Source organism: Pseudoalteromonas sp. SWXJ133, from assembly GCF_015864365.1.
Taxonomy (GTDB): domain Bacteria; phylum Pseudomonadota; class Gammaproteobacteria; order Enterobacterales; family Alteromonadaceae; genus Pseudoalteromonas; species Pseudoalteromonas arctica.
The window spans coordinates 1-57,671 of record NZ_JADYXJ010000016.1; the positions used below are offsets into that span (position 1 = coordinate 1).

Annotated in this window: 47 protein-coding genes and 1 pseudogene (1 of these 48 running past the window's edge); 21 read left to right on the forward strand and 27 right to left on the reverse strand. The window is 39.7% G+C overall.

Features of this window, described 5'->3' with window-relative positions; translation table 11 throughout:
* Positions 1–104 precede the first annotated feature (104 nt).
* Together I6F40_RS12535 and I6F40_RS12540 are read right to left on the reverse strand one after the other, a co-directional pair.
* Entirely contained in the window at positions 105–581 is a 477-nt protein-coding gene (locus tag I6F40_RS12535; RefSeq protein WP_197193007.1) for a DUF7010 family protein, read from the reverse strand.
* Between the two features lie 57 nt (positions 582–638).
* The gene (locus tag I6F40_RS12540; protein WP_197193008.1) at positions 639–1,055 is read right to left on the reverse strand and encodes a hypothetical protein; all 417 of its coding nucleotides are present in this window, start codon (positions 1,053–1,055) and stop codon (positions 639–641) included.
* 202 nt (positions 1,056–1,257) lie between these two features.
* Between I6F40_RS12540 and uvrA the strand changes: the two genes are divergently transcribed.
* On the forward strand, positions 1,258–3,825 hold the full coding sequence (uvrA, locus tag I6F40_RS12545; protein ID WP_197193009.1) for an excinuclease ABC subunit UvrA: 2,568 nt from the start codon (positions 1,258–1,260) through the stop codon (positions 3,823–3,825).
* 180 nt (positions 3,826–4,005) lie between these two features.
* Here uvrA and I6F40_RS12550 read toward each other — a convergent pair whose 3' ends face one another.
* From I6F40_RS12550 to I6F40_RS19725, 3 genes are all read right to left on the reverse strand, one after another.
* Positions 4,006–4,599 carry a 3'-5' exonuclease gene (locus tag I6F40_RS12550; RefSeq protein ID WP_197193010.1) on the reverse strand — a complete coding sequence of 198 codons (594 nt, stop codon included), beginning with the start codon at positions 4,597–4,599 and terminating at the stop codon, positions 4,006–4,008.
* Between the two features lie 448 nt (positions 4,600–5,047).
* Positions 5,048–5,629, reverse strand: coding sequence for a hypothetical protein (locus tag I6F40_RS19720; RefSeq protein WP_331460307.1), 582 nt, complete (start codon positions 5,627–5,629; stop codon positions 5,048–5,050).
* 32 nt (positions 5,630–5,661) lie between these two features.
* Positions 5,662–5,952, reverse strand: coding sequence for an alpha/beta fold hydrolase (locus I6F40_RS19725; protein WP_231609361.1), 291 nt, complete (start codon positions 5,950–5,952; stop codon positions 5,662–5,664).
* A 180-nt stretch (positions 5,953–6,132) separates the two neighbouring features.
* Here I6F40_RS19725 and I6F40_RS12560 point away from each other — a divergent pair, with 180 nt between their 5' ends.
* A complete protein-coding gene (locus I6F40_RS12560) occupies positions 6,133–6,645 on the forward strand; it encodes a MarR family winged helix-turn-helix transcriptional regulator (RefSeq protein ID WP_197193011.1) in 513 nt (170 codons plus the stop codon).
* Between the two features lie 485 nt (positions 6,646–7,130).
* Here the strand turns inward: I6F40_RS12560 and I6F40_RS12565 are convergent, their stop codons facing one another.
* From I6F40_RS12565 to I6F40_RS12615, 11 genes are all read right to left on the reverse strand, one after another.
* A complete protein-coding gene (locus tag I6F40_RS12565) occupies positions 7,131–7,379 on the reverse strand; it encodes a DUF4282 domain-containing protein (RefSeq protein WP_166377372.1) in 249 nt (82 codons plus the stop codon).
* A gap of 86 nt (positions 7,380–7,465) precedes the next feature.
* Positions 7,466–8,035, reverse strand: coding sequence for a hypothetical protein (locus I6F40_RS12570; protein ID WP_166377374.1), 570 nt, complete (start codon positions 8,033–8,035; stop codon positions 7,466–7,468).
* A gap of 1 nt (position 8,036) precedes the next feature.
* Positions 8,037–9,254, reverse strand: coding sequence for a murein transglycosylase domain-containing protein (locus I6F40_RS12575; protein ID WP_197193012.1), 1,218 nt, complete (start codon positions 9,252–9,254; stop codon positions 8,037–8,039).
* A 19-nt stretch (positions 9,255–9,273) separates the two neighbouring features.
* Entirely contained in the window at positions 9,274–9,987 is a 714-nt protein-coding gene (locus tag I6F40_RS12580) for a hypothetical protein (RefSeq protein ID WP_166377378.1), read from the reverse strand.
* Positions 9,987–11,282, reverse strand: a complete 1,296-nt coding sequence (locus I6F40_RS12585; protein WP_149593165.1) for a hypothetical protein — start codon at positions 11,280–11,282, stop codon at positions 9,987–9,989. Before I6F40_RS12585 ends, I6F40_RS12580 begins: the two co-directional genes overlap by 1 nt.
* Before the next feature lie 9 nt (positions 11,283–11,291).
* Positions 11,292–12,659, reverse strand: coding sequence for a hypothetical protein (locus I6F40_RS12590; RefSeq protein WP_197193013.1), 1,368 nt, complete (start codon positions 12,657–12,659; stop codon positions 11,292–11,294).
* Entirely contained in the window at positions 12,656–13,786 is a 1,131-nt protein-coding gene (locus I6F40_RS12595) for a hypothetical protein (protein WP_197193014.1), read from the reverse strand. Before I6F40_RS12595 ends, I6F40_RS12590 begins: the two co-directional genes overlap by 4 nt.
* 8 nt (positions 13,787–13,794) lie before the next feature.
* Complete coding sequence (locus tag I6F40_RS12600; protein WP_197193015.1) at positions 13,795–14,697, reverse strand: LPP20 family lipoprotein; 903 nt, start codon at positions 14,695–14,697, stop codon at positions 13,795–13,797.
* Positions 14,697–15,419 (reverse strand): hypothetical protein, encoded by a 723-nt coding sequence (locus tag I6F40_RS12605; protein ID WP_197193016.1) that lies wholly within the window; start codon positions 15,417–15,419, stop codon positions 14,697–14,699. The genes I6F40_RS12600 and I6F40_RS12605 overlap by 1 nt, the downstream gene beginning before the upstream one ends.
* Before the next feature lie 305 nt (positions 15,420–15,724).
* Complete coding sequence (locus tag I6F40_RS12610; RefSeq protein WP_166377391.1) at positions 15,725–16,342, reverse strand: LysE family translocator; 618 nt, start codon at positions 16,340–16,342, stop codon at positions 15,725–15,727.
* 71 nt (positions 16,343–16,413) lie between these two features.
* Entirely contained in the window at positions 16,414–18,876 is a 2,463-nt protein-coding gene (locus tag I6F40_RS12615; RefSeq protein WP_166377393.1) for a S9 family peptidase, read from the reverse strand.
* A gap of 166 nt (positions 18,877–19,042) precedes the next feature.
* On the opposite strand from I6F40_RS12615, the gene I6F40_RS12620 reads away from it, so the two are divergent.
* From I6F40_RS12620 to I6F40_RS12630, 3 genes are all read left to right on the forward strand, one after another.
* Positions 19,043–20,038: a LacI family DNA-binding transcriptional regulator gene (locus I6F40_RS12620; RefSeq protein ID WP_166377395.1), complete on the forward strand. Its 996-nt coding sequence runs from the start codon at positions 19,043–19,045 to the stop codon at positions 20,036–20,038.
* Positions 20,035–21,264 carry a glycosyltransferase gene (locus I6F40_RS12625; protein ID WP_166377397.1) on the forward strand — a complete coding sequence of 410 codons (1,230 nt, stop codon included), beginning with the start codon at positions 20,035–20,037 and terminating at the stop codon, positions 21,262–21,264. The genes I6F40_RS12620 and I6F40_RS12625 overlap by 4 nt, the downstream gene beginning before the upstream one ends.
* Positions 21,265–21,380: 116 nt before the next feature.
* Entirely contained in the window at positions 21,381–22,607 is a 1,227-nt protein-coding gene (locus tag I6F40_RS12630) for a threonine/serine ThrE exporter family protein (RefSeq protein ID WP_166377399.1), read from the forward strand.
* 369 nt (positions 22,608–22,976) lie between these two features.
* On the opposite strand, the gene I6F40_RS12635 is transcribed toward I6F40_RS12630, so the two are convergent.
* The 3 genes from I6F40_RS12635 to poxB all read right to left on the reverse strand — a co-directional run bounded on the left by I6F40_RS12635 (position 22,977) and on the right by poxB (position 25,737).
* Positions 22,977–23,327: a hypothetical protein gene (locus I6F40_RS12635; RefSeq protein ID WP_331460308.1), complete on the reverse strand. Its 351-nt coding sequence runs from the start codon at positions 23,325–23,327 to the stop codon at positions 22,977–22,979.
* A gap of 13 nt (positions 23,328–23,340) precedes the next feature.
* The gene (locus I6F40_RS12640) at positions 23,341–23,814 is read right to left on the reverse strand and encodes a hypothetical protein (RefSeq protein WP_166377401.1); all 474 of its coding nucleotides are present in this window, start codon (positions 23,812–23,814) and stop codon (positions 23,341–23,343) included.
* A gap of 198 nt (positions 23,815–24,012) precedes the next feature.
* A complete protein-coding gene (gene poxB, locus I6F40_RS12645) occupies positions 24,013–25,737 on the reverse strand; it encodes a ubiquinone-dependent pyruvate dehydrogenase (RefSeq protein ID WP_197193017.1) in 1,725 nt (574 codons plus the stop codon).
* A 320-nt stretch (positions 25,738–26,057) separates the two neighbouring features.
* Here poxB and I6F40_RS12650 point away from each other — a divergent pair, with 320 nt between their 5' ends.
* On the forward strand, positions 26,058–27,713 hold the full coding sequence (locus I6F40_RS12650; RefSeq protein ID WP_166377405.1) for an RluA family pseudouridine synthase: 1,656 nt from the start codon (positions 26,058–26,060) through the stop codon (positions 27,711–27,713).
* A 178-nt stretch (positions 27,714–27,891) separates the two neighbouring features.
* A complete protein-coding gene (locus I6F40_RS12655) occupies positions 27,892–29,811 on the forward strand; it encodes a tetratricopeptide repeat-containing diguanylate cyclase (RefSeq protein ID WP_197193018.1) in 1,920 nt (639 codons plus the stop codon).
* 36 nt (positions 29,812–29,847) lie between these two features.
* On the opposite strand, the gene I6F40_RS12660 is transcribed toward I6F40_RS12655, so the two are convergent.
* Genes I6F40_RS12660 through I6F40_RS12670 form a run of 3 tightly spaced genes read right to left on the reverse strand, consistent with a single transcriptional unit; the run spans position 29,848 to position 30,665 of the window.
* On the reverse strand, positions 29,848–30,066 hold the full coding sequence (locus tag I6F40_RS12660) for a DUF6500 family protein (RefSeq protein WP_007377212.1): 219 nt from the start codon (positions 30,064–30,066) through the stop codon (positions 29,848–29,850).
* A gap of 29 nt (positions 30,067–30,095) precedes the next feature.
* Positions 30,096–30,350 (reverse strand): hypothetical protein, encoded by a 255-nt coding sequence (locus I6F40_RS12665; RefSeq protein WP_165743755.1) that lies wholly within the window; start codon positions 30,348–30,350, stop codon positions 30,096–30,098.
* Positions 30,351–30,377: 27 nt separating this feature from the next.
* Positions 30,378–30,665: a hypothetical protein gene (locus I6F40_RS12670; RefSeq protein ID WP_166377409.1), complete on the reverse strand. Its 288-nt coding sequence runs from the start codon at positions 30,663–30,665 to the stop codon at positions 30,378–30,380.
* A gap of 350 nt (positions 30,666–31,015) precedes the next feature.
* Between I6F40_RS12670 and I6F40_RS12675 the strand changes: the two genes are divergently transcribed.
* On the forward strand, positions 31,016–31,441 hold the full coding sequence (locus I6F40_RS12675) for a hemerythrin domain-containing protein (protein ID WP_166377411.1): 426 nt from the start codon (positions 31,016–31,018) through the stop codon (positions 31,439–31,441).
* Between the two features lie 122 nt (positions 31,442–31,563).
* Here I6F40_RS12675 and I6F40_RS12680 read toward each other — a convergent pair whose 3' ends face one another.
* Positions 31,564–34,080, reverse strand: a complete 2,517-nt coding sequence (locus tag I6F40_RS12680; protein ID WP_166377412.1) for a plasma-membrane proton-efflux P-type ATPase — start codon at positions 34,078–34,080, stop codon at positions 31,564–31,566.
* Between the two features lie 287 nt (positions 34,081–34,367).
* The gene (locus I6F40_RS12685; protein ID WP_166377413.1) at positions 34,368–34,781 is read right to left on the reverse strand and encodes a hypothetical protein; all 414 of its coding nucleotides are present in this window, start codon (positions 34,779–34,781) and stop codon (positions 34,368–34,370) included.
* Between the two features lie 426 nt (positions 34,782–35,207).
* On the opposite strand from I6F40_RS12685, the gene I6F40_RS12690 reads away from it, so the two are divergent.
* From I6F40_RS12690 to I6F40_RS19900, 11 genes and pseudogenes are all read left to right on the forward strand, one after another.
* Complete coding sequence (locus I6F40_RS12690) at positions 35,208–37,568, forward strand: TonB-dependent receptor (protein WP_166377414.1); 2,361 nt, start codon at positions 35,208–35,210, stop codon at positions 37,566–37,568.
* Positions 37,569–37,578: 10 nt separating this feature from the next.
* Complete coding sequence (locus tag I6F40_RS12695) at positions 37,579–39,732, forward strand: FAD-dependent oxidoreductase (protein ID WP_166377415.1); 2,154 nt, start codon at positions 37,579–37,581, stop codon at positions 39,730–39,732.
* 2 nt (positions 39,733–39,734) lie between these two features.
* Positions 39,735–40,553 carry a DUF547 domain-containing protein gene (locus tag I6F40_RS12700; RefSeq protein WP_166377416.1) on the forward strand — a complete coding sequence of 273 codons (819 nt, stop codon included), beginning with the start codon at positions 39,735–39,737 and terminating at the stop codon, positions 40,551–40,553.
* Positions 40,540–41,874, forward strand: coding sequence for an ABC transporter substrate-binding protein (locus I6F40_RS12705; RefSeq protein WP_166377417.1), 1,335 nt, complete (start codon positions 40,540–40,542; stop codon positions 41,872–41,874). The genes I6F40_RS12700 and I6F40_RS12705 overlap by 14 nt, the downstream gene beginning before the upstream one ends.
* The gene (locus I6F40_RS12710; protein ID WP_166377418.1) at positions 41,871–43,625 is read left to right on the forward strand and encodes an ABC transporter permease; all 1,755 of its coding nucleotides are present in this window, start codon (positions 41,871–41,873) and stop codon (positions 43,623–43,625) included. The genes I6F40_RS12705 and I6F40_RS12710 overlap by 4 nt, the downstream gene beginning before the upstream one ends.
* A gap of 55 nt (positions 43,626–43,680) precedes the next feature.
* A complete protein-coding gene (locus I6F40_RS12715) occupies positions 43,681–44,319 on the forward strand; it encodes an ATP-binding cassette domain-containing protein (RefSeq protein ID WP_002960109.1) in 639 nt (212 codons plus the stop codon).
* A gap of 32 nt (positions 44,320–44,351) precedes the next feature.
* Positions 44,352–45,032 carry a CDP-alcohol phosphatidyltransferase family protein gene (locus I6F40_RS12720; protein ID WP_166377419.1) on the forward strand — a complete coding sequence of 227 codons (681 nt, stop codon included), beginning with the start codon at positions 44,352–44,354 and terminating at the stop codon, positions 45,030–45,032.
* Positions 45,025–45,816 (forward strand): sterol desaturase family protein, encoded by a 792-nt coding sequence (locus I6F40_RS12725; protein WP_166377420.1) that lies wholly within the window; start codon positions 45,025–45,027, stop codon positions 45,814–45,816. The genes I6F40_RS12720 and I6F40_RS12725 overlap by 8 nt, the downstream gene beginning before the upstream one ends.
* Before the next feature lie 419 nt (positions 45,817–46,235).
* Positions 46,236–48,362, forward strand: coding sequence for a glycoside hydrolase family 16 protein (locus tag I6F40_RS12730; RefSeq protein WP_166377421.1), 2,127 nt, complete (start codon positions 46,236–46,238; stop codon positions 48,360–48,362).
* 242 nt (positions 48,363–48,604) lie between these two features.
* On the forward strand, positions 48,605–51,538 hold the full coding sequence (locus I6F40_RS12735) for a TonB-dependent receptor (protein ID WP_197193019.1): 2,934 nt from the start codon (positions 48,605–48,607) through the stop codon (positions 51,536–51,538).
* A 126-nt stretch (positions 51,539–51,664) separates the two neighbouring features.
* Positions 51,665–51,910: pseudogene (locus I6F40_RS19900) on the forward strand (IS110 family transposase); the annotation flags it as partial.
* A 50-nt stretch (positions 51,911–51,960) separates the two neighbouring features.
* Here I6F40_RS19900 and I6F40_RS19905 read toward each other — a convergent pair.
* Positions 51,961–52,188, reverse strand: a complete 228-nt coding sequence (locus I6F40_RS19905; RefSeq protein ID WP_197193020.1) for a nucleotidyltransferase domain-containing protein — start codon at positions 52,186–52,188, stop codon at positions 51,961–51,963.
* Positions 52,189–52,625: 437 nt separating this feature from the next.
* Positions 52,626–54,146, reverse strand: a complete 1,521-nt coding sequence (exaC, locus tag I6F40_RS12745; RefSeq protein WP_197193021.1) for an acetaldehyde dehydrogenase ExaC — start codon at positions 54,144–54,146, stop codon at positions 52,626–52,628.
* A gap of 162 nt (positions 54,147–54,308) precedes the next feature.
* On the opposite strand from exaC, the gene I6F40_RS12750 reads away from it, so the two are divergent.
* Both I6F40_RS12750 and I6F40_RS12755 read left to right on the forward strand, forming a co-directional pair.
* Positions 54,309–55,202 (forward strand): AraC family transcriptional regulator, encoded by an 894-nt coding sequence (locus I6F40_RS12750; RefSeq protein ID WP_197193022.1) that lies wholly within the window; start codon positions 54,309–54,311, stop codon positions 55,200–55,202.
* Positions 55,203–55,282: 80 nt separating this feature from the next.
* Positions 55,283–56,314, forward strand: coding sequence for a LacI family DNA-binding transcriptional regulator (locus I6F40_RS12755; protein WP_197193023.1), 1,032 nt, complete (start codon positions 55,283–55,285; stop codon positions 56,312–56,314).
* A gap of 95 nt (positions 56,315–56,409) precedes the next feature.
* Here the strand turns inward: I6F40_RS12755 and gtfA are convergent, their stop codons facing one another.
* A protein-coding gene (gene gtfA, locus I6F40_RS12760; protein ID WP_197193024.1) for a sucrose phosphorylase crosses the window boundary here: on the reverse strand, positions 56,410–57,671 show its 3' portion. Its footprint extends 211 nt past the window's final position; 1,262 of the gene's 1,473 nt are visible here — the last part of the coding sequence; the start codon falls outside the window, past its right edge — the gene reads right to left on this strand; the stop codon is at positions 56,410–56,412.

Here is a 57,671-nt window from a genome sequence, read left to right on the forward strand (position 1 = left end):
ATTTTATTGCTGCAGAATACGTTGCGCGTTTTAATTTCGTCATTTTTTCACCCAAATTTGTATGCTTATTAGCATAACATTTCTTTCTTAATGGGTGGCCAAAATCACTGTACCACTACACCAATTACAAAATTGGCATTTAATATAATACACAACATGCCAAAAAACATAAGTAAAGCTCCTAAAATCCAATAGATTCTCATGCCATATAAGGTGTTAAAAATTAAATAGCGAACACCAATTATCATCAGCATTATTGGATAAAACCATTCAGCTTGAAGTTTTGCTACGTAAAACGCTAAAAACAAACCAACAAATAAAATAATAGTGCTTTCTAAGGCCAATTTACCTAATGGGTTTTTAGGGTCGTGATTGCCAGAGCGTTTAAGCGCTTTTGAAAGTAGCATAGCTAAAGGATGTATAAACATGCCACCAAAAAACAGTGTAAGCATACTTACTTCATTTGAATGCAGTAGTGCGACAAAGCCAGCTATACACCAAACCAGGCCAGACACTAATACACCGGTTCCACCACCAAAATATGCGAGGTTCATATTTTGTTGCGCACCTTCAAATTTCATAGTAATTCCTTAACTTTAAAACAAGACCCTAAGGCAGCATGATCGCACTAATAATAGTTACAGCTCATTACTCGAATACACACTTAAAATAGGAAACTTATGCTCAGCAAACGAGACGGTGACTGATTGTGTTTCACTACCTTTAAAACCGAGCTTAAATTCTATTGGCGTTAATCTGCTGCCATCTGCAAACAATGCTAATAAATGTTCTTGATTGAGTTCGCGATTGCCAGACGATAAATTAGTTAGCGTAATAACTGCCCAGCGCTCGCCTTCGTTATTGCTCATAAGCACGTAATTTAAAATTGTGAAGTCAGATTTTTTAGGCGTTATTTTGTTATCGTTTGGAAACGATAAATGAATACTGCTGGGTATGGCACGGTCAACATTTAATACACTATTGAGAGTGTTTGATGTGTTGGCAGCAACTGCCGATGAAAACACGATAAAAATCAAAACTAAGGCTTTAAACACAGTGCAACTTCCTTTTATTAAATTATGTTTTTAAAAACAATCGTTGAAAATTTATACTCTCAGTTTTTACCTATTATGTAAACGCACAACAATCATAATTTAATGCATATTTTGAATAAGCGCACATTCAGTGAGACTACTGTAAGGTTTATACCTTGAAAAGCTCGCGTAATCATAAGGTTATTAAACAGGAGTAAACTACATGCCAACCACACCTAAAAGTCCCCAAGCGGTTAATAATGCACAATCGACTTTATTAAACCCTGAGCACAGCATTCAAGTAAGAGGCGCACGTGTTCATAACTTAAAAGATGTGGATGTAGATCTCCCCCGTAATTCACTTGTTGTTTTTACCGGTATATCGGGCTCGGGTAAATCATCGCTAGCTTTTGGTACATTATTTGCCGAATCGCAACATCGATATCTTGATTCGGTATCGCCTTATGCTCGCAGATTAATAGATCAAGTAGATGAGCCCGATGTCGATTCAATTGAAGGGCTGCCACCTGCTGTTGCACTGCAACAACAACGGGGTGTGCCATCTGTACGCTCATCTGTGGGCAGTGTAACCACTATTTCTAACGCGCTACGTATGTTGTACTCGCGCGCAGGTGAATACCCAAAAGGCCAAGGTATACTTTATGCCGATGCGTTTTCGCCTAATACCCCGCAAGGCGCGTGCCCAGAATGCCACGGTATTGGCCGTGTATTTAACGTAACCGAAGAGCTGCTAGTGCCCGACCCCACTAAATCAATTAGAGAACGCGCAATAGCCGCGTGGCCACCAGCATGGCAAGGTAAAAACTTAAGCCGAATACTGACCTCGTTAGGTTACGATATTGATAAACCTTGGAATACTCTGCCTAAAAAAGCACGCGATTGGATTTTATTTACCGACGATACGCCTACGGTGCCGGTATTTCCTGAGTACACACTTGAGCAAACACAAGCGGCTATTAAAAATGAAGAAAGCCCAAGTTACATGGGTACATTCTCGAGCGCTAAACGTTTTGTTTTACAATCGTTTGCGAGCACTCAAAGCCCTCGTACTAAAAAGCGCGTGTCGCAGTATATGCAAATATCACCATGCCCACAGTGTAATGGCAAAAAGCTGAAAAAAGAGTCGCTGTCGGTTAAATTTTCTGGGCTTGATATTGGCGAAATCTCGCAGCTAACATTAAATGAACTGGCTCAAACCCTTAGTATTGCGGCTAATAAAAAGCCTAAAAACAACGCTGCTAACCCAGAAAAAGCCATAGTAGCAAAGCGTATAGCCAGCGACATTCTTAAACGAGTTGAAGCACTTACCAAACTTGGCTTAGGGTATTTATCGCTTGAACGCACCACCCCATCATTATCGCCTGGTGAATTACAGCGTCTAAGGCTTGCTACGCAAATTCGCTCAAAACTGTTTGGGGTGGTTTATGTATTAGATGAACCTTCAGCAGGTTTACACCCAGCAGATACACAAGCATTATTAGCCGCGTTAGATGAGCTAATAGCAGCGGGTAACTCAGTATTTGTGGTTGAGCACGACGTAAGTGTTATTCGCCACGCCGATTGGGTGGTTGATGTAGGCCCAAATGCAGGTACTCACGGCGGTAATATTGTTTATAGCGGCCCTGTTGAAGGCTTGCAAAAAGTGACCAGCTCGCACACTAGCCAATACCTTTTTAAAAATGATGAAAAGCTTTTAAGCCAAAGTAACAAACAACAACGCAGCGCAAAAGCATGGTTAAAGCTTAGCGGTATTGAGCGTAATAATTTACAAAAACTAGATGTAGAATTTCCGCTGGGCGTTATTACAAGCGTTACGGGCGTGTCTGGCTCTGGTAAATCGAGTTTAGTCAGCCAAGCCTTAGTTGAGCTTGTTTACGATGCACTGGGGCAAAAATCGCTGCCACAAATACCTACAGACGAAGCCGAACTGCTCGACCAAGAGCTCGATATAACAACCGAGGGCAAAATTACTCAAGGCATTGAGCATATAAAACGCCTAATAACGGTTGATCAAAAAGCGATTGGACGCACACCGCGCTCTAACCTGGCAACTTACACGGGGTTATTCGATCATGTTCGTAAATTGTTTGCCAATACCAAAGAGGCAAAAGCACGTAAGTACGATGCAGGTCGTTTTTCGTTTAACGTAAAAAAAGGTCGCTGCGAAAACTGCGAAGGTGTTGGCTTTGTAAGCGTAGAGCTTTTATTTTTACCTAGTGTGTATTCGCCTTGCCCTGTGTGTAACGGCAAACGCTATAACGAAAAAACACTTGAGGTTACTTACAAGGATAAAACCATTGCCGATGTGCTTAATTTAACAGTTGAGTCGGCGCATACCTTTTTTGAAAATGAACCTGCAATACTGCGAGCGCTCGATGCACTTATGCAAGTGGGTCTTGGTTACTTACGTTTGGGGCAACCAGCTACAGAACTCTCGGGCGGTGAAGCGCAGCGCATTAAACTTGCCACAGAGTTACAGCGCACACAACGCGGCGATACCCTCTATATTTTAGATGAACCAACTACCGGTCTGCACCCTAAAGATGTGGCCATGCTAATGGCGCAATTAAATGGGCTCGTTGATGCCGGCAACACCGTTATTATGGTTGAGCACGATATGCAAGTAGCCAGTAACAGTGATTGGATTATTGACATAGGGCCTGGTGCAGGCGATGAAGGCGGGTTAATTGTAGCCCAAGGTAAACCTACCGATGTAGCTCAATCTAAAATAAGCAAAACCGCATCTTTTTTGTTAACTAACGAGCCATAAGTTATAAGCTTTTAAATACCCAATTAGTTATTAGTGTTAAAAATAACTATAACTCAGCGCAATAAAGTAAAGTGTTTTAACTATATAATTTTATTGCGTTATATAGCCTATAGTTCGTGTAACAACAACCCTAAAAAATGGTGTTGTTGGTATTCAATTGAATATATAAGCGCAGCCGTCTTATTTATTACTATTTTGTTTTTCTATTTCAAGTTCGATTAGTAATGCTGAATGAGCGTCATTTGCGGCGTACATTTTTTGGTGATCTTTTAAAGGGAAAACAGACCAATTTGAACGCTGTGCTCCTTTAGATAAACGCTGATTAAAAAACATTGCCACAGCAGCCCTTGCGCCAACACGCTGCGTTACTTGAGCAAAATGCATGACCTTAGAGGATAATTCGATTGTATTTTCCAATCTAATTCCAAATTTTCTAAAAATAATTTTTTTGTCTTCTTTTAATCCAAAGCCCACTTTTTTGATTGTTGGATCAGACAATATACCCTCGATCGCGGCGAAGTTGTCAAAAAATTTAGTAGGAAATAGATACGCTTTTGCTTTTGTAGAAAGTTGAATAAGGTGAGGTCCATCACTTATTTCACCTTTTTTAAAACAAGGCTTACTTTCTGTATCAAACCCTAAAATTGCATGTTTTTTTAGCTCTTCTATCGCGCTTATCGCGTCTGATTTTTGCGTCACTACAATTATATTATCTAGGCTCAAACCGTCGTACATCGGTAAAAATTGAACTTGCTCTTTTGTTAACCTTTCCATTTGTTATTCCTTTTAAAACAGTTGGAACTTAGCTTAAGTCTATTGCTAATTTAACACCAAAATTAAACTCAGGAGATCGCTTTTATGTTTGCATTACTGTTTGTTATCTCCTTTACTTGAAAGTAAGCATTTGATCAGAGGTTATCATATTCATCTAATTTATAGGGTGCTTTGTTTTTTTGCTCAGGTTACTAAGGTCTACAGGCCCTCAATGGTTAAAATTCGTTCTATTTAGAGACAATTTAATCGTGGAGTGAATTGTGTAATCCAGTGGGCAGCACAGAGTAAATTGCCCCTAGGGCGGATTCAATGGCAGTACTTATTTATGGGGAATAACCACACTACATAGGCTCTGTCTTGCCTAAAAAACCCAACACGCCACTGCAAGTTCAACCTCAAAAGATAAGCATGCCTAATAACACCTTACTTTTAGGCGCTCGTTTATGTGTTAAGCATTTTTTACGGGTAGCCAATCTGCTATAGCTTCCCCTATTTCATTCGGCGAATCTTCTTGAATATAGTGAATACCGCTTACGGTTACCTCAGTTAAATTTGGCCATGTGCGCACAAAGTCTCTTGCGTAACCAACTAAAAAAGCACCTGGCTCTGCATTAATAAATAGCTTTGGAATATCGTGAGAGTTAGCTAAAAAACTCGCATAGCTTTTAACTAAAGCCACGGTATCGGCAGGCTCTCCAGCAATAGGAAGTTGACGAGGCCCAGCTAAAATTGCACGGCGATCTTCTCCTGAATTTATAAAGGGTCTGCGATACTCATCATGCTCTGCTTGCGTTAATTTGCGTGCAATGGTCGCTGGTAATATTGTTTCAATAAAAAAGTTGTCATCAAGCACCATTTTTTCACCCTCAGCTGAGCGCATAGTGCCAATAGGGCCGTGCAAATCTTTAGGAAAATCGTCCCATGTTGGAAAGTGAGTAACAATTGCTTCCATAAACGCAATTGCTTTTACTGCATCACGATGTGTATTAGCCCAGTTAAAACCAACGCCTGAACCCCAATCGTGGAGCACCAAGGTAACGTTATTATTTACACCCAACGCTTCTAAAAGTGCAAATGTGTATTTGTGTATTTGCTGTTTTCAGCAAGTGAGTAGCTGCCCTCATGGGTGTTATCTAACTTTTGCGAATCTCCTAATCCAATCATATCGATAGCAATTAAACGCCCTTTTCCTTGCAAATAGGGCATAACGTTTCGCCAAAGAAAGCTAGATGTAGGGTTTCCATGTAAAAACACAATAGGATCACCTTCGCCTTCATCTATGTAGGCCATTTTTTTATCTAATACAGTTTTAAACTTTTTTGCATAACGTAATGTTTCTGAATCATTTTTCATTTAATTATATCGCTTTATTTAGCTGATGAGCTGGCGGTAAGTCCTCGCTCATGTAATTTGTGTAATATTCGAAGTAGATTAACTAATTTCGAGCCAACATACATGACTGAGTCATACAATAAATGAGAGCGCTTAATTTGTCACTATATTTATATGATCGAATCACATATAATTAAATTTATGAAAAATGAAAAATATATATCAAATTTAATCGGCACATTTGCTACTTCTGTTTCTAATGACATTGAAAAACAGATTGCCGAATTAGGCGGGCGAAGCTTAAGCCACGAAGCAGCATTGGTCACTATTTACAATCATCCGAATGAAACCATTGATGTACTAAGCAAGGTTTTAGGCTTAACGCATTCTGGTGCAGTTAGATTAATAAATACACTTGAAAACGAAGAACTTGTAGAAAGACGAAAGTCAGTAAAAGATGCCCGCTCTGTCGTTTTATGCGTAACGGATAAAGGAAGTAAAAGGGTTGAACTAGTACTAGGCAGCAGAGAAACAGCCACCTCTAAAATACTAAACAACTTTAATGATGAACAAAAACAAAGCTTTTTAAGTTTGATAGAAGTAGCACTTGGCAGCCTAACAAGCGAGCAGTTCGAGGCACGTAAAATATGCAAATTATGTAACGAAGGTATATGCCGTAAACAAGGCTGCCCGGTAGAAAACTCAATTAAGTAACTAATTACTTCATGCATCTGCCCACTATAAACGTATTAAATTATTTGCTTTAATACGTTAGCGATCAAAGTATTAGCTCTTTAAAAAGCGTTCTATTTTAGGTTTTACCGTTACTACCATAATGCTCATTGTGGTTAAACCCACTAGTAATGAGGCTATTAAACCTTCACTCTAGCCGATTAAAAATAACTTTGTATTAAAAAAAGCAATATTATTAGCTGCTGTTATAAAAGCCACTAACGGCTCCATTATTGAAGAGCTCAATGCTGCTTAGGTACTCACCTGAGTGTGCCTTAGGTGCAGCTAACGCGCACTTGCGTTGAAGCGATGCTCTATAGCTATAAAACAGATTTATTTTAAGGGTTTAACTTGCTGAGGTAATAAAAACATCAACTAATAAAAGATGGTGATAAGTGAAGAAAAATAGTGAGGTCCGCAAGATTGGTATCCCCACTACCATTATTATAATAATTAACCTTAACCAATCACTCTGATTTATTAGCTATTTTTTGAAGGTTCTCATGAATTTTAAATAACACAATTAATAGCTCACACCATATACGTGCACCGATCGCACCACCAATAATGATACCCAGACCAGTTAAAAAGCCACCGCCGTACTGAGCAAACATGGTAACAATACCAGAAATTAATATACTAATAAGCATTAACCAGTACACAACGGTAATGATTTTTGGTGTAAGCATCGATTCAAAGAAAAATATATCTTTCATAAGGGTAATCCTTTTATAACTAAAAAAGCCAGCTTACCTTAGTAAAAACGAAGCCAGCAATACATATAAAAAACGTTAACTTGTTTTTACTTATTTAAATTATCTAACTCTTTTTCAAGATCTTTCATCGCTTTTTGAGCTTTAAACTCTTCATAAAGCGCTTCTCGTGAACTTGGGTCTAAACGCTTACCAGATTGAGCGACTAGGTTATTAAACGTTTCCTGTGTATTGCTCATTACAACAAATGTACAAAGCTGCTTTACACCGTCTAATTTAGCAAAGGCAACTTCTTGTGGAATAGCGCCCACAAGGCTTTGTTGTGCAACTTGCTTGCTTACTTGCTCAAACGTTCCACCAACATTTAGCTCATCATTACTTTGCGCTTTCCGTTGGTATAGCTTGTCCATAACGCTTGCTTTAACTTGTATTTGCTGTGATAAATCGGCGCGAGCGGCTGCAATTGCTTGTGCTCTGTCGGTAGACATACTGCCCGACCAAGGTACGCATGACGACGACGCTAAACCTTTATCAGACACTGGCAATAATACCCAGCTTGGCACTGAATCATTTTTTGCTAACGGCTCAGATTGTGTATTTTCAGTGCTTGAACACGCACCTAAAGCTAAAACGGCTATAACTGGTAATAATTTTTTCATTTTAAATTCCTTTCAATTGATCTTGATAATAAGCGGTGCGTTTAACCACTTTTTGTAAATAATTACGGGTTTCTTGCGCAGGTAAATTGTTTACCATTAAGGTATAAACTTTGTCTGCAGACATTGAATTAGCAGCAATACTAGCCTGATTAAGTGATTTAGAGCCACTTAACGTTTTGGCTACGTTACCTGGGCCAGTATTATAAGCTGCAATACTCATATAAATTCTTGATTGCTCATTACGTACATTTTTAAAGTAACGATTACTTAAAATATGCACATAAGTACTGCCTGCCTCTACGTTATTATCAGCCTGAAATAAGTACTCAGGACTAAGTAATAGCGGTTTACCTTGCAAAAAGTTGCTCACATCTTTACCCGCTGAAGTAGGCACTATTTGCATTAAACCAAAAGCAGGAATTGGCGAACGGGCAAGCGGGTTAAAGCTTGATTCAGTGTGTATAATTGCCAATAATAATGCAGGATCTAATTTATAACGCTTGGCTTGCTGTTGAACTTCTGGTAGGTAACGCTTTGCTTGGTTCGAAAGTGTATTACCAGGCAATTTATAGCTAATTGTTACTCTGTCTTTTTGTTTAGTTATAACAGGTGCCTTTGTAGTGAGCACCTCTTTTACAATCTCAGTAGAGAGCACCGTTTGCTCGGCTATTTTTTTAGGTTGAGTCGTTGTTGGTGACTTACTTTGCTCTATTTTTCTATTTAAAGGCTTGCCCGTTGAGGCAAAACTTTTGCTATTAATGGTATTATTAGCCGCAATATAAACCGGATCATTTGCAAGTGTTTTATCTACTGTTACTTGTGAAAGCTCGTTTAATTGCTGTTTTGCATATTCAACGGCTTGCTCGTCGTTTTGGCTATTTAATAACTCAACTACGACTTCACCACTTTCAAAATTTACACTAGTGCGTTTATTTAAATCATCACTGTATTTTACCCACACTTTTGAGCTTGGCAGGCTTGGATCTTGCCACTTTTGGGTTACTTGTTTTAAATATGCACTTTGCGCATCATGCCAGGCACTTACAAACGCTTCAAATTCTTGCTTTTGCTGTTGTTCATACTGACTAAACTCACTTTGGCGATTTTTTAAAAAGGCCTCAAATTCGGCTTCGTCACTTGTTTGGGCTAAGCTATTTAAGCTCAGTGTTAAACAAGCTAAAGCACTAATTTTTAGTAGTATTTTAAATTTTGAGTCCATTTTTTATATCCCTATAAAATTAAAAATAACTACTTAAATCATCAGCAGACAAATTATCAAACTCAGTTTGAGCGGCTAAGTTTAAACGCTTACAATCTATGCTTTCACATTGCTGAGTTAGCGAGATAACTTGTTTATAACGCTCATTAACAAACCACGTTTGTGCAACTGAGGCTTTAGCTTCATCGAGTTTTAACTCACTCGCTTTTAAATATTTATCGAGATAGCTTAAACGTTGCTCCTCTGGCGACAGAACAGCTGCTAATGCTACTGCATCAGACATCGTTGTAGGGTGATTCAATGCAACTTGCAATAAAGGGCGTAAGTTTGCTTTATCTTTTTGGCTACCTACTTGCCAAGCAGCTCTAACGGCAAGTCCAGCTTCGTTAATATCTTGCGCAGCAGGTGTTACAACACCAGTACAAGTTAACCATTCTTGCTGTTTTTCTTGCTTATAATCCGTAATTTCAGCTTCAATAAAGCTTACCGACTCTGGCAAAGTCATATTGAGCTTTTTAGCTAAAATATTTTTAATAATACTGCGCTGTGGCAGGGTCAATGCATTTCGACATGCCTGCTCAAGCGCATTTTTTGCACTCGATTTTAACGCCATTACTCGGGCGTATTGACCATTAGCCTGACTTTTAAAAAAAGCAGTTTGTTGTTCAATTGTTTGCTCTGAGTCGAAAGTGGCCGAAGCCACCAACGAAAGCGCTAAAATAGGTGCTAGCATTAAAGTTCCTTTTCGCTCGCTACTTTACCTGATGCACCTTGAGGGTTAGCCGCTTTTTCATTTAACCCACCGTGTGCTTTTATTTTGTGGCCGTGGTGACTTACACCGTTAACAGTTTGACCATTATTACCTTCCATCTCTTTAGCTGCTTTGCGTGCCGTTGCCTCTAAGCTTGGTGCATAAACAGCTACGCTGTACTGCCAAAATCCATCATCACTTGCAAAGCTTTTAACACTTACACCCGGTGGTAATTTACCTTTTGCAACGGTTGAGTACTCATCAGATGTTTTTAATTGATTCAAAAATGTACTACGGTCTTCTTCTAAAATTTCTACTTGTTGCGGATCGTTCAGATTAGGATCTTCATACTCAAATTGCTTTGTACCTTCCATTTGCTTTTCGTCAAAGCTACCTTGCCAATACACTTTTTCACCTTGGATAGTGGCAAGCAACGCAGAACGCGCGCGTGTTTGCGATTGTGATTTAGCAACGCCTTTAAGCTTGCGAGCAACATTGCTATTTCTATTTTGACGAGCAATTGCAGACCCATAACCTAAAACAATGACCTCGCCAGTATCAGCATTAGTAAGTACTTTGGCGCCAACAGGTGGTAAAACACCACTTTTAACATCACTTATTACTTGTTGAAAAATTACATTTGGCTCAGTAGTTACTGCTACAGCACCACGATTACCTTTAATTTGTGAACGTGTTTTAGGAGTCGATATTAAACTTACGCGTACACCTTTCTCACCAATATTGTCGTACACGTCATAAGTAACAAAACCCGCTAACGAACCCGATACAGACTCTGTACACGCTTCCATCATATTAGTTTGTTCGTTTGCCGTACCTTCAACGCCCGTATCAATAACATCCATTCTTGCAGACACTACATTGCTACATTGATGTTCAACACCTTTCATATTTTCAATTAATTGTTTTTTCGCAATTAAATAAGCTTGGTTATAAGCACCGCGTTTAGACAGCAACGTCGCATTCATATTTTCGTAGGTGTTATAACTGGCACTACCAATAGATAAAATACCGGTGCCGCTGCCAACCTGAATCATTTTAATACCGTCTTCGTTGTCATCCATCAGTGCCTGATGAGCAACAGCAACTGCAACGTTTGTATCTTTTGCAACCACTACATCGCCAGAAACCTGTGCTTGTTCAGCACCCGCTACTTGCGCGCCAGGGCGAGCCGGGATCATATCTGTTAAGCTAAATTCTTCAGCTGCGATTGCAGGCATAGCTAAAACCATTGCTAATGTTAATATTTTTAATTTCATCGTCTATCCTTATTTGTACCTGAGTGTAAAATCGTCTTCGACTGTAATTTTTGAAAGGTTTTTTGCTGTTATTGTCGTTAATGCCTGATCGAGCGCATGAGCAAGTTCACCGGTATTGCCTTTAAATCTAAGGCTCGCTACCGTGTATTGCTGCTGTTTGTGTATAGATACATCGCTGACTCCACCTAATGTACTTAATACATCATGCAATTTTTCTGGTTGCGTTAGCTTATTGCTTGGCAACATGACCTCACGAACTAAGCCCCCTCTTGCAACAACTTGAGTAAATGCATTATTTAGGGTGTTATGAAGCGCTTTTGATTGTGACTCACTCGCTAAATGTACAGCCATTAAGTCTTTTTCTACGTCAGGATTATTAGGCAACGACATAAATGAAGGATCGTTTTTCCATCGACCATAAATATTTCCAGCTAAATCTCTAACGTCAGCACTTAAATAAAGCTGCCTATTGTTATCTCGCTTAATCACTTCTGATTTTGCATAAATAACTAAACTAGCCGCATTACCAACTTCAACGCCTTGCTCGTTTAACCAAATTTTTAGCTCTGTTTTTAATGGCTCAGGCGCAATAACTTGTACTCTAGGCGAACCAATCATACTCAATAATTTTGATGCTTTTTGAATGAGAGGTGCTTTTTCTACAACAGCCATAATGGTCACTTCCACACCACCATTTTGCAGCTCTTTGGTTTGCAACGTTTGCCACTCTTTAACAAGCCCTTCACTATGACTCGAAAGTTGTTGCCCTATTAGCTCTTGCATATTTGTTGATTCGTTACCGTCAACAATATTCATACTCGTGCTTGACGATTGCGTATGCTGCTGAGTAAGCCACACACCTACAACTTGCGATACAGCACGTTGCAGAGCATCTTGCTCTGCAATCGTCAGTGCTGTTTTACCTTCCTTTTTCCAGCCTTGGCCTATTACTGTCACACTAATATTTTGAGTGGTTTGCTGCCAGTTTTGTTCTTGCGGCTCTCCTAACTCTTGCGGATTAATACTGACAGTCATGCAAGTGTCGTTACCGCTAAGCGTAGGCGTTGAGTAATTTAAAGGAACGGCCCCAGCACTCAAACCTTCCATCATCGTGGCGCGTTGTTGCTCATATAAGCTGGCGGCATCATCATCTAAACTTGTTGTTAAATGTTGCTGCGCACTTTGGGTTGTTAGGCTTTTATTACCTTTAATAAAACTAATAAGCTCAGCACTAGCCTGGGCTTTTGCACCCGAAATAGCCGTACTACCTCGTCCATATGCACATGCCTGTGTTTGTAGCGTACCATCAGACAATACATCCACTTGAGCTTGCGCACTCAAAGAACATAATGCTAATAAGCCAAACTTTTTGATCATGTTCGATTCTCCAAAAAGTCAGCAGGAGTACCTACCGAAACAGCAAATATTTTTGCACCATTTGATGGACGATAAATACCATTTTCAGCTTTGTTTTTAACATCATCGGCTGCATCGGAGTCTTTCCAACGAATAATTTCACCATTTGCACTACTGCGCGAAGGATTTACATTCGCAACGCCAATTGGCTCAACAAATCCAGCTTCATAGCTAAAGATTATCATTGTTTCGTTAGGTAATACGCCCGCATTTTGGCCTCTGTCTAAACTAATTTTACTACCCTTAATACCTAATACTTGTGCTGTTGCAGGCATTTCACTCAACATACGAGTAAGTAAAATATCAATACCACGCGATCCCATATCACTAAGTACAGCATTTACATGAGCACTTTGGTCAAAGTGAAACCCAGCTACGTAACGCCCGCTTACAGTCGTAAATTTTAGCTCCGAGCGATCGCGTACATCTTCAGATTTAACACGAATTTTACCTAAATTAGGATGCGACAGCTTTTCACGTGTTTGCGGATTTATAACACCAGTTGTCAGCTCTAATGTATAGTCTGCCCAATCTGTGATTGAACCTTCGGTTTTTAACGTTCTTAGTGAATCTATTTTTACAACAAAATCGGGGATTAACGCTTTAACTTCTGCACGCTTGGCAGCGGCAACCACTCCTTGCTGTTGTAAAATTAATTGTTGTTCCTTTGAAATAGCATCATCATCACGCGTTACTATTCTAAAGCGATTAATTCCTGCAAATTGATTTTCGAGCATTAGCAATAAGTTTTGGTTGTCAAACTCGCGCATAGCATCAACACCAATACCACTGCCATTTACACCAGCTAAATCAAAGTACATGCGTACAATTGGTTTTTTAAGCGGACAGCTATCAGTTTCGGTATTTGCATCAAACGTGCAACGCTCTAGACCTTGGGTATCAAAATATGCAGGCATAGCTATATCCGCGTCATTAAATATATAAGCACTTTTGGCTATTACGGTATTTGAGGCGTTGTTACTAACCAACCCTGATTGTGTAGCACTTCCTTGTTTAGGTGAAGAGTTACACCCTGCTAATAAGGCGAGTGTAAATGCTGATAGAGTTAAGTTTTTTATTAATTTCATTACCATTCCTAAATATCAAACAGCCACTGGCTAGCAGGCGCTTTAAGTTGTTGTACTAAATTATTGATCGCTTTTTGCTTTGCATTTTCTTGTGTTGCAGCACTTTCTTGCGCAACAAGATCCTGTTGCAATAACACTTTAAAAGGGGTTGAACTGCGCGTAAGCGCTAGAGTTAAAATAGCTTTAGCAGAGTATTTATTATTAGATTTAGCGTACTGCCAGCGTATTTGAGGGCGCACCCATAAGCGTGTATCGCCGCTATGAGGGAGTGCATTATTGAGTGCAGATTTAATCGTGCTAATATTATTAGCGCCTATCACATCGCAAGAAACAGCATTTAATGCTTTTGCTTGTTCAGTTAATAAATTATTTAAAGTCGATTGAATAAATAGCTTAGGCCCGGAAAGGTGCTCTAATACTGCTAATTTTTTTGTCGTAACATTAAGTTCGCCACTATTTTTAAGCGCCCAAATAAAGCGTTGTTCGTTGTTATTTTCTGGCGCAGAAATGCGAGATAACTTTGATAAATCAGATTTAAGATTTTTCACTAAAACCGATTTTTTAACACCCATTTTTAAAGCAAATAAATTATTTTCCTCAAGCGCATTAAGCTCTTCTAGCCCAGTCAACGTAAACGGTAAGCTAGTTAAAGTAGTTGCTTGTTCAAAATAGTTGCTTGATTGGTTATCTTGCTTTGTTAGCTTTTGTAGTTGCTGCGTACTTACATCAACACTTAATTGAGTGATAATATCGGCTAAAGCCGCTTGCCTTGCAGCTAAGCGACTTTCACCTATACCAATCGCAGTAATATATTCATCACTTTTTTGCGGTTGGGTTACCCAATCAGGCCAATTTTGAGCAGAACTACTAAAAGCAAATGCTATTAAAAAAGCAAAAATGCTTGTTTTCATTAGCCTTTCGCTTCTTGCTCAAGTTGTAGCTCATTTATAGCTGTAATTGTTGCTTGCTCAAGTCCTATAATTTCGTTTGCTTCGAGTGCTAACGCAAGTTGATCTTTTGCTTTAATAAGCGCTGTGCCTATATCTTTTGGATCTTCTTCTTGCTCTGCATTCTCTTCATCGCTTGAAAGCCATGAACCCACAAGATTTCCACCCATTTTTAAAGCTGTTACTTTCGCTATGACAGTGCTGTGTTGGCTTAAAATATAAGTAGACTTGGCGATCTCTACCGTTAAATCAGTCGCAAGTTCAACATTTTGCTGATAAATACCTTCGTTCGCTAAGTTATAAGCTGCGATTTTATGACCAATTTCTTCATCTTTATTTTTTGCTCCTGCGTCAAACTCTTCGATTGCAGCTTGAAGTTGCTCTGGTGTCGACTTTTGATGGGCATATAAAAAGGCTTGTACATCACGGTAGTTATCAGTTTGTGTGCGGTATTCACCCATAACTTTGCGCTGACGCTCAAGGATAATAGCTGACATATTTAAAAATTCGTCAATACCTACCTGTACAGCCACCGGGTGAAAATAACCGAGTGTATCCATTCGAGTAGTTAACTCTGCAACTGCAGTATTGCGGTCTAAATTAGCAGAAGTACTAGTATCGGTTGTTGAAACACAACCAGCAAAAAGAGGTACAAAAATAAGTGCGGATAGAATAGCTTTTTTCATGAGGTAATTCCCTATACATTAAAAAGGCAAGAAAGCACAAAGCTAAGCTATTGACTTAATTCATTCTTCCTTGAATATGTAATTAGAATCACCTAATTTGTAAAAAAATGCAACACAGAAAATTAAGAAGTTTTTATAACTTACAACAAAAAAATAAACAAATGTAACCACAGCAAGGCGTTCAGCTTAGGTTAATACTTTTGGCTCATTTTTGTATAATAGCTCTATTTACTTAATTTGAGGTTAAAAAAATACCTTAACCTGTACAAGTATCATTCAAACAAGCTTATTATTAGCTTTGAGAATTAGCCCAATGCTAACCACGCGCCTACAACAACCATTAAGCTACCGGCTATTCGGTTCATCCACTTAATATTATCACCACGGCTTAAAAATAAACGTAAGCTTTTACCGCCTGTTGCGTAAGCTAACATACTTAAAAATTCGGTAGTCATTATTACACCAAGCAATACTAAAAGCTGAGGGGCTACAGCATGCTCAACACTTATAAAGGGCGGCAGTAGTGAAATCATAAACGCCCACCCTTTAGGATTTGCGATTGCGGTTACAAAACCTTGCGTAAATAACGACTTCCTACTTACGTCACTTGGTTTTGAGGTATCGACCGACATTTTTCCTTTGGCTCTCCACATGTTAAAGCCAATGTAAATTAAGTACGCACCGCCTACCCACTTTAAAATGGCGAACGCATCTGGGTAATTTAGCATTACGCTTGCAACGCCTAATACCGCAGCAATGGCAACACTTGCGACACCTAGCAGCTCACCTATCATCATCCATAATGTGCGGCGCACGCCAATGCTCATACCGAGTGTCATGGCAAGGGTCATACACATACCAGGGGTGATAGACACAAAAAAGAACGTAGGAATAAAAACCGCAAGTGCTGCTACATCAATCATTAATTTACTCTCATATTAAAAGCAAAAACGCGGCTATAAGTAGCCGCGCTGTTGCTTACTCATGTTTATTACTATTGCCCAGTACTTACCACGGGTTCAGTAATAATCTCTACTGGCTCTGCTGTATCATTTAACAAATACTTATCTAACCACTGTTCTTGTTCCCACAATACATGCAATAAGCTTTTACGCGCTCGGTAACCATGTGCTTCATAAGGGAGCATTACTAAGCGGGCATCTTTACCTAAACCTTTTAGGGCTGCGTACATGCGCTCACTTTGCATTGGGAAAGTGCCAGAATTAGGATCTTCTTGACCGTGGATCATTAGCATTGGTTCGTTAATTTTCTCAGTATGGAAAAACGGCGACATATTAGCGTACACACTTTGTGCTTGCCAAAAATCACGCTCTTCTCCTTGAAAACCAAACGGTGTTAATGTGCGGTTATACGCGCCACTGCGGGCAATACCTGTTTTAAATAAATCGCTATGAGCCAATAAGTTAGCAACCATAAATGCACCATACGAGTGCCCTGCTATGGCAATTTTGTCTTTATCGGCAATACCTTTTTTAACTAATACATCAACAGCTGCTTGCGCGCTTGATACTAGCTGCTTTCTAAAGTTATCGTTTGGCTCGCTGCCATCAATACCCACTATTGGCATTTTAGGATCGTCAAACACGGCAATACCTTTAGCAAGATAAGGCATAGGACCCCAATAGCCAATGTAGGTAAATGCATAAGGCGATTCGCGTACTTGTGATGCTACGGCTTTATTTTTGTATTCAAGTGGGTAAGCCCACATAAGCACAGGTAACGGGCCTTGTGTTTTATCGTACCCTGGTGGTAAATAAAGCGTGCCCGAAAGCTCAACACCGTCGTCGCGTTTATAACGTAATTGCTCTTTAGTTACCCCTTTAAAGGCAGGATACGGGTGCTCAAATGTCGTTAACTGCGTTAGCGTGTCGTTGCCTAAATCGCGTATAAAAAAGTTAGGTTGCTCAGTTTTAGATTCACGAATAGTAATAAATCGCTCACCTTCGTCGTCAAGCAGTGCGCGTACACGCTCGTAGTATGGCGCTTTTGATTCCCATAAACGCTTGCTGCTATTTGTTTTAACATCGTATTGGTCTAAAAACGGGATATTACCTTGCTCTGAAGCTCCATTACCGCGAAGGTAAATATAACGCCCGCCTACAATTTTAATTACGTTTGCGCCTAAATCATTGCGCTCGTAAATTGCATTACCAGGGTCTTTGTACGCATCGTTGTAACTACGCTCTGAAAATAAAACGCGATTTCTGTCGGCATTTCGTGGTTGTACTATATAAGTACGTACTTGGCGATCGCTAAAGCGCCAATCACTAAGCATTGCTACGTTTTCGTTGCCCCACTCCATTCCCGCATAACGGCGTTCTACTTTGGCAAATAATTTAGGCTCGCGTTTAAATGGTGCACGTAAGCTGTAAACATAATCATGATGCTCAACGTCAGTTTTCATGTCGCCTCCATCTTGTGCCTCGGCCCAAATAACTTCAGCACCTTGATCGGCTCGCCATTCAAAGTCTCGGCGGCCAGTGCGTACACTGTCGTAACCTTGTGGAATGTTATCGGCAAGTGGCTGTTTTGCCAGCTCTGCTAATGCATAGCCGCGCATCCCTAATATTTGCCACGTGCTTGCAAAGCGGCTGTAAGGTACTTGATACGAGAACGGCGCGTTAATATTCGCTACCAGTAAATTTGTTGAATCAGGTGAAACTGAAAATGACTTAAGTAATGTAGAACGCCCTATAGGCGCAGCATTTCCATCAAGCGTTATGTAAGCCAATTGCCCTTGGCCGTAAAACTTAAACTGTGATTCATCAAACGGGCTGGTTAATAAATTTTGGTAAGTACGTGCTGGTGCTTTTTCGCCAGTACTTTGTTGAATAACAGGCACTACATTTTGGCTGTTATTTTCAAGCCTTGGTTTACCAAAATTAACAGCAAGATTTGCAACAATGGCGCTGCTATCTGGCAGCCATTTATATGGTGAGGCAGTTAGTACCGAATTTAATGCAGCGCTTGAAAGCTCTTTTGCTTGTTTAGTTTCAACGCTGTAAAGCCATAAGTTGGCTTGGGTTGGTTGCTCAACAATAAAGGCTAAATATTGACTATTAGATGACCATTTAGGAGAGCGAATAATGCCATTAGGTAAGTTGTTAATACTAATAACCGACCCGCTTTGAACATGCTTTAGCTCCACAGCGCTAAATTTGGCACTCACACGAGAGCGCGAAAAATTAGCGGGATTTAGCTTAATACCAGCAAGCTTAAGCTCTTCTTTTGCAAGTTCATCAAGGGTTACTACACGTTTGCGTTCAAAAAGCGCTAACCACTGGCCATCGCTCGATAAGTAACTAGTGGGTGCTAACTTAGCATCAACCAAAGCTGCAAGTTCAGGTGATGGGGTTTGATAGCCCTGCTCGGCGTAACTTGTTGGTACTAATGCCGTACAACAAATAAAGGCAACTAACAGCCTAAAAGCGCTCATGTTTTTATCCTTTTGTTATTTTTTACTCTTATAAGCGTATATAAACACGTTTTGCTTTGTTCATAAAGTATTAAGGTAAGTTAAACACCTCTAAAAGATGACTTAATAGTGCTGATTAAGCTAAACTACAGCGCTATTTATTCACCACTGCGGTACTTAAAATACAATGCATAACAAAGCCAAATCAGTCACCATTTTTGATGTTGCAGAGCGTGCTGGTGTATCAAAATCAACCGTATCGTTGGTACTTACCCAAAGCGATAAAGTGGGCAATAAAAGTAAACAAAAAATACTAAAAGCGATAGATGAGCTAGGGTACGTTTATAATCGTGATGCTGCTGCTATGCGCTCAAAGCGCTCAAATTTAGTGGCCATAGTAATAAACGATTTAACTAACCCAGCTATGGCACACCTTGCTACCAGCCTACAACTTTTGTTAAACGACAACGGCCTACAAGCCATGATTGTAAGCAGTAATAATAGCCTTGAGCTACAAGCAAACGCAGTTAAAAACTTAAAAGAATACAACGCTGCTGCATTTATTATTTGCCCCGTTGCAAATACTTGCCCCAAATGGCTTGATACGCTCAGCGCGCAACACAAAGTAATTACTGCAATGAGCGAAGTGCCCTTTAGCGCAGCTCCTTGTGTATTACCCGACTATAAAAAAGCCAGCCACGTAGCCAGTATGCATTTGCTTTCACAAGGCGTGACAAACATTGCATTTATAGGCAGTGAACTTACTTTAAATGATTCACAAGCACTACAAAGTGGCTTTAATACCGCTTGTGCGCAACACAGCATTACACCATTAGCACCCATTCACTGCGCAGTAAACACAGCCCTTAGCGCTAAAAATGCATTTATGGAAGCATATAAACACAACCCAACATTAAACGCAGTGGTATGTGCAAACGATATTATTGCTCAAGGTGTTATTGCTGCTATTAACTCATTAACTCATCACTGTATTAAAGTAGTGAGCTGCCACCATATTCCTAATAGCGCGGTTATAAATGATCACTTAACCACTGTGGCTATAAGTACAACTGATATAGCCAAGCGATGCCTTTTAATACTGCAAGAGCTACTACAAAATACAGCCCCGCCAGTAAAAACACTGGTAAATGTAAACTTACAAATTAGAGATTCTAGCCAATGAAAAAAGTGCTGGTAATTGGCTACGTATGGCCAGAGCCAAATTCGTCTGCTGCGGGAACGCACATGATGTCGTTATTAAATACATTTAGAGCGCAAAACTGGGACGTTGAATTTGCAACGCCCGCGCAGCGCACCGACCACATGGTAAATCTTGACGACTTCGGCATAACCAGTCAAAGCATTGCACTAAACTGCGACAGCTTTGACGAATACGTTAAAGCCTATAATCCAGATATAGTAATGTTTGACCGTTTTATGATGGAAGAACAATTTGGCTGGCGCATCGATAAACATTGCCCACACGCAATTAAAATTTTAGATACCGAAGATTTACAATGTCTGCGTAACGCTCGCCACGAAGCATTTAAAGGTGAGCGTGATTTTACAACCAGCGATTTACACTCAGACATAGCAAAACGCGAAATTGCCGCTATTTTACGCTGCGACCTAAGCTTAATTATTTCAAGTTATGAAATGAGCCTACTAAATAGCGTATTTAAAATAGAGCCAAGCTTATTGCACCATCTACCCTTTATGGTTGATTTAAGTACATTACCTGCAAGCACAAAAACGTTTGAACAGCGCCAGCATTTTATGACTATAGGTAACTTTAGGCATGCACCAAATTGGGATGCTGTACTTTACTTACAAAAAATATGGCCACTTATTCGCAAGCAACTCCCAAAAGCAGAACTACATATTTATGGCTCTTACCCACCACCAAAAGCCACGGCACTAAATAACCCTAAAACAGGGTTTTTAATAAAAGGCTGGGCCGATAATGCGTTTGATGTAATGCAAAGCGCACGTGTATGTTTAGCACCACTGCGTTTTGGTGCTGGCATTAAAGGTAAATTGCTTGAAGCCATGATTATGCAAACCCCCAGCGTTACCACCAATGTTGGGGCTGAGGGCATGCATAACGATTTACCATGGTCTGGTAAAATAGCCAACACTGCCGATGACTTTGCCAGTGTTGCCATTGAAATGTACACCAATCAAAATGACTTTGAGCAAGCGCAGCATAATGGCAACACACTACTTAATACGCTGTACGATAAAGCGCAATTAAGCGCTGAGTTAATTAAAAAAGTCGATTCAATAAGTAACGATTTAAACGCCCATCGCGAAAAAAACTTTACAGGCCAAATGCTCAAACATCATACAATGCGCAGCACTCAATACATGTCGCAATGGATAGCTGAAAAAAATAAAAAATTAGATTAAAAATGACTAGACACACACCAATTAGTGTTTAAAATCGCGCCCATCAAACGTGGGCATTTTTAGCTGTATTGTCTATATTTTTAGCTTAGTTATCGCAATATTTGGTCCAAAAAGATTTGAAAACTGCAACCTTTACAGAAAAACGCAAATTTATCGTTAAATTAGGCAAAATGCTTCACAAGTATGGTACGCCTGCTTACCGCCTAGAAGCCCACCTCATGGAAGTGGCTACATACTTAGGACTTAAATCGTCGTTTGTTATGTCGCCAACCTCTGTAACGTTTGTTATTTGGACCGATGGCCACGAAGACGAGTACACCCATGTTGCACGTGTAGACCCTGGCGATCACGATTTAGGCTCACTTGCCGACACCGACGACCTTGTAAACCAAATGCTTGACGACAAGCTAAGTTTACAAGAAGTTGATGCGCAACTAGACGCTATTTTTGTAATGCCAAACCCGTATAACAAACTAACAACGGGTGTTGCATTTGCAACCTCTGGTGGTGCGTTTGCCATGTTAATGGGTACAAGCTGGATTGATGTAATTTGGTCATCAATGCTTACTCTCGTTGTTTATTTATTTGTACTTTGGTCTGGGCGCTCAAAACGCGTAGCTCATATGCTTGAGCCACTAGTAGCAATAATATCAGCAATACTTGCGTGTGCAGTAAGTGTGTATATAACACCTGAGATAAATATACGCTTGGTGGTACTTTCGGCCATTATTGTGTTTATACCTGGTTTAGCACTTGCGCTTGGTTTAGCAGAGCTGGCAGCACGGCATTTAGTGTCAGGTACTGCGCGAGTCATGGACTCGTTTATGCTGCTATTTAAACTGTATTTTGGCGGTTTTATTGGCATAGGTATTGGCTTTGCACTCTTTGGGCAAGCTGACTTTGTACAGCCTGAGCCATTACCAAAGTGGACCGCATGGCTGGCTATATTTTTACTTTGTAGCAGCCTAATCGTTATTTTTAGAACCAAACTTAAACACGCAGTTTGGTCTATTGCATCAGGCTTTATAGCGTACGGCACCAGTATTGGCTCGGCTATGTACCTTGATTACACGTTAGGTACGTTTGTAGGTGCTTTATCGGTGGGTATATTTAGTAACTTGTTTAACCGCGTTGCTAATGCGCCGGCCTCTATTGTTGCCATGCAAGGCTTGATTGTATTAGTACCAGGAAGCAAAACGTATATTGGCTTAAACTCACTTATTGAAGGCCAAGACTTTGTATATGCAGAGCACATAGGCCAACAAACGTTTTTAATATTTATGTCGCTTGTTGCAGGACTAATATTTGCAAACGTAGCCCTACCGCCTAAAAAGAGTTTGTAAATTATACTGAGCACTCGCTTTACTTTGATTGAGTAAAGCGAGTAAATCGTTAAGCTAAAAACAACTGCCAAGTAGCAATTTATACCAATGCTAAGTGTTTTAGCTCATTACATTGCACTTGAGTCAAACTCAAAAACCTCATAGTGATTCCAACGTAAAAACAGTTCACCGCTTTCTAAATAACCTGAACTCTGGATAATAAATCTATCTCAAGCAGCTATTTTCAGCGCTAACTGCGTTGAATTTACTTGCAATAGGCCAGCTATTGACGCGTAAATTCGCCTTGTTTTCACTAAAAATCTCTGGCTAGAGAAAATAAATTTAAATATCACTATGATTCAATACTTTAGTAAATCTCTTAACCAGAGTTCAGGTTAAATACAGATTTATGTCATCACTTGATGAATAGCAAAAATCATCCCAGTGACTACAAAAAATTAGCCAAGGAAGGGTTAATGCTATTTCTTGATCCCAGCAAATTGTTACTTTTTTTGAGTCATTCGCTAAGCCCTTTAACCATTGGCGTGTTAATTCACTCCCTTGTGTGGAGTCGAATCTTTTTGCACCAACAGGAAAGTTAAGGGGTGTGGCGGCAATTAATGCTCTTGCTTGATCTTCACTCAATGGGTTGAGTTTGTTTAAGGTATCTTTAGAAAAATTACCGTGGGACGCACTAATCCAGCGCCATGCTAAAGAAAAGTCTTCAATTTTAATCAACACTCTATACCTACTTTTACAAACACGTAGTGGACACTACAATACTATTACAACGTTCTAAATACCCTATTAATTCTGGGCCTTCGGGGTAATCAGAGCAATTGCCTATTATAAGGCCTGCAACTTTACCTGCGGGTTCTATTTCTACGTCCATGTATGATGCAAATACAGAGTTGTTTTTGGTTTTGGACCACGTAAAGTGATAATGAGTATTGTGTGTACTAAGAAATTTACGATCTGGTTTATTAAACTTACTGGTTGTTGCTGTCAGCAAAGTATTTTTGTTCTTAACAGTAATTTCAGCGCCGCTTATAGCCCAAGATAATGGCCACTCTCTTGTAACCTCCGTAGAAATTTCACATTCGCCAAGCACACTAACCTTATCTAAATCAGAAATTATATTTGCGTATTCATTGGTGCGTAAACTGTTTTGCTGAGCTTGAATAAGCCATAAAACAACTAGCGACAGTAAAACTGATTTCCATTTCATTATTGCTCCGCTCCTCTATGAAGCAGAGGCATTTTATGCGTATTTTTATTAATTTAATGATAAACCATATATGATTTTTTATTTTTGTTCAATTACTTACAAACAACCATCACTTATTAATGGTCGAGAATGACAGTGGGGATTATTACTTTGGCACTTCCCTATTGAGCAAAAATACTCAACAGGGAAGTAACTTAACTAGCGTGACCAGTTAGTTTTAGCAAGCTCTACAATTTCGTTTCCTTTGCCGTTTATCAACGCCTTCATCATGTAAACGCTAAAGCCTTTTGCTTGCTCTAATTTGATTTGCGGTGGCATTGAAAGCTCTTGTTTCGCGGTATCGACTTCTAAAACAACAGGTCCTGAGTGATTCATCATTTCGTTCATTGCCGATGGTAATTTTTCAGGGTCGTCCACATGAATCCCTTTTAATCCACAGGCCTCTGCAATTTTAGCAAAACTTGGGTTTTCTAAATCAGTATCGCTTGATAAAAACCCACTGGCTTTCATTTCCATAGCCACAAAACTAAGTGAGCGATTATTATAAACAATAATCTTTATTGGTAAATTAAGCTGCTTAAGCGAGATCAAATCGCCCATTAACATCGAAAAGCCACCATCACCACACATTGCAATTACTTGGCGGTCTCTATCAACAGATTGAACCCCCATTGCCTGCGACATCGCATTTGCCATAGAGCCATGATTAAACGAGCCAATTAAGCGACGCTTACCATTCATTGATAAATAACGCGCAGCCCACACTGTTGGCGTACCTACATCACAAGTAAAAACAGCATCGTCAGCCGCTTGCTCGTTGAGTAAACGCGTTAGGTATTGCGGGTGAATTAAATTTTGCGAGGTTTTTCCACTGGCTAGTTCATCGAGATCTTGTCGAGACTCTTTGTAGTTTTTAACACATTTTTGTAAGTGCGAACTTGTCCGCTCACCTTTAATATAATCAAGCAATGTGGTCACTGAATTTTTAGTATCCCCTAACACGCCACAGTCAATTTGCACGTGTCGCCCGAGTGACGCAGCCTGATTATCAATTTGCAATATGGTGGTATTTTCAGGATAAAAAGCACGATAAGGAAAACTAGTACCAATCATTAATAACGTATCGGCTTCTTGCATTGCATGATAGCCCGACGCAAAGCCAATAAATCCAGTCATACCAACATCATAAGGGTTATCGTATTCAATAAACTCTTTACCACGCATAGCATGCACAATTGGCGCTTGTAATTTTTCGGCTAGCGCAACAATTTCGTCGTGGGCATCCTTACAACCAGCACCACACAATAAGGTTACTTTTTTACTTTTATTAAGATGAGTCGCCATTGCTTCAATATCAGATAAAGCGGGGGTATACGTTGCTGGTTTTGGCACGTTCCATTTTGGCTTGATAGCTTTAGGCATATCTTTTAATGCAATGTCGCCAGGTAGCACAAGTACACTCACGCCTTTGTTTAATATTGCTTGTCGCATTGCGGTTTCTAGCAGGTACGGCATTTGCTTGGGGCTCGAAACCATTTCACAATACACACTGCATTCTTTAAATAATTCTTGCGGATGGGTTTCTTGAAAATAACTACTGCCAATTTCAGATGAAGGAATGTGTGCGGCAATAGCTAATACCGGTACATTATTACGCTGACAATCAAATAAGCCGTTAATTAAATGAAGATTACCTGGCCCGCAAGAACCCGCACACACTGCAAGCTCGCCTGATAAATGCGCTTCGCCGCCAGCTGCAAATGCTGCTACTTCTTCATGACGTGTGCCTAGCCATTCAATTGTTCCCATTTTTCGCAGGCTTTCACTAATGCCGTTAAGTGAATCGCCAGTTACTCCCCAAATGCGCTTTACGCCCGCTTGTTCGAGGGTTTTAGTAATAAAACTTGCGATACTTTGACTCATAATATAGAACTCCTAAATATTAAGTTATTCTGTAAATTGATTTTTTGCCTCTGATCTATCAAGTAAGTCATCGTTTCGAAATGCGCTCAATTATTGAGAATCGATAAGCTTAGGTATTTTGATAATGATAGATATATTACTACTGAGACTTTACTAACAAACGATACTCCTAGGTTTACTGCCCCCCATACTGATACATAAAACATGAATGTCCGCTTTAAAGTGTTTATGAATATGCGGGTGCGAGATTTTTAGTGGCTTAACTATGAATATGTTATTATGCGCTCAATTATTTTACTGAATGCTTTTCTCTTACTTCTATGTCAAATTCTGCTTTGTGCTTTACATTATTTTCTCAAAATATTGATTCTCTCGCGCTTCCTGAAAAGTTTACTTTCCCTTTTTATTACGAGCCGCAACCTTTAGCTGTAGCAGCCACAAAACAATTACAGCAACAACTTGAAACGTTAACGCATTTAAAAGCAGAAAATGCAGGTAAAATGTTTGGGGTTTTAGTGGTGCAAAATGCTAAGCAACAATTAGGCTTTTTAAGTGCTTATTCGGGGCAAATTGAAGGTGATAAAGGTAATATTAGCTTTGTGCCGCCTGTTTCTAGCATGCAGCTGCAAGACGATAGCTATTTGACTCAAAGTAAAATAATTAACGATATTAATGCTCAAATTGAGCAGTTAGAAAATAGTGAACAACTGCATGAAGTTAATAGCAAACTTGATGATGCAACACAGAGTTACCAGCAAGCACTATTAGCCCAACAGGCAGTAATGCAAGCCGGTCGCCAGCAACGAAAAATACAACGTACCGAAGGCGAATTAGAGCTTAGCGAAAGTGATTTTGAGCAGTTAAAAAATAAGCTTGCAGGGCAAAGTATCGTAGAAAAAAAGCAACTGCTGGCACTTAAAGCCTATTGGCAAAATATAATCGAGTCACTGCAGCAAACACACATCAATATTTCTGATGAAATTGCTCATTTAAAAAAGCGCCGTAAAACGCTTTCTAAAAGCTTACAAAAAAAGTTATTTGCGCAGTACCAATTTTTAAATGCAAATGGTGAAACTACAGACTTAAATGCCATATTTGCAGCATTACCTGAGCACACTCCTCCTTCGGGTGCTGGCGATTGTGCAGCGCCTAAATTATTACAATACGCCTATAAACATGACTTAAAGCCACTTGCTATGGCTGAATTTTGGTGGGGAGCTGCGCCTAAATCAGCAATTAGGCAGCATAAAAACTACTACCCTTCTTGTTACAGTAAATGCCAACCAATACTTGGGCACATGCTAAAGGGTTTAGATGTTGAAGATAACCCGCTACTTATCAACCCAGCTCAGGGTAAAGATTTAAGTATTGTTTATAAAGATGACGACTTACTTGTGGTAAATAAGCCCGCTGAGTTTTTATCAGTGCCTGGCGTTAATATTGATGACTCAGTTTATATGCGAATCAAGACGCAGTTTCCAGAGGCATCAGGCCCGCTAATTGTACACAGATTAGATATGTCGACTTCTGGGTTATTGATGATTGCACTTAATAAACGCGTGCACAAAGCACTGCAAAAGCAGTTTATTGAACGCACCATAGATAAACGTTATGTCGCATTAGTTAATGGTAACGTAGCTGAGGATAGCGGAGTAATTGATTTACCCTTAGTGCTCGACTTTGATGATAAACCGCGCCAAATGGTGTGTTACAAACATGGTAAGCCATCACTTACTACCTGGCAGGTTTTAGAGCGTAACAACAATATTACCCGATTACAGTTATACCCTAAAACAGGGCGAACTCATCAATTAAGAGTACATTGCGCGCACAGTTTAGGTTTAAACATACCAATTATAGGCGACACACATTACGGACAAAAAGCAGATAGATTACATTTACACGCTGAGTATTTAGCATTTACTCACCCAATTACACTTAAACGATTAGAGTTTGAAGTAGCTGCTGATTTTTAATAAAAACACATAGCCACAACGACTATATTATACAATGTGTTGGTTTTTATTAATTAAATTGATATCGTTTATGGTCTTATTTTTTCAATAATGAGTATAAAAAACTGTTCAAGCCCAAGTTTATTAAGCAATGTAGAAAAGTATTTCACTAATAAAAATAAGTCAGCAAAGGATTTACATGACTAACAATACACAAATAAAGGTTTTAGGTAATACTTTATGGGCAAAGTATATTGTTCTCCTTTTATTTTTACTTTTAAGTAAGCTTGCCTCAGCTAACGGCGACTCATTAAGTGCAACTTTACATGCGCTAGACTTTGGCACAACTCAAGTCCTGATCAACAACATAAAACTGAATGAATTAGACTATCTTCAAAATGAAGACAAACTCACTCAAGCGTTTAAAATAAGCAAAGAGCAAAATTGGGAAAACCTTCATCTAGAAGCGGCCGCTTTGTATGCGGAGTTACTTTTTAGACAAGAAAAATATGAAGCGTTAAACACACACTTATCCTATTACTTAAAGAACAAAGAGTTACCAAATCAAAAAAGTGTATATTTATTATTTCTCGAATCACAACTCAAGTCTCTAGCGAGGGAGCCAAACCCAGCTCCAGCACAAACGCTAGCCACAAAATTAGAAGAAAGCTTGCAACAGCATTCAACTAAAGAAAAAATCATTATTTTACGAGCACTTGCTTACTATTACACCGATACAGATTCATTGAAAAAGACCCTAAATGTTGCACTAGAGGGGTTAGAATTAGCATTAAAAGATGACGATTCAGCATCTCAAGGATACTTTTTTAGAAAAATAGCTGATGCATACAATTATCTAAACGAAAAAGACAAAGCCGTATATTATGCAAAAAAAGCGGTTGCGGCATATGAGCAAACACAAGATGGGCTTTTTACTGCAAAAGCATATTGGAGTTTAGGCAATATATTGCTTGAGATAGAAAAACCTAAAGATGCCTTAACATACCTAGACAAAGCATTGCTCTATTTTAAAAAAGCTAATATGCAAAAAGGCTTAACCTTTGCTCAGTACTCAATTGCTAGTATTGAGTACTTACAAGCAAACTACGATAAAGCTTTAACTTTAACTAAAGAAAATATTGAGCTTGCTCGTTCTGCAGGTGTTCACGACATGCAACTCGCATCGCTCATTTTGTTAGCTGACATATATATAAAACTAAATTTACTTGATCAAGCAAATGAAGCAAACGATGAGGTGTTTTTAAAATTAGATAAATTCAGCCGCAGTATTTATAAAGCCGATTTTTTAGGTAAACGCTATGAGCTAAAGCGACGCCTTAACTACACTGACGAGGCTTTTGAAGCAATTGAACAAAAGCTCCTTTATACAAAAAAACACTACGAAGCTACCAGTGAAAATAATATAAAAACACTACAGGTGCAGTTTGAAGTAAAAGAAAAAGAAGAAAAAATACAGCAACTAGAGTACGCAAAAGACATTAGTGAACTACAAGCTAAAGAAGAGTACCAACAAAAAATAATTTGGCGACTTAGCGCTGCTATTGCATTTATTTTAGTGATCGCTTCATTATTTTTATTTTATCGGCAAGCTCGACAACGTCAAAAATATCACGATATTTCATTAACAGATTATCTAACAAATTGCCCTAATCGCAGAGGAATAATGCGCGCAGCAGAAGCAAAGCTTGGTGAAGGTAAAATGACGATAGCAATTGTTGACTTAGACTACTTTAAAAAAGTTAACGACCATTTTGGTCACGATGTTGGAGATTTAGTTCTTATTGCCTTTGCAAAAGCTGCAAAAGAAACACTATGTAATGATCATCAGTTTGGTCGTTACGGCGGCGAAGAATGGTTATTTGCACTAAATACGGTTGATGAACGAATAATTCGCGATATATTTAACCGACTCGCCATTAGCTTCGCCGAGCATTGCAGTAATATAGAAGACTTTCCTACAGATACAAAAATCACCTTTAGTGCAGGGGCCTCTGTAAGTGGCCCTGTAAAAAGCACACTAGATGTTCTTATTAAGCATGCAGATAAATTACTTTATAAAGCAAAAGAAAACGGAAGAAACCAAGTCGTTGTTGATTAAATAAACACAGCTAAAAGTATTGGCTCATTTACTTGACTAAAGTCCATCTAAAACCATCTGTTTAATTTTATGTGCTTTTACAAAATGATCTAATTTATGGGTGTGTATCCACCAAGTAGCAGCTTCCATAAGTAGCTCTGGGTCGTCGTTTTTATTGGCAAAAAATGCATAAAAAGAAAGCCCTACATTTTCGCCTTTAGCTGCTATTTTTTTATCGCACACGGTAATTATTTTTGCTCTTAGTTCTTCCCTCATACATACCTTATTTAATTATATTTTTACTATTAAAATACGCCATTTAAAAAGCTAACGATTAGCTGTAAAAGGCTTCTATCAACCAAGCCATGATTCTCAAGCTCTTTATTAGGCGTATTTACTTTTGCAGCTTTGCATTCATTATCTAGTGTCTCATTTTTACGTGTATCGGTTTCGTATGCAATATCTGCTTGTTCCATACATTTTGCCGAGCCTGCATAAGGCTGCGCCGCACAAGCGCTTAGTAATAAAAAAAGTGAAATTGCTATCAACAATTGCTTCATAACTAATCCTATTTTTACGCAACTTATTTAATTTAAATTACAGCTGCAAGTTAGCCTATTTACTTTTCTACCACCATTACAAAAAAATTCAAAAAAGAACGTACCTATAGCATCAAAAAAAGTGTCATTTTTTTCATCCTTTTTAATTTGTGCGCTAATGCATTGATTATAAACTTCTGAGCTTGTTTGAGCGCCATTTCGATCAACCGTTTCGGCCTCTTCAATGCATAAGTTAGGGTCAGAACGTGGGGCTGTACTACAAGCACTTAGTAAAGCGCACAGCAATAATGCGGCGATGGGGCTTTTTATGTTCATCCTTAAACTATCCTATAAAGTTAACGTGCTACCTGCATTTATACCGATTGGTATTATATGTGGAAGTAATACATATAGATTGTACCTAAATAATGTTGCTACTTTATCACTGCAATAAAATAAACAACCAGTAAATATTTGTAAGGTTCTGTAGGAATTTATACTCACTTCTATAATTGAACTATGTAAAAGCCTGAAATTATTGCATTCATATCACTGTAAAATTTACAGTGATAGCAGCCTAAAAATAAAAAATCAAAATAAAAGCAATAAAATACATCAACTTAATATTTGGCATCTAGTTTGCTAGTTTTAGTGATATAAGCAAATAAATTGTAAAAGGATTAGTTATGAATATTTTTGAAGCACTACGTCATGACCATGACAAACAACGAGAATTAGTAGATGCGCTTATTCAAACGCACGGCGACACAGAGCAGCGCCACACGCTAATGGACGAGCTAAAAACAGAACTAGAACAACACGCAAAATTTGAAGAACGTTACTTTTACAATCCACTTATGTTTGATGACTTAACTCATGAAAAAGCGCGCCACAGCGTAGCTGAACATCACGAAATTGATGAATTAATTGAACAACTTGAAGATACCAAAATGAGCTCATCTGCATGGTTAGTTGCAGCTAAAAAGTTGCACCATTTAGTACATCATCATTTAAGTGAAGAAGAACACGAAGTATTTCAATTAGCAGGTAAAGCACTAACCGAAGGGCAAAAACAAAGCTTGGCAAAGCAGTATAACGATGCAATGCACTAATACTTTTTATTTGTGAGTAACTTTACTCACAAATAATTGAACCACCTTATATACACTCCCTTGTGTACTATTGGTTATAAGCCACTTGGCTTATAACCACTTTTTATATCTAAACCTATGCTCTAACTCTTCTCTAGTAAGGGTGCTTCTGTCGGATCAAAAATTCGATACGCCACTAGCTTTAAACCATCGTTAATAAAAAACCACACCAAAGCATATGCCCACACAGCAAGTGCCCATCCCCATCCTAGTGGGGTCATAAACACACCATAAACAGCAATAAGTGTTGCTATAACTTGCGTGCCAAATACAGCGACCATTAATATAGCAGACGGTTTAATAGACCAAAATGGACCTCGGGTACGCGCTAAAAATATAGTCAAATGCCCTGCTACAGAAAGTAATAAGTACATTAATGTTTGAAGATGAGGGCGGTCGAGTTCAAATACTTTATCGCCCAAGTAAAATAAACCAAAGGCTGCAATTGGTCCTACAATTCCCAGCACAGATGCAATACCCAAAACGAGCCGCATATTCCATGTTTCGGGCTTATTTTGATAATGCACATTGTCGTATGCAATAGACAAAATGGCGGCATCGTTAAGTAAAGCAAGCATTACAATCATGACTGCGGTTAACGGATAAAAGTTAAAAATTAATATCGCCATTGCCATAAAAAGTAGTACGCGCAGTGTTTCAGCAACCCTGTAAATAGCGTAACTGTTCATGCGTTGAAATATTTTTCGGCTTTCTTTAACTGCATCAATAATAACCGATAAGCCATCGGTCATTAACACAATTGATGCTGCTGAACGCGCTGCATCTGTAGCACCCGATACAGCAATACCACAATCAGCTTTTTTAAGTGCTGGCGCGTCATTTACGCCATCTCCTGTCATACCAACAATGTGCCCTCTATGCTGAAGCACATCAATAATATGGTATTTATGCTCAGGAAATACTTGTGCGAATCCGTCAGCGCTCTCGATAGAATCATCTAACTGTGTGGCTTGATGATGCTCAGTTGCACCAAACCCACTAGCATCAAGAATGTTTGTTCCTAAACCCAGTTTACTTGCAGTTTCGCGCGCAATGGCCACTTGGTCGCCCGTGACCATTTTAACGCTCATACCCATTTCTTTTGCATCGGCAATGGTTTGTATTGCTTCTTCACGCGGTGGATCAAAAAGCGGCAATACGCCTATAAATTGCCATTTACCTTGCTCGTCTGTTTTAGCAACCGCTAAAGAGCGAAACCCACGTGCTGCAAATTCATCTATCGATGCCTCAACTTGAGTTTTAACTACCTCAATATTAGCCGACAAAGCTAAAATAACCTGCGGTGCACCTTTGGTCACTTTAAACGCTTTACCATCAGCATTTTTAATTAATGCTTCAGTACGTTTGCTCACAGGATCAAATGGCTGAAAATGCTCTATATGATAAGAATCTAGATGCTGCTCAGCTTTTACGCTTTGTAATACAGCTAAGTCAATCGGATCGTTATTTTCTGAGCGAGATGCTAATGCCGCGTACAATATAACTTGCTCAGCAGAGCCTTTATTTATTGAGTTTTCGATATAAAACGGGTCACCTAACGTTAATAGGTTTTGTGTCAATGTGCCTGTTTTATCGGAACAAAGAATATCAACACCTGCTAGCTCTTCAATTGCAGCTAAACGTGTTACAACCACTTGCTTTTTAGCCAATAAACGAGCGCCTACAGCCATAGTAACTGATAGCACTGTTGGCATGGCGACTGGTATTGCCGCAACGGTTAATACGAGTGCAAACTGCAATGTGGTAATCATTGGATCATCGCGAAACAAAGCAACAATAACTATAAGCAGCACTAAAGCCGCAGCAAGCATTATTAAATAATTACCAATTTTAAGCACCGCACGCTGAAAATGACTTGCGGTTCGCTCCCCTTGCACTAACTGTGCTGTTTTACCAAAAAAGGTATTAGCGCCGGTTGCGTATACTATTGCCTCAATTTCACCTTGGCGAATAATAGAGCCCGAATAAACAGTTTCACCCGCCGACTTTACAACCGGTAACGACTCACCCGTAAGTGACGATTGATCGACTTCTACTGGATCACCATTTAGCAAACGCGCATCTGCAGGCACTATATCGCCCATCCGCATTCTAATAACATCACCCGGTACAAGTTCGCTGGCATTTAAATTTTGCCATTGAGTATCGCGGCGAACGCGTGCTTTGTTGGCTAATTTTGCTTTTAATGCAGCAATTGCATTACCCGCTTGATGCTCTTCCCAAAAGCCAACCAATACGTTGGACAACAATAATACAAGAATAATAAAAAAATCAGCCCAGTGCTTAGCAAGCGCCGATAAAATAATAGCAGCCTCGATCATCCACGGTATTGGTCCCCAAAAGTAAGATAAGAATTTGAGTAGTAGGTTTGTTTTTTCTTCAACTAGTTCGTTAGGTCCATATTGTGCCAATCTTTGTGTGGCATCAGTTTGGCTTAACCCGTTGGATGATGTTTTTAGCTTTGCTTGTAATTGTGCTAAATCGAGCTTACTCCATTCATCGCAATTTTGATTATGTGAAGACTTGTTTACTGAACGATTTGATGATTGATGCACTGACGAAATTTTGACCTTTTCCATACGAGCCTTCTATACAACATTGAGTTGAATAACTTGAGGTAATTAAAACCTACTAACCGTATAGCTAACATAAACTAAAGCTGTCGATATTGTTCTTACAAATATATTAACTTTGATCTAACGCAATATTTAAGATGAAATAATATAAAAAGGATTATTTTTAGAAGATGACAAAGAGATTGGATTATTAGAAGAAGTGCTCAAAGGCTATACATTGGGCTGAAATAGTAAATAACTCAGCCCAATGTATTTTTAGCTACAACCTTAAGGGTATAGCTATTGTTTTATTACTTTACAGTAAATTTCACGTCTTGGTCGCGTAATAAGTAAAGTGCAAAACACGCAGCCCACATTGGCCATGCAGTGAAGAATAATAAGTTGTTAAAGCCATCTATATACTGGTTGTACGAAGAAAGCGTTGATAAGCCATGCATTACAAAAATGATTCCGTAAGTTATGCGCTTTTTAATACCCGCTAAAAATGCCAATACTAATATAAGTTGTAGAGCACCGATAACATAAGCAACTATATCAGATGAGCCACTAATACCGTAAAAATGTTCAAAAATACGTGCGCTATGACCAGGGTTTACAAATTTATCGAACGTCCACATAACCATTACAATAAATACGCCTAAACGCAAAGATAAAAGTGACCATTGCAAACGGTTTTGCACATCAGAACTCATTGAACCTGTCATAAAATTTCCTTAAATGAATATTAATAAACGTTGAAGTAACCTAGACCGTATAAGTTATTTTTTATTTCAAAAAAATTTAATTATTTTAAATAAAAAAGTAATTAAGCCTTGTAGTAATAAAAGTGAAGCTTATTTTAGGAATTTTAAAATGCTGCGTAAAAGTTAACAATTTTAAAATGTTAGCAGGTGAAAAGTAGTCTATAATTAAAAAAGCCCATTAAAAGCAAATATTTACATTCACTCTAATACAATCGCTCTATTAATATTTTATCAACTAATAAAACAATAGTACTTAATTACCACCTTTATAATGCATCCGTTTTGTTATGTTCTAAAAAACAAAAAGAATCGAAATTTTACTGAAATTTATTTTTAATCCTTTCGGTCTTTATCGCCAACAACATTTTAACCGTAGAGAGAAAACGTTTGAAACACGCATATTTAGCACTTTCCCTAGCCACCATATTAAATACACCACTTAATGCTTTTGCAGCCGAAGAATCAAAAACAACAAAAGATGGCGCAATAGAACGCATTGAGGTGGCAGGCCAAGTTATTAAATCTCAAGGTCTTTCGGTTAAAAACGCCACTGTAGACGGCCCTTTTGGCGACAACTTAGCCCTACAAGATATAGCCCGCTCAGTCACACCAATTTCAAGCGAGTTAATAGAACAACTCAATATTACGACTTTACAAGATGTACTTGCCGTAAGCCCTAATACCTATTCAGCCAGTGGTTTTGGGGCACCCAGTTTACCTACTATTCGTGGGCAACTAGGTGAGCTTTTCCAAGATGGTACACGCCGCCAAGCAGGTAATAATGGCTTTGGCGTGCCGTTATCGTTCAACTCTATAGAACAGATAGACGTGGTAAAAGGCGCGCCGCCGGTATTATTTGGCTCAAGCCAACGCAACGGTGGTTTTGTAAACTTACATTCTAAAAAAGCATCAACTGACGAAAGTAAAGGCAAAGCAACTGTATCTGCAGGTCGATGGGATCAGTACAGTGTTTTAGTAGATTACAGCGCACCGATTGTAAAAGACAAGGTAGGTTTTAGAGTCAGTGCTGAGCACATTGACAACGGCAGCTACTACGACTTTTCAGGCACAAAGAGCGACAGCTTATTTGCATCATTACGCGTATTACCCGATGACAAGAGCAGCTGGGATATTAACTTTGAGTTATATCAAGTTGAATTTACCGATAACGCAGGTATTAACCGCCCTACTCAAGCGCTAATAGATAATGGCCTTTATATTACCGGCCAAGGCGTGCAAGCAAATGGCAGCACAGTACCGGCAGCAGGTTCAATAATCTCACCAACTGGGCAAGTAAAAATAGATCGCAGTACAGTGCTTACCGATCCTGATAATCAAAACGAAGCCACTACTTATTTATTACACAGCATTTATAAGCGTGAACTTTCAAACAATGCATCAATAAAAAACATTACGTATTTTCAGCACTTACAACGCGAAGAAATTGCACAAAATAGCTTTGTTGAAATTATAGATGGTGCCGATACCGCGCAAAACCGTACCGAGCTTACCTATCTTTGGAATAGCGACCAGCAAACAATTTTTGCATTTGATGTGCGTTATAACCGCGTATTAGGCTACAGCCAATTTACAACAGAAGCCGACTTACCTATTGATTTAACAGGCCCAATTTCAAATCGCCGCATTCCTTTAACTGATGTACAACAAGCGCGTTTAATTGAAATTAGCCCAGGTGTATTTGTATCCCCTGGTGGTCAATATGATATTAATAATGACGGCAGTGGCGACTTTAACTTATCAGACACTACCGATTCGCGTTCATGGCAAACAGGCTTTGCTATTCAGCAAGATTCTGATTGGACAGATAAGTTTCATACAAGCGTTGGCTACCGCATTGATTTTTATGACGTAGACGCGCACGACCAAATAGCGCCAGAGGGTGAAATTGCAGCTCGCGATAGCATTAACGATAAGCTACATTCTGGGCAAATAAGCTTTAACTACCGATTAAACGGTGATTACACCACTTATGGTGCAGCAAGTTACAACGAAGCCACATCAAATAGCATGGCTGGCGGCACGTCTCTTGGTGGCGACAACACGATTAGCGCGCAAAACTTTTCAACCGAAAATACTTTAGTTGAATTTGGTTTAAAATACGCACCCACCGACAGTGATTGGTACGCCGATGGAGCAGTATTCAGCCAACGTCGTAGTTTACGTAATCGCGATGGTAGCAATACCGGGATTCGTACTACCGGCTTTGAAAGCCAAGTATTTTATGATGCTTACCCTTATTGGCTAAGTGCTGGCTACAGCTATATTGATGCTCGCTACGATAATTCTGCAAGTAGCCAAGATTCAGCTCAAGTAGCCGATGCATTTGACAACTCACGTCCAGATATTATTGAAGGTACCAGTGTTGGCGCACCTAGCTTTACCGCTTTTGCACCTTCAAACACCCGTGTACAGGGTATCCCTGAGCAATCGTTCAGCTTTAACGGAAATTATTCAATTAATTCGAAATGGCAAACGGGTTTTTCAGGTCTATATACAAAGAGTTACCCATTAGACTTTTTGGCGACAGTAAAAATTCGTGATCAGTACACACTAAACGTAAATACTAGCTATGCTTTTACGCCTAGTACCAAGTTACGATTAGATGTGAACAACGTAACGAATCAAAAAAACTGGCGCCCAGTATTTGAAGGCGGTTACTTTGGCGCAACTTTAGCTTTTCCTGAGTTGCCAATTAACGCCAAGCTTACGCTGACCCATAATTTTTAAGAGAGAGAACATGATTAAAAAAATATTTTTATTATTGATTGCAGCGGCCGCCGTCGGCCTGTTCTTTCATTTTGACTTACACCATTTACTTACACTTGATGGCCTAAAAGGGTCGATGGATCAATTTAGTCAATATAAAGAGCAGTCACCATTACTAGTTATTGGTGGGTTCTTTTTACTATACGTAGTAGTAACTGCTCTCTCTTTACCAGGCGCCGCTATTTTAACACTGGCCGCAGGTGCACTGTTTGGCTTAGTTGAAGGCTTATTGGTTGCATCTTTTGCCTCAACTATTGGCGCAACACTTGCCTTTTTAGTATCGCGTTACTTACTACGTGACACTATTAAACAACGTTTTCCTGAGCGCTTAGCCGCCATTGATGCAGGCGTTGAAAAAGAAGGTGGATTTTACTTATTTACCCTTCGTTTAGTGCCGGTGTTTCCGTTCTTTTTAATTAACTTACTAATGGGTGTTACTTCAATAAAGTCATGGACTTACTACTGGGTAAGCCAAGCAGGTATGCTCGCCGGTACATTTGTATTTGTTAACGCAGGTACACAACTGGCGCAAATAGAGAGCTTATCTGGAATTTTATCATTCAACTTAATCTTATCATTCGCTTTATTGGGCATTTTCCCTTTCATTGCTAAAGGAATTTTAAACGTGTTTAAAAAACGTCGTGTATACAAAAACTACACTAAACCTAAAAAATTCGACCGTAACATGATTGTAATTGGCGCAGGCGCAGGTGGTTTGGTAACAAGTTATATTGCTGCTGCTGTTAAAGCAAAAGTAACCCTTATTGAAGCGGGCGAAATGGGCGGCGACTGTTTAAACTATGGTTGTGTTCCAAGTAAAGCAGTCATTAAAAGCGCTAAAATTGCAGAGCAAATTCGCCACGGTGAAAACTACGGCTTAGAAAACGCAACACCACAGTTTTCGTTCAAAAAAGTAATGGCACGTGTACATAAAGTTATTGCCGATGTAGCACCACACGACAGTGTTGAGCGTTACACAGACTTAGGCGTAGATGTAGTAAAAGGTTACGGTAAATTAATAGACCCGTGGACTGTAGAAATTAAACTTAACGACGGTGGCACGCAAACACTCACCGCTCGTACTATTGTGATTGCCACTGGCGCACGCCCATTTGTACCGCCACTACCTGGTATTGAAGAAACAGGTTATGTAACAAGCGATACATTGTGGAATAAATTTGCAGAATTAGATGAGGCACCTAAAAAACTTGTAGTACTAGGTGGCGGTCCAATTGGTAGCGAATTAGCACAAAGCTTTGCACGTTTAGGTTCAAGTGTTACGCAAATTGAAATGAGCGAACGCATCATGATCAAAGAAGATCTTGAAGTGTCTACTTTTGCTCACGAAGCGTTAACCGAAAGTGGCGTTAATATTTTAACATCGCACCAAGCACTTCGTTGTGAAACGCGCGATGGTAAAAAATATATTGTTGTTAAACATAACGACAAAGAAATAGATATTGAATACGACGAGCTATTATGTGCTGTTGGTCGAAGTGCGCGCCTTAAAGGTTACGGTCTTGAAGAGCTAGGCATTGAAACAAACCGCACAGTAGTAACTAACGAATACCTAGAAACACTGTACCCAAATATTTTTGCAGCAGGCGATATTGTAGGTCCATACCAATTTACACATGTGGCAGCCCATCAAGGTTGGTACGCAGCGGTAAATGGCTTATTTGGTCACCTTAAAAAGTTTAAAGTAGATTACCGTGTTATTCCGTGGACTACGTTTATTGACCCAGAAGTTGCACGTGTTGGCTTAAACGAGCAAGACGCAAAAGACAAAGGCATAGATTACGAAATTACTCGTTTTGAATTTGAAGAGCTAGACCGTGCAATTACCGACAGCGCTACAAAAGGCTTTATTAAAGTGATTACACCCAAAGGCAAAGATAAAATATTGGGCGTTACCGTGGTATCTGAACACGCTGGCGATTTAATTGCTGAGTTTGTACTGGCAATGAAACACGGCTTAGGTCTTAACAAAATACTCGGTACTATACACAGCTACCCTACTTGGGCTGAAGGTAACAAATACGCAGCAGGTGAGTGGAAACGCGCTCATGCACCTGAAAAAGTGCTTAACTTGCTTGAAAAATACCACACTTGGCGTAGAGGTTAATTATGTTTAAAACACCTCTAAAAGCATTGCTACTTGGTTCGGCTTTAGTTGTAACATCGTTTGCAACATCATTTTCGGCCCAAGCCCAAAACATGCACGATAGCTGGAATGCATTGTTAAATAAGCATGTTGTCGCTATTAACCATAATCACAGTACTGAGGTTGATTACGCTGCCATAAAACATGAGCATGCACAGCTAAAAACGTATTTAGATTCGTTAACGGCTGTAACGCAAAGCGAATTTGACGCATGGGAAAAGCCTAAGCAACTCGCTTTTTTGATCAATGCTTATAATGCGTGGACTGTTGAACTTATATTGACTAAGTACCCTGATATTAAGTCAATTAAAGACTTAGGGAGCTTTTTTAGCTCACCATGGAGTAAAGAGTTTGTGCCATTACTTGGCAAAACTCGCAGCCTTGATGATATAGAACATGGTTTAATACGTGGCAGCGGTAAATACAACGACCCACGCATTCACTTTGCAGTAAATTGCGCGAGTATTGGTTGCCCAGCGCTTCGAGAAGAAGCGTATACAGCCACTGATTTAGAAAGCCAATTGCAAGAGCAAACAGTGCGCTTTTTATCAGATATGACACGTAATATGGCTCAAGAAAATACGCTAAGCGTGTCTTCAATATTTAAATGGTACGGCGATGACTTTGAAAAAGGTTTTAGAGGTACAAACACGCTACAGCAGTTTTTCTTGCAATACAGCGATGCTCTTAAACTGATACCCGCTCAGCAAAAAGTACTTAAAAATGATGACATGAAAGTTAAATTTTTAGACTATAACTGGGATTTAAATGTTCGCCATTAAGTTTTGGCAAACACAGGCGCGATACAGCTTTTGCTGTGTCGCGTTTTGCGTTTGTACAATCGCAAATTTAGCTGTTTTTTCGAGCACTGCGTTTGCTAATACCGTTATTAACTCAAATAGTAAAAGTAATTTAGTAATAAACACACAACAGGGATCTCGCTGGCAACAAGTTCAAACACTTGGTAGCAATCAAGATGTATACTTTTATGCATGGGGTGGCGACGCGCAAATAAATGCTTATATTCAATGGGCAGCGCAGCAAGTTAAAACTAAGTACAACATTAACTTAGTGCATGTAAAATTAAGTGACACCAGCGAAGCAGTAAGTCGTGTACTTGCCGAAAAATCAGCAAACAATAACAACCAAGGCAGCGTAGATTTAATGTGGATCAACGGGGCTAACTTTGCCACCATGAGTGAGCACTCTCTGCTTTTAAAGCAATGGGCGAGTAAACTTCCCTACTTTGCATTAACCGATCCGGCTAATAACCCTGCTGTAACCTTTGATTTTGGTTTACCTACCAATGGGATGGAGGCTCCATGGGGGCAAGCGTCACTTACGTTTTATTACGACAGCATTGCAATAAATGGTAATGCAAACAATAAATTGCCGACGACATTAAACGAATTATTAAACTGGAGCGCACAAAACCCTGGTCGCTTTAGTTACCCAAAGCCGCCTGACTTTTTAGGTATGAGCTTTTTAAAATACGCCTTAGTTGTACTGCATCAGCAAAGCAGCGAAAATATTAAAGCGCAGCTAAACCAACCAGCTACAACTAAGAATACGGCGCAAGTGTTAAACCCACTGTGGGACTTTTTAGATAAACTACACCCAACGCTTTGGCGTGGTGGCACTCATTTTATGCAAAGTGGTGCTCAAATGCGCCGCCTTGTGGACGATACAGAGTTGAGTTTAGCCTTTACTTTTTCAGCACCTGAAGTACCAGCTGCTGTAAAACGCTATGATTTACCAAACAGCATTCGCAGTTACGCAATGAGTGATGGCAGTTTAAGTAATACCCATTTTGTGGCAATCCCTTACAATGCAAGCCACCAGCAAAGTGCGCAATTAGTGGCTAATTTTTTACTCAGCCCTGAAGCGCAAGCTCAAAAGCAAAAAGCGCATATATGGGGCGATAAAAGCGTACTTATTCAATCAACGTTAACGCCTGATCAGCAAGCCTTATTTAAAACAGCTAAACCGCATCCAAGTGCACTGCCTTTAAACAGTATTAAACGCACATTGAGCGAACCTCATCCAAGCTGGGTAAACGCCATTATGCAAGGTTGGCAAACGCGCTACGGGGTCAGTCAATGAATGTTATTTCAAATAAAGTGGTAACAAACCTTGAACCTAAAACGCATAAAAGCACCGATATGTTTACGCGCATTGTAAAATTTAGCCCGCGATTTTTACTCGCTTTACTTATACTACCCGTACTTGGTGGCTTAATTAGCGTATTGCTGCCTGCCTTTGGTTATGCGCCCGTACTTGAGCAAACAACGTTTAGCTTGCAAGGTTTTAATGCCCTTTGGCAAACACCTGGCCTTACTCAAATGGTTACCTTAAGCGTTGCAACGGGCTTAATAAGTACTCTGCTTGCATTTATCATTACCTTAATGATTTTAGCTGCGTTTTTTAATAGCCCGTGGCTTAACCGAATTCAGCGTTTATTGAGCCCTATATTAGTGATACCTCATGCTGCAGCCGCTATTGCGGTGGGGTTTTTAATTGCCCCTTCAGGTATGATTTCACGCTTAGCGTCGCCTTGGTTAAGCGGCTGGGAACTTGCGCCAAACGGTATGTTTCCGCATGATTCGTTCGGTATTAGTATTATTTTAGGCTTAACACTCAAAGAGCTTCCCTTTTTATTATTAATGGCACTGGGCGTACTTGCTCAACCTGAGCTTGGCAAAAAATTACGCCAACAACATAAGGTTGCGCTTAACTTGGGTTATTGCCCAATGACCGCCTTTTTTAAAGTAATACTGCCAAGTCTTTATCCGCTACTGCGTTTGCCGCTTTTAGCAGTGCTTGCCTATGCAAGCGCAAGTGTAGAAATGCCTCTTATATTAGGCCCAAATACACCACCCACGTTGGCAGTTGCAATAATGCATTGGTTTAACGATGTTGATTTAAACCTGCGTATTAAAGCCTCAGCAGGTGCTTTATTACAACTGGCTGTTACAGGCGGTTTGTTAGCCCTTTGGCTTGGCGCAGAAAAGGCCGTAAAAGTGCTATTTAGCGACTCTCTCACTAATGGAGTGCGCGAATACGGCGGATTTTATTGGCAAAAAATAACGGTCGTACTCACCACATTAGTAATTAGCTTTATACTGTTGTCACTTATTGGTTTAGTTACGTGGTCGGTTGCAGGTTTTTGGCGCTTTCCAGATGCAATGCCTGAGCAATTTACACTACTGCATTTTAAAAGTGCGCTAATGCAAATGGGCAGTCCGCTTTTTAATACGCTAGCAATCGGTTTAGTAACCACACTATTTGCCATTATTCTTACTTTATTGTGTTTAGAATCAGAGCAGTTGAGTGACAAACCTATTTCTCGTTTTACCAGTTTAATTATTTACTTACCGTTATTAGTACCCAGTATTGCCTTTTTGTTTGGGCTAGTATGGATACAACAATTGGTAAATAACCAAGCCGCATTTTTTAATGTGGTACTTACGCATTTACTGTTTGTGTTGCCTTATGTGTTTTTGTCACTTGCGAGCAGTTATAGGCGCTTAGATCCTCGTTTTGCTCATGTTGCAGCAAGCCTAGGCGCAGCGCCATGCAAGGTGTTTTTTAAAGTAAAACTACCTCAGTTGTTTGCCCCTATTTTAATTGCAGCCGCACTGGGCTTAGCAATTAGTTTTGGACAATACCTCCCCACGCTTTTAGCTGGCGGCGGGCGCATAGCCACAATAACAACCGAAGCCGTTACGCTTGCCAATGGCGCAAGCAGACGCACCAGTGCCGTGTACGCTATTATGCAAATGGCGTTGCCACTTATTGGATTTATACTGGCATGGGGTTTACCTAAATATTTTTTCAAAAGTGCACGTGTTTAAACGTGCACATATTTAAAGCACCCATGTTTAACACTATCAGGGTTAAGGTTTTTTAATGCAGTCATCGTTACAGATTAAAAATTGTCAGCTTTATCGCCAAAATGAGCTGTTACTTAGCTTAAACGAGCAAGTTAATGGCGGTGAAATTCTGACTATTATGGGCCCATCAGGCAGTGGTAAATCAAGCTTATTAAATTGGCTTACGGGTACTTTACCAAGTAGCTTTAAGGCCAATGGTGAGGTGTGGCTTAATGGTCAAAATATCGATAACACCCCTCCACACTTGCGCCATATTGGAGTGCTTTATCAAGACGCTTTATTGTTTTCGCATTTAACTGTTGCTGGTAACATTGCCTTTGCAATGCCCAAAGGCAATAAAAAACAACGTCTTGAAAAAATAGAACACGCGCTTGAACAAGTAGGTCTTAAAGATATGGGTAATCGTCACCCCGATAACTTATCGGGTGGGCAACAAGCCCGTGTTGCATTATTACGTATGCTGCTGAGCGAACCTAAAGCCATTTTACTCGACGAACCCTTTAGCAAACTCGACACCCAACTGCGTGTTGATACACGCGAACTCGTGTTTAGCCAAATACGCGATCATAAGCTACCAGCAATTATGGTTACTCATGACCATAGCGACGCCGACGCTGCAAATGGCAAACTCATTACTTTAAATAGCGCACTTTAATTCGTGGCTTTAATACGCATAAGGCAACAAACATGCTAGACAAATTTATCACCCCTATAATTAAGCCACTTTTAACACCTGTGGTTATGCTTATACATAAACGCGGCATAACTGCCGATCAGCTAACCGTTGTAGGCTTTTTAGTTGGCTTATTAGCCGTGCCATTACTGGCGTTTGAAATGTGGTACGGCGCATTAGTTGCCATTGCTTTAAATCGAATTTTAGATGGGCTTGATGGCGCATTAGCACGCTATGCAAATCAAAGTTCAAGCGCGGGTGGCTTTTTAGATATCACACTCGACTTTTTATTTTATGCGGCTATTCCGCTTGGCTTTATTTTGGCAAACCCTGAGCAAAACGCGATAGCGGGATCGTTATTACTTGCCACTTTTATTGGTACGGGCTCAAGCTTTTTAGCTTTTGCGATTGCCGCCGAAAAATTTAAACTCGAAAAACCGCAATTTAAATACAAAAGCTTTTACTACTTAAACGGCTTAACCGAAGGCACTGAAACAATAGCGCTATTTATTGCATTTTGTATTTGGCCGCAGCACTTTGCGGTTATGGCGAGCATTTTCGCTATTGCGTGCGGCATAACTATTTTTACCCGTATACATGGCGGTTATCACACGCTTAAGCAACAAGAAGCCGATGCTAACAAAGCAGCTGAAAACGTGCCTAGCAGTGCAAATTCTGAGGTAATAAATGACTAATGAAGTATGGTGGCGACTCGGCTGCTTTTTTAGCATTTTAATTATAATGATGCTGCTTGAATGGCAAAAGCCTGCTCGCCAAGCGCCTATTAAAAGCAGTACACGTTGGTTTGCTAATTTTGGATTAGTGTTTGCTTCATCAGTTATTGCGCGCTTAGTGGTCCCTATTGGGTTAACCGCCGTGGCACTTTACAATCAAGAGCACGGCATTGGCTTATTTAATCAAATAGCCCTACCAAGCAGTTTAATTATTATATTGAGCATACTTTTACTCGATATATTAATTTATTGGCAGCATAGATTATTTCATCAAGTGCCTATTTTATGGCGCTTGCACCGTGTACACCACGCCGATGCACATGTTGATACAAGTACGGGCTTGCGCTTTCACCCTATCGAAATTGTACTGAGCATACTTATAAAACTCATTGCAGTAACAGCTCTTGGCGTACCTGCCATTGCGGTACTTATTTTTGAAATAGCACTTAATGGTTTAGCACTATTTAATCATGCAAATATACGCCTACCTAATGCTATTGAAAAACCACTGCGTTTAATATTAATGACGCAAATATTGCATCGAATTCACCATAGCCAAGTGGTTAGTGAAACTAACTCAAACTATGGTTTTAGTGTAATTTGGTGGGATAAATTATTTGGTAGCTACAAAGGTAAAGCTAAAAAAACCGACGCAGATATAAATATTGGCTTAAAAGAATACCCAAGCCAAAAGCAAAATGCCTCGCTTTGGGGATTACTTTCAATGCCTTTTAAAAACAAGTAAAAACAAGCATATTTTATCTCATACAATACCAATCCACTTAAAATTACTTTTATGTAGATTGGTATAAACAAAATACTCTTTAAATACTATAAATATACCTGTCACTAACCTTTTAATTGTTAAGTCCTTTCCTACTTTTTGACGTAAAAAATATTCCGTTCTTGCTCCCATCAAAAAACACAAACAACGTAACCATTTGTATAAAATGCAATTTATGTACAGTCTCAAATTGGTAAACTGGTCTTACCGTAAACTAATTGTAAATAAAATAAACAAATATGTTGACCATTTGCGTACTCCACAATATCATTTGTAAGCGCTTACAAAACACAATCTAAAATGTAAGCGCTTACAGCATGAAAAACAAAGCTCAAAAAACAATTAATCTGACAATAATCTGTTGAAACCGGGGTTCAGTTATGAACATTGAAACAACGCACATTACACGTTTACTTGCCGCTATCTCTTTAGTTACGTTAGCTGGCTGTGGTGGTGACTCTGCCACTAAATCAAATTTTGAAAATGTAGATGCCTCTGAACCAGTATCAGATTGGCAAATGGTTTGGAGCGACGAGTTTGAAGGCTCAGCCATTGATACAAACAAATGGAACTATGAATTAAACTGCGATGGCGGTGGTAACAACGAGAAACAGTGTTACACCGACAGCGAGCAAAATGCATTTATTGCAGACGGTGTGTTAAACATTGTTGCCCTCCCCGCGACAGAAGGTGCAGAAAAACCGTATACCTCAGCGCGCTTAAATACGCGTTACAACGCCGACTTTACATATGGTCGCTTTGAAGTGCGCGCCAAACTTCCAGCAGGACAAGGTAGCTGGCCAGCATTTTGGATGCTGCCAACTGATGAAGTTTACGGCACTTGGCCTCGTTCTGGTGAAATAGATGTTTTAGAATCAGTAAACCTTAAAACACCAGATGAAGACGGCGGTATAGAGTCAAGCATCCACGGCACCCTTCATTACGGACGTGCATGGCCAGATAATAGCTACACAGGACAAGAATATAAATTCCCTGAAAATACTAATCCGGCAGATGATTTCCACACGTATGCTGTTGAATGGCAAGAAGGTGAAATTCGCTGGTACGTAGATGGTTACCTTTATGCAACCCAGCGTCAATCTGAGGTTTTATACAATTCCAAAAATGAGCCTGCGGGCTTAAAACATCGTGGTTGGTTTGCAGAATACTTCGAGCAAGGTTCTGGCGAACTTACAACGCATTGGGATAGCGCACCATTTGATAAAGATTTTCACTTATTGCTAAACCTAGCAGTAGGCGGCGACTGGCCTGAAAACGTTAATGATTTAGGTGTAGACGCTAGCGCATTTGAAAACGGCCAAACCTTTGCTATTGATTACGTACGTGTTTATCAATGTGCATCAAACCCTGATACAGGTAAAGGTTGTGAAACTATTCGCCCAGGTTACGATAGCTTAAACGATGCCTTACTTGAGGGTGATGCACCAGTACCTATAGCTGGAGGAGTTACTCCATTAACCATATTTGGTGATTCTTTTAATATTAATTGGCCCGCATGGGATTGTTGCGGAGGTTCAACTCCTGCAGTAGTTGTTGATGAACAGCAAGGTAATACAGTTGAATTTAGTGTTGGTGAAAACCCAACTGTAAACGGTTTTATTTCAAGAGCGGCAAACATTACTGATGAAGCTGGTGTAGCCTCCCCTTTTGATGCTACGCCCCTGTTAGCACAAGGGTATTTTCAATTTAAAATGAAAGTAACTAGCGCACCTGCTGATGCAAACTCTACATGGGTTGTTAAGCTTGAAAGCGCAGGAGATGCCCCTACTGCAGCCGAATTGCCTATTACCCAAAGCGTTGAAGGTATTGCGCCTGTTGTAGGTCAATGGCAAACATACACATTTAAATTAACCGATCTTGTTGCAGCAAACTTAGATATTAGTGCTATTGATGTAGTTATGATTTTCCCTGCATGGGGCACTGGTAATGGTGCTGTTTATAGAGTTGATGATGTAAAAATAACTCAAGATTTCCCAGAACTTGATGTGTTCTCTGATACCCAAAATCTTGATTGGCCAATGTGGGACTGCTGTAGCGGCTCTACACCCGTGGAAGTAATGGATGATGAAGAGCATGGTATAACAGCAGAATTTACAATAAATGATACGCCTACCGTAATGGGCTTTAATAGCCGCACATCTGTTGGTGGAAGTGGCGAGACATTTGATGCAAGCGCTATCATAACGGTTGGTCAAATTACGTTTGATATGAAAGTTACGAGTATGCCAAGCACACCCGATGCTCCATGGTTTTTCAAAGTTGAGTCAAACGAAGGTGACTCTTATGTAGAGCTTGCACTTACTGAAAGTGTTGAAGGCATTGCCCCTGTTTTAAACGAATGGCAAACATATACTTATACACTTTCTGACTTATCGGCTGCCGGTTTAGATGTAAGTGCGATAGATGTATTGATGATTTTTCCTAATTGGGGCCAAGGTGCTGGCGCAGTATACCGTGTTGATAATGTGACAATTTCAAACCCATAATTAAGATTTCACTGACAAAATTCTAGGTGTTTATACCAATTGCATTAAACAAGAGACCTATTATAGCGCTAAGAAAATAGCACAATAACAAGGCGAAAATTGTGACATATAGCTGTTCTATATGAATCATTTTTAACGCAGTTAGTGAGTTATTTAATGCGATAAAATGATCATGTTTTTAATAAAATTGGTATTACACAGCACCTTCACTCTTGAACAACATTTTATAAAGCAGAGCTATTATGAACACATTCAATTTTAAAAAGAGCCAACTTGCGGCTTCTGTGTCTCTTATCATTGCTGCGAGCACATTAAACACAGCTATCGCTGCAGAAGCAGACATATCAGCAAAGCCTGATGTAGAAATTATTGAAGTAAAAGGTATTCGTGGTTCACTTATTCGTTCTATGGATATGAAACGCGACTCTTCGGGTATTGTAGATGCTATCTCGTCTGAAGAAATGGGTAAATTCCCAGATACCAACTTAGCAGAATCATTACAACGTATTACCGGCGTATCGGTGAGCCGTGCAAACGGTGAAGGTAGCCAAATTACAGTACGTGGTTTTGGTCCTGAGTTTAACTTAATTACCTTAAATGGTCGCCAAATGCCGGGCACAGGTTATACACGTTCGTACAACCTTGAAAACATCGCCTCTGAAGGCGTAAGTGCCCTTGAAGTATTTAAAACAGCACGTGCAGATGTGCCAAGCGGTGGCTTAGGTGCAACAGTTAATATTTCTACTGCACGCCCTTTTCAAAAGCCGGGTCAGAACTTTTCAGCAACCGTTAAAGCAAACCACGACTCGTCAAACGAAGCTGGCGATGACGTAACACCAGAGTTTTCTACTGTTTACAGCAATACTTTTGTAGATGACACTTTTGGTTTTGGTTTTTCGTTTTCGCACCAAGAGCGTGACTTTCAAAAACAAAGTGCCAATATTCAAGGCTGGCAAGCAAACGTAGACTTACCTGAATTAGATAGCAGCAACGTTGTTGATAACCGTACAGATACATCAGGTAACTACTACTTCCCTAAAGACATGAACTACTCTATTGAAGATGTAGAACGTGAACGTACAAACGGACAAGTTACTTTTCAGTTTGCACCGGTAGATGGCTTTGTAGCAACTCTTGATTACACTGCAAGTAAAGCTGTAACAGGTTCTCAAAGTATTGGTTGGGGTATTTGGAACGACTTGGGTAGCAATATTAATGGCTACGAACTAGATGAAAATGGTACAGCTGTTTATGCTGATATTAGCGGTAACGATGCATCATTCACAGCTAATAAAGGTACTACAGAAGTAAAAGCACGCTCACTTGGTTTAAATCTTGATTGGGAAATTAACGACACATGGCACGTAGAGCTTGATTACCACGACTCTAAAAATGAGACTGACAACGGCGCCGATGACGGGCTAGGCAGTACCGGCCAAGTGATTTTGGGCTCAGATCAGCTTGCTAATAAAATTTACGATTACCGCACAGGCGATATTCCAAGTGCTCAAGTTAACTGGTTAAACGGCACAAGTGAATTAACGCCTGGCGAAATTGATTCGAACTTTAGTCAGTTTACTCACTCACCGGGTGAGTCAAACATTGAACAGTTACAACTACATACGACATGGTATAACGAAAGCTACGACATTGGTTTAGTTAAAGTTAAATTTGGCGCATCACGTACTGAGCAAAACACCGGCGGTTACACCGCGTGGAGTGGTTTAGTAGGTGGTCCAGGCTTTAACCCATCGTTCACAGAAATATTCCCAGATAGCATGTTTACTCGCCATGACACATCAGGATTATTAGATCAGTTTGATGGCGGCGGTAGCGATTTACAACCTAATTATTACTACACGTATGACTTTGACGAAGCTGTTGCACGCCAAATTGCGTATTTAACGGCTGATGTAACCGGTAGCGATGCATACGCCGCAAATGCCTATATGGATGGTATTGACAGCGAAAGCTACGTAGAAGAAATCACTAATAGCTTTTATGTTCAATCAAGCTGGGAATTTGACGTAAGTAACTACTACGTAAAAGTAAATGCAGGCCTACGCTATGAGCAAACAGACGTAACCAGTACTGTACGTCAACGCGTTGAGGATCAAGTTAATTGGATCAGCGCTTCTGAGTGGATCATGCAATACGCTGCTGGCGGCGATGATAACTTCTTAGAGCAACAAGGTGATTACGATGTTTTACTGCCTTCAATCGACGTAAGTGTTGATTTAACTGAAGACGTAGTTGCCCGCGTATCTTGGGGTAAAACAATGTCGCGTGCACCACTAGGTAATCTAGCCGGTGGTCGTAGTTTAACAGGCAGCCCAAAACCAGGTTCTCGTACAGGTAGCCAAGGTAATACAAACCTACTGCCGTTTGAATCAACAAACCTTGATTTATCACTTGAGTATTACTACGCAGAAGGCAGCTACGCATCTGTTGGTTACTTCAAAAAAGATGTTGATAACTTTATTCAAACCACCATTACGCAAACTACTATTGATGGCTTGCACGATATTTTAAACGGCCCTCGTTACTTACAAGCCGTAAGCGATATTGAATCACGTGGTGAGCAAGCAACAACCGACGCTATTTTTGCACAAATGATTGCCAGCGGTTACGGCAATGCAAATGGCGTTATTGAACCAAACAGCGACGATCCGCTAATTACATGGAATATTAGCCAACCACAAAACACCGACAGTAAATCGGTAGATGGTTTTGAAGTAGCTGTTCAGCACTTAATTGGTGAAACCGGTTTTGGTGTAGGTGTTAACGCGACGTTTGTAGATGGCGACGTTGAATTTGATAGCGAAAGCCTTGATCAACAAGCACCACTTACAGGCTTAAGTGACTCAGCTAACTTCCAAGGCTTTTACGAAAAAGACGGCCTATCAGTTAAAATTACTTATGCATGGCGCGACTCATACCTAATTGGTGTTGGCCAAGCACAAGGCTCCGCCGATGCGCCTCCGCAATATGCTAAAGCATATGGCCAATGGGATATGAGCGTTAACTACGATGTAAACGAAAACGTAACTGTATTTTTTGATGGCATAAACTTAAATAATGCAACCGAAGAAGGTTACGGACGTTACGAAGAGCAGTTCTTATTTGCTAATCAATACGGTCCGCGTTACTCAATTGGTGCTCGTTACACGTTCTAACTAAATTTCCTTTAGTAATATGCAAAAAACCGCTCACTGAGCGGTTTTTTATTGTTTTAAATAGTAACCTGTTAGTAAGTGATTAAGCATACATACCATCGATATATCAAACCACAGTAACTCCTTTTAAAGCAAACATTTGTGGAATGGGCAGGCTTTTCTATTCGTTATTCGTTTTGGGCTAAAGCGTATTATGAGCAACAAAAAGCCAAGGGTAAGCCGCATAACAGCATAATTAGATCACTGGCATTTAAATGGATAAGGATTGTTTTTAAGTGTTGGAAAACGAATACACCCTACGATGAATCGACGTATTTAGCGGCCTTAAAACGCAGAGGATCACCACTTTTAAAGTTTTCAGTTAATAGCTAATTTTACTAGTCGTCCACCTCAGGGCGTGTTGTTACGCCTATTTATCAAAGCTAATATAGAACATCTGTACATACCACCGCTATATCTACATCACTATCGGAACGGACATTTGTATTATTGGCGTAAGACCCTTTCGCATATACCTTTAGAGAACAATTGTTGAACGGCTCGTGGGCATCAATCGCTTGGCGAATCATTCGCTCCGTTCTATCTTGTTTGTCCTTTTCAGTATCACTTGAAGGACCTGTCCATCCTGACAGCTTATTTTCCAAACTCATGATTAATCCTCAGAAGACGCTAACAGCTTATTGAACACCACTATAGGGGTTTATAACCCCCAAAAACGGCGTATATTACATACCCTGATAATTCCACCAAACAACTCCAATGTAAACAAGTAATTACATGTGTAATAAAATTGCCTTTGTTTAAATACCTCAGAACGACTTTTAATAATGTTATCGGACAAAACTGCAACTATTGCCAATTTATACAGTTATTAATTATAAAATTCAGCTCGTATGAAATTACCTTTTTTAACACTGAAAAAAAGAATATATATATAATAAAAACATGCAAAAAACACGATTGATGATAAGAGCGATTACGCGGTTGAGACGTTTTAAATTCATTAAGTCAATGTACAAAAAAGCGCTACAAATATGCAGCGCCCTCATTATTTAATGGTTGTTGTGTACAAGTTTGAACTGTTTTATTAAAAGAAGCCGAGCGGATCTTCGCTGTAGCTCACTAATAGGTTTTTAGTTTGTTGGTAGTGATCAAGTGCTAGTTTGTGTGTTTCTCGCCCTATTCCTGATTTTTTATAACCACCAAATGCAGCATGTGCTGGGTACATGTGGTAACAGTTTGTCCACACTCGACCAGCTTCAATTTTACGTCCCATGGTATAAGCACGATTCATGTTTCTACTCCACACCCCTGCACCTAAACCAAATTCAGAGCTGTTGGCAAGCTCGAGTGCTTCGGCTTCATCTTTAAAGGTCGACATTGAAATAACAGGGCCAAAAATCTCTTCTTGGAACACACGCATATCGTTTGTGCCCTTTAATAACGTAGGCTGTATGTAATAACCACCGTTTAAGTCATCACTTAATTGCTCAATGTTTCCGCCAGTGAGTACTTCAGCGCCTTCCTTTTTGCCTATTTCAATGTAGCTCAGTATTTTATCAAATTGCGCTTTTGAAGCTTGCGCGCCCACCATTGTTTCACTGTCGAGCGGATTACCGCGCTTAATTTTTTGAGTACGCTCGAGTATTCGCTCAATAAACTGCTCGTAAATATCTTCTTGAATAAACAGCCTTGATGGGCACGTACACACCTCGCCTTGGTTAAAGTAAGCAAGCACGGCGCCTTCAATCGCTTTGGATAAAAACGCGTCGTCTTTTTCCATTACATCATTAAAAAATATATTAGGTGATTTACCACCGAGCTCGACCGTTGAAGGAATAATATTTTCAGCAGCGCATTTCAAAATATGTGAGCCCACAGGCGTTGAACCTGTAAATGCAATTTTAGCGATACGCTTGCTTGTTGCCAGTGCTTCGCCTGCTTCTTTACCGAAGCCGTTTACTATATTTAATACGCCTGCAGGGAGTAAATCGCCAATTATCTCCATTAAAACTAAAATAGAAGCTGGTGTTTGCTCAGCCGGTTTTAAAATTACGCAGTTACCTGCAGCAAGTGCTGGCGCGAGTTTCCAGGCGGCCATTAAAATAGGGAAGTTCCACGGAATAATTTGCCCAACAACACCTAGTGGCTCGTGAAAATGATACGCAACGGTGGTTGCGTCTATTTCACCTATAGTGCCGTCTTGCGATCGTAGGCACCCTGCAAAGTAGCGAAAGTGATCTGCCGCTAGCGGAATATCAGCAGCGAGTGTTTCACGAATTGCTTTACCGTTATCCCATGTTTCGGCAACAGCTAGTACCTCTAGGTTTTGCTCAATTCGGTCGGCTATTTTTAGCAGTATGTTACTTCGGTCGGTCACCGACGTTGTGCCCCACTGCTCTCGCACTGCATGCGCTTTGTCGAGAGCCAGCTCTATGTCGTCTTTGTCTGAACGCGGTACTTGGCAAAACACCTTACCGTTTACTGGGCTTATATTATCAAAGTATTGGCCATTTACAGGCTTTACCCACTCCCCACCAATATAGTTTCCGTATTGTTGTTTAAAGTTTACGAGTGCGCTGTCGCTACCTGGATTTGCATATATCATGTGTGTGATCTCTTTATTGTTGTTAGCTAAAGGTCGAACATTTATATAAAACAAAATGCTTTATATTTAATCGACATTAAACTAACAAGTACCTAAAAACTTGATTAGCTGTCCACAAAAGTTGTCTGTGAGTCCAAACTAATAAAAACCTAAAGGATTGATATGCACACATCTCAGTTAAACAAAAAACGCCAACAACTTGATGTTTTAATTGAAAACAAAGTCTCGTTTGCCGCAGATAGCAGTGAGCTGAGTATTTACGACACGTATCAAAGCGCGCAAAAGGTGGCACTGCATTCAAACGAGTTACTGTTTTGCGCCATGCTTAGCGGCAAAAAGGTAATGCACGTAGAAAGCAGCCAATACCATAAAGCATTTTTACCACACGAGTCGTTTGTATTAGCGCCAGAGCAAGGCGTATTAATTGATTTTCCACAGGCATCAATGAGCACTCCAACTACTTGTTTAGCTATTGAAATTAGCACCGACAAAATAACTAGCGTGGCGAATGCACTAAACATGCAGCAAAATTTTGCCCACGATGGCTTGTTTGAATATGTACCGCAGTTAGTGCATACCCAACATAATATGCAAACGCAGCAATTATTAGAGCGCATGGTACATTTATTTAGTGAGCAAGGCGCACAGCGACATTACTTGATCGACTTGTCGTTAAACGAATTGATCACCCGTTTATTACAACAACAAAGCCGCGAGCTATTGCTGGCTAGCTGCGATAAGCCTCGCCTTAAAACAAAAGTCAGCGATGCCCTGCTTTATATTGAAGAACATTTAAATGAAACGCTCGACATAAATACCTTATGCAAAATATCCTGTATGAGCCGCAGCAAGTTTTATCAGCAGTTTAAACTTGCATTTGGCACTACCCCAGCTCTTTGGCAGCAACAGTTAAGACTAAAAAAAGCGCGTACTCAATTACTACAAGGCCATGCAATTAGTAAAGTTTGCTTTGATGTTGGATTTAATAGCGCGAGCCACTTTAGTCGCCTATTTAAACAAACCTTTGGCATTGCGCCTAAAGAGTGCCGACATTAGCCCTAAAATCTTATTTTTTTACTTTGCTAACGCCCTGAATATGTTAGTTTATTAACATGAGTATTGAGTAAAGAATTGGTATGAGTAAGCAAACCCGCTGGACCCTTAAAAGTATTGCTAAAGAGTTAGGTGTGTCTAACGCGACAGTATCTAATGCGTTTAATCGCCCTGATCAGCTATCGGCTAAACGCCGAGACGATATTCTCGCAGCGTGTAAAACTTTGGGCTATTACGGGCCTAATAAGGCCGCGCAATCATTGCGTAATGGCACATTTAATATTGTTGCTTTAGTGCTGCCCGATAGTGTGGAGTATATGGTGTCTGACCCCGTTGCTAGTAGCTTTATGCGCGGTGTTACCTCAGTGCTTGAAAAAAATGGCATTAATGTTTTATTGTTTTCAGGTAATAGCGATAACCTTAACAACGTGGTCGACTTTGTAGATGGCTTTATTTGTTATGGCCGCCCTCGTAATAACGCGTTAGTTGAGCAGTTAAAAACAGTGTCTAAACATGTAGTGACAATTGATTTTGATATTGCTCGCAATGCCTCTGTAAATATTAATAACGAGCAAGCAAGTTACGAAATAGCTAAACACGTACTGCATAATCAAAACGATAAAGTGGCTATATTAGGGCTTAGATTACTTGATGAAAACGTATTATGCCGGGTGTATGAGCATCACGAATTTGAAACCGGACAATCTATTTCGCATCAACGTTTACGTGGTTATCAACGTGCTTTAAGCGAGGCAAATATTACGGTAGCTGACGATCGTATTTGGAACATTCCTGAAAGTAGCGAACGTTTTGCCAATATTGCTGCAAAAGAAGTACTTAGTGCATCACCGCGTCCTAACGTTATTATTTGTATGAGTGATTTAATTGCCCTTGCCACAATGCGAGAAGCAATAAAACAAGACATAAAAGTAGGTGAAGAACTGCGTATTGTAGGCTTTGATGGAATAGATGAAGCAGCCCGGTTTGTACCTCGCCTCACCACCATTCATCAAAACAGCCAAGAAAAAGGCGTTATAGCCGCTGAATTATTTATTTCTAAAAAAGAAAAAACTCAGGAAGTCAGTTACGAATTAGAGATTGGTGCCAGTAGTTAGCTTACAAGCCTTGTAATTGTTTTATGTGTTAAAAAGCCAAGCTTAAGTAGCTTGGCTTTTGCTTTACATGGCGTTTGTAAATTACTTTTATAGGATTAAGCTAAAAATGAATTTAAGTTAATCGTTGTTTCTTCATCACCGTTTACCTGCGTAATCAGTGCATGGCGTAATTTAAAATCAACAGTAAGTGAAATAGTTTGCTCACCTAGTTGCCACGATAAACAACACATACTGCCTTCACCTTGCGCACTAAATTCACCTGCAAATGCAGGGTGTGAATTGCGAATTTTAATTAATTCAATTAAACCTTTTACTACAGGCTTATTTAAGGCTTTGTCGATTATATTTGCATCTAGATATGGGCGGTTAATATCACGGCCAACATTTGTATTAGCTAATAGCTCCATATCATTTTCACAGGCAAATAAGCCGCCGTAATAAACTTGTGGTACACCTGGTGCAAAAAATTGAATTGCACGCGACAGTAAGTAATCAAAGTCTTTAGCGCCTAATGCGTTGTAGTACGTACAGTTAACTTGATATAAGTCGACATTACTAGCCGCAGCGCCCGTAGCTTGGCGGCTTTGGTTGTTACTGTTGGCGTGCATTGTTTCTACTAGGTTATCAATCTGCTGTGCATTTAATAGCCCTGGCTTGTCGCCCATTGGACCTGCGTCAATAATGCCAATACCGTCGTGTGTATCAAGTACAGTTAAGCAATTGCGTGGCGAAATTTGTAACCATTTGAGCAGTGCATCTACATCGTTATTAAATAAGCTGTGTAAAATAAGTGGTGGTAACGCAAAGTCGTAAACCATATTTACACGTTTTGCCACTTCTACCTGAGTTTGATAATGGCTATGTATTTCTGCAATGGTTTCCATGCCTAAATCGTTTGCTTGCTTAGATAAGTTATCTAGGTAGCCAAACGTTTCATCAAGCATAAAGCAGTTAGTGCCCGCTTGCTTAATGGCGTAACCCGCCGCATCTAAACGAATAATATTTACATTGTTAGCCGAAAATTTAGTTAGTACGTTATTTAAATACGCAACACCGGCTTCTACTTTTACGTTTATATCGATTTGATTGTCGGTAAAAGTGGTCCAAAAATCATACGTTTTACCATCACCACATTTCATTGAGGTAAAGCAACTACCTGGACGTGGGCGGTAAATTGCTTTTTGCTCAGCTTCGCTCATACCATTTGGAAATACATCTTCTTTGGTTAAAAACAAATCCCAAAATTCTGATTGCTTACCTTTAGCTAATACATCTTGAAACTGAAAAGACTGCGCCGATACATGGTTAACAATTAGGTCTGCCATTAAGTCGAGATCTTTACCTAATACCTGTATGT

Coding starts and splice junctions, on each gene's coding strand:
- I6F40_RS12700 (WP_166377416.1), top strand. CDS start 39,735: ATGTTTAAAACACCTCTAAAAGCATTGCTACTTGGTTCGGCTTTAGTT.
- I6F40_RS19725 (WP_231609361.1), bottom strand. CDS start 5,952: ATGAAAAATGATTCAGAAACATTACGTTATGCAAAAAAGTTTAAAACT.
- I6F40_RS12615 (WP_166377393.1), bottom strand. CDS start 18,876: ATGAGCGCTTTTAGGCTGTTAGTTGCCTTTATTTGTTGTACGGCATTA.
- I6F40_RS12710 (WP_166377418.1), top strand. CDS start 41,871: ATGAATGTTATTTCAAATAAAGTGGTAACAAACCTTGAACCTAAAACG.
- I6F40_RS12565 (WP_166377372.1), bottom strand. CDS start 7,379: ATGAAAGATATATTTTTCTTTGAATCGATGCTTACACCAAAAATCATT.
- I6F40_RS12660 (WP_007377212.1), bottom strand. CDS start 30,066: ATGAGGGAAGAACTAAGAGCAAAAATAATTACCGTGTGCGATAAAAAA.
- I6F40_RS12640 (WP_166377401.1), bottom strand. CDS start 23,814: ATGAAATGGAAATCAGTTTTACTGTCGCTAGTTGTTTTATGGCTTATT.
- I6F40_RS12730 (WP_166377421.1), top strand. CDS start 46,236: ATGAACATTGAAACAACGCACATTACACGTTTACTTGCCGCTATCTCT.
- I6F40_RS12705 (WP_166377417.1), top strand. CDS start 40,540: ATGTTCGCCATTAAGTTTTGGCAAACACAGGCGCGATACAGCTTTTGC.
- I6F40_RS12620 (WP_166377395.1), top strand. CDS start 19,043: ATGCATAACAAAGCCAAATCAGTCACCATTTTTGATGTTGCAGAGCGT.
- I6F40_RS12750 (WP_197193022.1), top strand. CDS start 54,309: ATGCACACATCTCAGTTAAACAAAAAACGCCAACAACTTGATGTTTTA.
- uvrA (WP_197193009.1), top strand. CDS start 1,258: ATGCCAACCACACCTAAAAGTCCCCAAGCGGTTAATAATGCACAATCG.
- I6F40_RS12585 (WP_149593165.1), bottom strand. CDS start 11,282: ATGAAATTAAAAATATTAACATTAGCAATGGTTTTAGCTATGCCTGCA.
- I6F40_RS12715 (WP_002960109.1), top strand. CDS start 43,681: ATGCAGTCATCGTTACAGATTAAAAATTGTCAGCTTTATCGCCAAAAT.
- I6F40_RS12600 (WP_197193015.1), bottom strand. CDS start 14,697: ATGAAAACAAGCATTTTTGCTTTTTTAATAGCATTTGCTTTTAGTAGT.
- I6F40_RS12560 (WP_197193011.1), top strand. CDS start 6,133: ATGAAAAATGAAAAATATATATCAAATTTAATCGGCACATTTGCTACT.
- poxB (WP_197193017.1), bottom strand. CDS start 25,737: ATGAGTCAAAGTATCGCAAGTTTTATTACTAAAACCCTCGAACAAGCG.
- I6F40_RS12670 (WP_166377409.1), bottom strand. CDS start 30,665: ATGAACATAAAAAGCCCCATCGCCGCATTATTGCTGTGCGCTTTACTA.
- I6F40_RS12655 (WP_197193018.1), top strand. CDS start 27,892: ATGACTAACAATACACAAATAAAGGTTTTAGGTAATACTTTATGGGCA.
- I6F40_RS12550 (WP_197193010.1), bottom strand. CDS start 4,599: ATGGAAAGGTTAACAAAAGAGCAAGTTCAATTTTTACCGATGTACGAC.
- I6F40_RS12720 (WP_166377419.1), top strand. CDS start 44,352: ATGCTAGACAAATTTATCACCCCTATAATTAAGCCACTTTTAACACCT.
- I6F40_RS19905 (WP_197193020.1), bottom strand. CDS start 52,188: ATGAGTTTGGAAAATAAGCTGTCAGGATGGACAGGTCCTTCAAGTGAT.
- I6F40_RS12625 (WP_166377397.1), top strand. CDS start 20,035: ATGAAAAAAGTGCTGGTAATTGGCTACGTATGGCCAGAGCCAAATTCG.
- I6F40_RS12685 (WP_166377413.1), bottom strand. CDS start 34,781: ATGACAGGTTCAATGAGTTCTGATGTGCAAAACCGTTTGCAATGGTCA.
- I6F40_RS12755 (WP_197193023.1), top strand. CDS start 55,283: ATGAGTAAGCAAACCCGCTGGACCCTTAAAAGTATTGCTAAAGAGTTA.
- exaC (WP_197193021.1), bottom strand. CDS start 54,146: ATGATATATGCAAATCCAGGTAGCGACAGCGCACTCGTAAACTTTAAA.
- I6F40_RS12535 (WP_197193007.1), bottom strand. CDS start 581: ATGAAATTTGAAGGTGCGCAACAAAATATGAACCTCGCATATTTTGGT.
- I6F40_RS12580 (WP_166377378.1), bottom strand. CDS start 9,987: ATGCTAGCACCTATTTTAGCGCTTTCGTTGGTGGCTTCGGCCACTTTC.
- I6F40_RS12570 (WP_166377374.1), bottom strand. CDS start 8,035: ATGAAAAAATTATTACCAGTTATAGCCGTTTTAGCTTTAGGTGCGTGT.
- I6F40_RS12595 (WP_197193014.1), bottom strand. CDS start 13,786: ATGAAATTAATAAAAAACTTAACTCTATCAGCATTTACACTCGCCTTA.
- I6F40_RS12735 (WP_197193019.1), top strand. CDS start 48,605: ATGAACACATTCAATTTTAAAAAGAGCCAACTTGCGGCTTCTGTGTCT.
- I6F40_RS12725 (WP_166377420.1), top strand. CDS start 45,025: ATGACTAATGAAGTATGGTGGCGACTCGGCTGCTTTTTTAGCATTTTA.
- I6F40_RS12695 (WP_166377415.1), top strand. CDS start 37,579: ATGATTAAAAAAATATTTTTATTATTGATTGCAGCGGCCGCCGTCGGC.
- I6F40_RS12575 (WP_197193012.1), bottom strand. CDS start 9,254: ATGGACTCAAAATTTAAAATACTACTAAAAATTAGTGCTTTAGCTTGT.
- I6F40_RS12610 (WP_166377391.1), bottom strand. CDS start 16,342: ATGATTGATGTAGCAGCACTTGCGGTTTTTATTCCTACGTTCTTTTTT.
- I6F40_RS12665 (WP_165743755.1), bottom strand. CDS start 30,350: ATGAAGCAATTGTTGATAGCAATTTCACTTTTTTTATTACTAAGCGCT.
- I6F40_RS12605 (WP_197193016.1), bottom strand. CDS start 15,419: ATGAAAAAAGCTATTCTATCCGCACTTATTTTTGTACCTCTTTTTGCT.
- I6F40_RS12650 (WP_166377405.1), top strand. CDS start 26,058: ATGTCAAATTCTGCTTTGTGCTTTACATTATTTTCTCAAAATATTGAT.
- I6F40_RS12675 (WP_166377411.1), top strand. CDS start 31,016: ATGAATATTTTTGAAGCACTACGTCATGACCATGACAAACAACGAGAA.
- I6F40_RS12680 (WP_166377412.1), bottom strand. CDS start 34,080: ATGGAAAAGGTCAAAATTTCGTCAGTGCATCAATCATCAAATCGTTCA.
- I6F40_RS12590 (WP_197193013.1), bottom strand. CDS start 12,659: ATGATCAAAAAGTTTGGCTTATTAGCATTATGTTCTTTGAGTGCGCAA.